Genomic DNA, 49,324 nt, shown 5'->3' with positions numbered 1-49,324 from the left:
GGTATGGTCTGGGGGGGGGGGGCGCGGGGGGGGGGGGGGGGGCGGGGGGGGGCGGGGGGGGGGGGGGGGGGGGGGGGGGGGTTTGTTCGCGGGGGGGGGTGGGACCGGTTCCGTCTCGTCGGGCGCGCGGTCGTTGAATGGGGCGGCCGGGCAGGGCTTAGCGGCTGTCGGTAGTGCGTTGGTGGGGCTTCAGGCCCCGCTGGTCATTGCCGGTGGGTGGTAGGCGTGAACAACTCTGCACTACTCCCGGTAACAACCCCCAGCCAGGACCCTAAAAGGGGCACATCGCCCATCCGCTTCGAGTTACTGCGGGAAACCACCCGCCCACAGTGACCAGCGGGGCCTGAAGCCCGACCGCAGGCGATCGCAACCCGCTAAGCCCTGCCCGGCTGCCCCATTCAACTGCCGCGCACCCCGACGAGACGGAACCGGTCCCACCCACCCCGGCTACGAACCGAGCCCCCACCCACCGGCCCGCCGGCCGCCGCTCCCGCCCCGGACACTGCCCGGGCTGGGAGCGCGGCCCCGCCCCCGGCCGCCCTCCGAGTGTGAAAAGGCGGCCTCCGGCGCCGGGTCAAGGGTGGGCGAAGCCCATCGCGCAGTGACGCGACGAAGGAGCGCCCTTGACGCGGTGGTGGAGGACGCCACACTCGGAAAGAGGGCGGCCGCACCAGAAGCCCACGAACCCGGCCCACCCGGTGGTCCGCTTCAATCAGGGCCATGACTCGCATACTCGGTTCCGTCACCGCCCCCTCCTCGCCGCGGTCCTCGACATCGCCGGTTGCCAGGTCCTCGGCCTCGACTGGGACCCCGGCGACCACTCCATCCGTCACGACGGCGAGCGCCCCTGGAACAAGGTCTACCCGGTCGCCCTCGCCCCCTGCGCTGGCTCCACAGTCCTCCGCTGGGCGATCCCGCCGCACCACGACGAAGGCGGAGTCGAGCCGTGAGGCGACGCCGCGAGAAGAAGCGTCGGCCGCCCTTCCCGCTGCCTCAAGCCCTCCTCCTGCTGTCGACGCCCGACGTCCGACGGCACAGCCTGATCGACGTGCAGGGCGGGATGACCTGTCGCGGCGACCGGTCCTGGACCGCGCAGGTCCGGGTGCTGGGGGACGCCGAATAGAGGTCGCGCCCCTCGCCCGCCCTCCCGTAAGGTCTCCCGCAAGGGCGGGGTCGTAGCACAGAGGTAATGCGCCGCGATGGCATCTCGGAGGACGCCGGTTCGAATCCGGTCGCCCCGCCCCCTCACTCGCTAGTTGAGCAGCGCCCTCGCCGCCTGCGCCCGACGCCGGATCGTCGTCGCCGACTCCGGGTCCACCGCGTCCATCACCTGGGCGTACGCCTCCATCTCCACCGCTCCGGTGAGGAACTCCCCGCGCTGGACGAGCAGTTCGGCGCGTTCGTAGCGGAGTCTCGCCGGGTGCGAGGGGAGCAGCAGGGCGAGTTCCACCGCCCACAGGGCCACGTCGGAGCGTTCGGGGCGGGGGGCCGCCCAGGCGCGGATGTTGTTGAGGATCCGGAGGGCGATCGCGCCGGGCTCGGCGGGGCGGAGCATCGAGCGGTCGAGGGCCTCGCCCGTCGCGCTCGCCACCAGGAGTTCGGCGTCCGTGCCCGTCATGGCCCGGCCGCCCGCGAACGGGTCGGCGAGGTTCAGGTCGGCCGGGTCGCCGAAGCCGACGACGAAGTGGCCGGGCAGCCCGAGCCCGTACACGGGGGCGCCGGCCCGGCGGGCGACCTCCATCCAGACCACGGAGAGCAGGATGGGCAGGCCCCGGCGGCGCCGGAGCACCTCGTGCAGGAGCGAGGACTCCAGGCGCTGGTAGTCGGCGGGCACGCCCTCGAAGCCCTCGTGGCGGCCCAGGAGCGCGGCGAGCTCCGCGGCCCAGTCGCCGGTGATCCGGGTCGCGTACGGGACGAGGCCCGCGAGCCGGTCGAGTTCGATCTCGGCCTCGTCCAGGTCCCGCCGGGTGACGGTGGGGTCGGCGACCGCGCCGATCAGCAGGCAGAGCCGGGCGAGGTCGGGCCGCTCGGCCCGGGCCTCCTCGGCGAACTCCCGCCGCCAGTCCTCCCGCCCCGGCTCCTCGGTCGCGCCTCCGGACCCACCGGGCCCGTCCGGTCCCTCCGGTGGTGGTACGTCCTCCCTCACGCCTCCGCCCATCGGTAGTGGTGGTAGTGGTGGTGGGACGCGAAGCCCATCCCGTCGTACAGGGCCCGTGCGCCGTCGTTGTCCGCCTCCACCTGGAGCCAGGCCGCCGACGCGCCCTCGTCGAGCGCCTGCCGGGCGAGTGCCGTCATGACGGACGTCGCCAGGCCCCGGCGCCGCTGGTCGGGGTCGACCTCGACCGCCATGAAGCCGGCCCAGCGACCGTCGACCACAAGACGTCCGATCGCCGCCGGCACCTCTCCCGTGCCCGTGACGGACGCGAACCACACACTCGGGCCGGACGCGAGGACGGACCTGACGGCCGGGCCGGCCTCCTGGAAGCGCTGGTAGCGGCGCAGCCACGGCTCCTCGACCGTCCGCGAGAGGCGTACGGCGGAGACGTCGGCGTCCAGGTCGCCGATCGGGGCGAGCGCCGCGATCCGCACCTCGGCGGAGACCTCGCGGTGCCAGCCGTGCCGGTCGAGGGCGGCGCACAGCAGCTCCTGGGTGCCCTCGGCGCCGGTGGCGGTCTGGATGTACGCGGGGAGCTTCCGGGCCGCGTACCACGCGCGTACGTGCGTCAGGGCCTCGGCGACCGGCAGTCCGGGATCACCGAGCGGGAGGGCCGAGTTGGCGCGGCGGGTGAACCCGTCGGCCGCGCGCAGGGTCCACTCGCCCAGGGGCTCGCTCTCGACCGGCTGCCACGCGCGCGCGGTGGCGCGGGCGAGCTCCGCGAAGGTGGCCGAGGGGCCGCGGCGGCGGGCCGGCGCGCCGGGCACGACCTTGCCCGCGGCGAGCGAAGATTCCGCGATCCGGACGGTCTCGCCGCTCTTTCGTGTGATCAGCAGCACACCGGCATCCCATGATGTGAGAACTCCGACCGCGTCGGTGAATTTCCCGCCCGGTTCCGCCGAGTCCGTCACGTACCGAACGGAGACACGTTTTCCCACGTCAGCGCCGGTAATTCGCACTTCAAGGCGCCCTCCGCCGGTGATTTCCACAGCTTCTCCGCCCCTCCTGTTCGGATCGCCCCCAAGAACGGAGATACTAGGTGCGGGCATCGACGACGCCGCGCTCCCGCGCAGACCAGCCCTATCGAGGAGGAACGACAGCGTGACCTACGTCATCGCGCAGCCTTGTGTCGACGTCAAGGACAAGGCGTGCATCGAGGAGTGCCCCGTCGACTGCATCTACGAGGGCAAGAGGTCCTTGTACATCCACCCGGACGAGTGCGTCGACTGCGGGGCCTGTGAGCCGGTCTGTCCGGTAGAGGCGATCTTCTACGAGGACGACACCCCGGAGGAGTGGAAGGACTACTACAAGGCGAACGTCGAGTTCTTCGACGAGCTCGGTTCGCCCGGTGGTGCCTCCAAGCTCGGCGAGATCGAGCGGGACCACCCGTTCATCGCCGCCCTGCCGCCGCAGAACGGCTGATTGTTCGCCCTCGGTCCCGTACGGCCTCGCCGCTGTACGGGACCGAAGCGTTTTCCGTACGTACGAGGAAGTGAGCCAACCCGTGAGCGCAGTCTCTTCGCGCCTGCCCGTCTTCCCCTGGGACAAGCTGGAGCCGTACAAGAAGACGGCCCTGACGCACCCGGACGGAATCGTCGACCTGTCCGTCGGCACGCCCGTGGACCCGGTCCCCGCGCTGATCCAGGAGGCCCTGGTCGCGGCCGCGGACTCGCCGGGCTATCCCACGGTGTGGGGCACGAAGGAACTGCGGGACGCGCTCACCGGCTGGTGCGAGCGGCGCCTGGGCGCCGTGGACTTCGCCCATGAGAACGTGCTCCCGGTCGTCGGCTCCAAGGAGCTCGTGGCCTGGCTGCCGACGCAGCTCGGGCTCGGCGCGGGCGACGTCGTCGCCTACCCGCGGCTCGCGTACCCGACGTACGAGGTGGGGGCGCGGCTCTGCGGCGCGACGCCCGTCGTCTACGACGACCCGGTCGCCGACCTCGACCCGGCCGCGGTGAAGCTGCTCTGGCTCAACTCCCCGTCCAACCCGACCGGCAAGGTCCTCGCCAAGGACGAGCTGACCCGGATCGTCGCCTGGGCGCGCGAGCACGGCGTCCTCGTCTTCTCCGACGAGTGCTACCTGGAGCTGGGCTGGGAGGCCGACCCGGTCTCGGTCCTGCACCCGGACGTCTGCGGCGGTTCGTACGAGGGGATCGTCGCGGTCCACTCGCTGTCCAAGCGCTCCAACCTGGCCGGCTACCGGGCCGCGTTCATCGCGGGCGACGCGGCGGTCCTGGGCGAGCTGCTCCAGATCCGCAAGCACGGCGGCATGATGACCGCCGCCCCGGTGCAGGCGGCGACGGTCGCGGCGCTCGGCGACGACGCGCACGTGGCCGAGCAGCGGGAGCGGTACGCGGCCCGCCGGGCGGCGCTGCGGGCGGCCCTGGAGGCGCACGGCTTCCGGATCGAGCACAGCGAGGCCAGCCTGTACCTGTGGGCGACCCGGGACGAGCCGTGCTGGGACACGGTGGCGTACCTGGCGGAGAAGGGCATCCTGGTGGCGCCCGGCGACTTCTACGGCGAGGCCGGGGAGAGGTTCGTGCGGGTGGCGTTCACGGCGACGGACGAGCGGGTCGAGGCCGCGGTCAAGCGCCTGGGCTGAGGGTGACGCGCCGGAGGGCCCGGGGAGCAGGTGCTCCCCGGGCCCTCCGTGCGTTCTGGCGCGGGCTCAGCCGATCGGCAGGCCGCCCAGGGTCTGGCCGGTCGGCAGGCCGCCCAGGCCGCCGCCGAGGGCGCCGCCGGTGGGGGCCTCGGTGCTCTCGGCGGCGGCGCCGGCGGTCCGGCCGACGACGTCGCCGGTGCTGCCGGCCGTCTTGCCGGCGACGTCCTGCACGGCGGGGGTGGCGGTCTTGCCGGCGGTGCCGATGGTCTTGCCGGCGGCCGGGACGGCCGTCCCGACGGCCTTGCTGCCGGTCTCGCCGACCACGCCGGTCGCGGTCTGCGAGGCGCTGTCGACGGCGCTCCCCGCGCCGGCGGCGTCCAGGGCGGTCACGCCGCCGAGGGCGCCGGTCGGCGCGAGGCTCGGCTCCAGGGCGCTCGCGGAGCCGGCCGCACCGACCACGGGGGCTGCTCCGGCCGCGACGATGAGGGCGGCACGGGCGATCCGACGGGTCAGGGAGAGGGACATGGTGCTCCTTCGGCAAAGACGACGATTACGCGGTGACAACCGGCCCCGGGGCGGGGGAGGTTGCGGCGACCGAAGGTAAAGACTTGGCAATGCGTCGTATTGTCGGGTGGGGAGGAAAACGGACGAACGTGTCATTGCGGGGGCCGCTGCCGAACCGTCACTCCCCTTGTGCCGCAAGGGGAGCGAGGGGGAGGGGTGACGTGTGGGGAACGCGGCCCGAAAGCCGCGCGATTTCCTTCCCCGTTCCACCCGGACCGTGCCACGTGCGGGTGAAGGGGCGTACGGGTGATCGGTGTGTGTGGGAGGGGTTCCCCGCCCGGCGGCGCGCCGCGCGCCCGGAATCCGGCGCCCCGGCGGCCACCGCGCGTTCCGCGCGGGCGCGTGCCGCCGGACGACAGGGAGAGCCCGCGCGGGCAGGTGCGCGCCGCTCCCGCGCCTGCCGCCCCGTTCCCGCGCCGTTCCCGCGTTTGCCGCGCCGCTCCCGCGCTGCCGCCCCAGTCCCGCGCCCGCCGCCCCGCTACTGCTGCGCCAGCCGCATCCGTACCGACGCGGCGTCCGGCGTCGGTGTGCCCGAGGGCTTCGACCAGCCGCCGTCGGCCTCGCCCGCGCGCCACACGCGGTCCCCGAACGCGACCTCCGTGATGCGCAGCGTGTCCGCGCACGCCACCGCCCACTGCGCCAGCTCCCAGCCGCGCCGCTCGTCCGAACCGGCCCCCGGCGCGCTCCCCGCGCCCGTCGCCGCCCGGACCGGGACCACGAGCACCGGCGGCTCCGACGCCGAGCGGCCCGCGCTCGGACCGCCCGTGACCGCCTCCGGCGCCGCCTTCTCGCCGAAGGCCCGCACCAGCTCGTGCCGTACCTGCGCCGGATCGCCCGGCCGCCCCTTCGCCGTGCTCGCCGTGCACGTCAGCGCCGCCGGCGACCGGCCCGTCAGCGCGGCCGACAGCAGCGCCGCGTCCGGCTCGTGCTTCGCGTACGCCTGCGGGAAACCGCTCCGCTGCACCTTCTGCGCCGCCACCGTCAGCGGCAGCCGCGAGTACCCCGGGACCTTCTCCAGGCCCTCGTAGAACCTCCCCGCCGCGTACACCGGGTCCATGATCTGTTCCGCCGTCCCCCAGCCCTGCGAGGGCCGCTGCTGGAAGAGCCCCAGCGAGTCCCGGTCGCCGTGCTCGATGTTCCGCAGGGCGGACTCCTGCAGCGCCGTCGCGAGCGCGATCGTCACCGCCCGCTCCGGCAGCCCCCGCGTCGTCCCCACCGCCGCGATCATCGCCGCGTTGGACGCCTGCTCCGGAGTGAACTCGTAGCGGTTGTCCCCACTGCCCACACTGCACCGGGGCGTCCCCGTGCTCCCCGTCAGCTGGTGGACGGCCACGTACGAGGCGAGGCCGAGGAGCGCGGCGAAGGCGGCCGCCGTACGGGCGAGGCGGCCGCGACGGCGGGGGCGGGTGGGCTCGGACACGGGGCCCACCGTACTGGAGGCCGCGTTAGGGTCGGCACATGGCTGACATCACCCCGCTCGACGGCATCCTCGACCTCTCCCTGGACGGGGCCGCGCTCACCGCCGCCCTCGTCGACTTCCCCTCCGTCAGCGGGACCGAGCAGCCGCTCGCGGACGCGATCGAGGGGGCCCTGCGCCTCCTGCCGCACCTCACCGTCGACCGGTACGGCAACAACGTCGTCGCCCGGACGAACCTCGGCCGCCACGAGCGCGTCGTCCTCGCCGGCCACATCGACACCGTGCCGATCGCCGACAACGTGCCCTCGCGGCTCGACGAGGACGGCATCCTCTGGGGCTGCGGCACCTCCGACATGAAGTCCGGGGTCGCCGTCCAGCTCCGCATCGCCGCCACCGTCCCCGAGCCCAACCGCGACCTCACCTTCGTCTTCTACGACAACGAGGAGGTCGCCGCCGACCTCAACGGCCTCGGCAAGGTCGCCGCCGCGCACCCCGACTGGCTGGAGGGCGACTTCGCCGTCCTCCTCGAACCCTCCGACGGCCAGGTCGAGGGCGGCTGCCAGGGCACCCTGCGCGTCATCCTGCACACCGCCGGTGAACGCGCCCACTCCGCGCGCGCGTGGATGGGCTCCAACGCCATCCACGCCGCCGCCCCGATCCTCGACCGCCTCGCCGCCTACCAGCCGCGCAAGCCGATCATCGACGGCCTCCAGTACCACGAGGGCCTCAACGCCGTCCGGATCGAGGGCGGCGTCGCCACCAACGTCATCCCCGACGCCTGCGCCGTCACCGTCAACTACCGGTACGCCCCCGACCGCTCCCCGGCCGAGGCCCTCGCGTACGTCCGCGAGTTCTTCGACGGCATCGACATCGCCGAGTTCGTCGTCGACGACGAGAGCCCGGGCGCCCTGCCCGGCCTCTCCCACCCCGCGGCCGAGGCCTTCATGAAGGCCGTCGGCGGCAGCGCGCAGCCCAAGTTCGGCTGGACCGACGTCGCCCGCTTCAGCGCCCTCGGCGTGCCCGCCGTGAACTACGGCCCCGGTGACGCCCTGTACGCGCACAAGCGCGACGAGCACATCCACGTCGACAAGATCCACCACTGCGAGGCGCGGCTCCGCGACTGGCTGACCGCCCGTCTCCCGTAATTTCGCATTTCGTCACCTCTTTGGTCCTACGCTGACCCCACCAGAAGATCGTCGGTTCGACGGAGGGAGCAGGCCATGGGTATCCCTGAGGGGGAGACGAAGCCGGAGGAGCAGCGGCTCGGACCGGTGCTCAGGCGCAGGGACCAGGTCCAGCCGGGCACCACGGACCAGCGGCTGCTCGACACCGAGGGCGACTCGGAGTGGGTGCACACCGACCCCTGGCGGGTCATGCGCATCCAGTCCGAGTTCGTCGAGGGCTTCGGCGCCCTCGCCGAACTGCCGAGCGCGATCAGCGTCTTCGGCTCGGCCCGCACGAAGCCGGAGTCGCCCGAGTACGAGGCGGGCGTACGGATCGGCCGGGCGCTCGTCGAGGCCGGCTTCGCGGTCATCACGGGCGGCGGCCCGGGCGCCATGGAGGCGGCCAACAAGGGGGCCAGGGAGGCCAAGGGCGTCTCGGTGGGGCTCGGCATCGAGCTGCCCTTCGAGCAGGGGCTCAACCCGCACGTCGACATCGGCGTGAACTTCCGCTACTTCTTCGTCCGCAAGACGATGTTCGTGAAGTACGCGCAGGGCTTCGTCGTCCTGCCCGGCGGCCTCGGCACCCTCGACGAGCTCTTCGAGGCGCTCACCCTGGTCCAGACCCGCAAGGTCACCCGCTTCCCGATCGTCCTCTTCGGCACGGAGTACTGGAAGGGCCTGGTCGACTGGCTCCGCGACTCGGTCGTCGCGGGCGGCAAGGCGAGCGAACGCGACCTCCTCCTCTTCCACGTCACGGACGACGTGGAGGAGGCGGTGGCGCTGGTGACGAAGGAAGTGGGCCGCTAGGCGGCCGGGACCGCCCCGCCCCGGTGTGCGGGGCGGGGCGGTCTTCGGTGGACGCGGCGGTCAGTACCGGACCGCGATGCTCGCTCCGGTGAAGCCCTCCTTGGCGTGGAGGCTGAAGTAGACGTACCCGGTGGGCGGGTTCGTCACGGTGAGGGTCTCGGCGCTTCCGGCCTGGGTGGAGCGGCTGGTGTACGCGCTCGTGGTCGCCCAGCCGGAGGCGTTGTAGTACAGGTCGGCGTTTCCGTTGTTGCCGGTGGTGGTGACCGTCAGCTGCTTGGTGCCGGCCGGGACGTACAGGTAGTGGTACGCGTAGTTGCCGGTGGTCGCCGCCACGTTGGTGCGGGCGCAGTTCTGGTCGAGCCGGCGGACGTCGGTGGCGGTGCACTCGGGCAGGCCGGGGCCCGGGTCCGGGTTCGGGACGGTGGCGCAGGCGCCGGCGGCGCAGCTGGTCAGCCAGGCGTCGAAGTCGGCGTCGTAGCGGGTGCCGATGGTCGTCTTCAGCAGGGTGCGGGCGCCGTTCCAGTCACCGGTGCGGTACTTGGCGAGCACGGCGTCCAGGTCGCCGCGGTGCTTCTCCAGCATGTAGCGCACGGCGAGGTAGCCCCAGCGGTAGGTGCGCTCGGTGTCGGTGTTCTGGTACGTGGTGTCGAAGAGGGTGCTCAGCGCGTAGGTGTGCCGGCCGGCCGCGGAGATCGCCGCGTCGTAGGGGAGGCCCCGGTAGGAGTACGAGACGTACTCGGCGAAGCCCTCGATCCACCAGATGGTGGGGGTGGAGACACCGGCGTCGAAGTCCCCGTACATGTCGAAGCGGCCGTCGAGGTAGTGCGTGTACTCGTGGTTCAGGTTCCACACCTGGAAGTCGGGACGCACGCGCGTGTCCTCGTAGGCGAGGAACCGGGGCTGGTTGCCCGCGGTGGCGGGGTCGCCCTCCAGGTACATGCCGCCGTTGTCGGTGTCGATGCCGTAGATGGCGGCGGCGAACACCTGGTAGTCGAAGCTGCTGTCGAAGACGACGACCTCGATGGTGGTGTTGAGGTCGTCGGCGACGGCGCCGTTGTCGCGGGCCACGGCGTGGAAGTACGCGTCCTGCTTCTGCAGGCTGTCGCAGGCGGAGGCCAGGTTGTCGGCGGTCACCTGCTGGGCCAGCACCCGGATGGACGGGGAGCAGGTGTGGCTGGTGGCCAGGACGCCGGCGCGCAGCCGGGCGGCGGAGTCGGCGGTGCCGTAGTCGGCGGCGTGCGCGGAGTCGTAGGCCTGGACCATCTCGGCGACGGCGGCCCACAGGTGGGCGGTGCTCCCGCTCGGGGCGCTCTGGTCGGCGAGCTGGCGCATGAGCGGCTTGAGCTTGGGGAGCAGGGCCGGGTACTGCAGGAAGCGGCCGAGCTCGCGGGCGCCGTTGTACGGCAGGTAGCCGTAGCCGGTACCGAGGAGGGCCTTGTTGCGGGACACGAAGGCGTACAGGGTGTCGAGCAGGCTCGGGTCGGCCTGGACGGCGGCGGCGAAGTCGCTCGTCTGGTGGCCGCGGAAGAGCACGGTGAAGACGTTGTTGACGGCGCCCGGCATGCCGGCGACGGCGTTGTAGGCGGCGGCGTCGTAGTCGGTGAGGAGGCGCTTCACGACCGGGATGTACCGGGTGTTCTCCTGGGCGCTGTCGATCAGGGTGACCGACTCGCCGAGGATGCCCGCGTTGGCGGCGGTGACGTCACGCGAGCGCGTGCTGCCGAAGAAGCCGTCCAGCGCGCCCCGGATCGAGTTCCTCAGGCTCGTGCCGTAGGTGCCGACGTCCGAGGAGTTGTACCACTGGACGTAGTAGCCGGCGCGCAGGAAGAGCACCAGCTGGTAGGTCGAGGTGCTGTTGTCGCCGGGATACGCGACGGCGTTGTCGCGCAGCGCGTCGGCGACGGTCACCATCTGCGCCTCGCGGAAGGCGTAGTAGGCGTTGCCGCCCGTGAGGAGGAAGAGGGAGTTGATGCAGCTCGTGTCGGACGCCTTGATCTGCTGGACCAGGGCGCTGCCGGTACGGGAGGTGAAGTCGCCGACGTTGCAGGTCGCGTCGGCCTTCAGGTCCATGGTGGCGGAGAGCTCGGCGGTCGCGGCCGGGCTCGTCGCCGGGAGGAACGGGGGCCGCTTGGCGGCGGGTACCGAGCCGGACGCCCGCTCGGCCGCGCGGGTCTCGGGGGCGGGATCGGCGGCGGGCTGCGGCGCGAGGGACGCGGGGGCGCGGTGCGCCGTCGCGGCGGGGGAGGGGGTCGGGGTGGCTGCCTGGCTCATCGGGGCGAGGAGCCCGAGGGCCAGGCAGGACGTCACGGTGGCGGTCAAGAGCCGTACGCGGTACGGCAGTCCCGATATTCGGGCGGAATTCACCTAGGCCTCCAGGCCTTGCTCGGCCGCCGGGGTGCGCGGCCGGACACAGTGGGGGATTGATTGACGGAGCTCCGTCAATTGGCGGCGGAGCGGAGGTACAATTTCACACGTCACATGGCGACGGGAAGGGGCGTGACGGAACCCGTTGCGGCGAAGAAGTGGCGTGAGGCTGCCGCGAGTTGGGCGGAGAAGGGTACGAAAACGCCGCACCCGGTCCCCTGGGAGTGGGGCCGGGTGCGGCGGTTGCGGCGGTTCTGTGAGGGGCGGGCGCTACGCCAGCCCGCGCCGGGCCACGGCCGGCTGCCGGTGGCCGGCGATCGACGCCACCATGTCGAGGACCTGCCGCGTCTCCGCGACCTCGTGGACCCGGTACACCTGCGCCCCCAGCCACGCCGACACCGCCGTCGTCGCCAACGTGCCGAGGACCCGCTCCTTGACCGGCCGGTCCAGGGTCTCGCCCACGAAGTCCTTGTTCGACAGGGACACGAGGACGGGCCACCCCGTCTCCGCCATCTCACCGAGGCGCCGCGTCGCCTCCAGGCTGTGCCGGGTGTTCTTCCCGAAGTCGTGACCGGGGTCGATCATGATCCCGTCCCGCCGCACGCCGAGCGAGGCCGCGCGCTCCGCGAGGCCCACCGTGACGCGCAGGATGTCGGCCATCACGTCCTCGTACTCCACCCGGTGCGGTCGCGTCCGCGGCTCCGCGCCGCCCGCGTGCGTGCAGACGAGCCCCGCGCCGTACTTCGCGGCGACCTCGGCGAGCCGCGGGTCGACGCCGCCCCAGGCGTCGTTCAGGACGTCCGCCCCGGCCTCGCACACCGCCTCGCCGACGTCCGCCCGCCAGGTGTCGACGCTGATCACCACGTCGGGGTGGCGCCTGCGGACCTCGGCGACGAAGCCGACCGTGCGCCGCGCCTCCTCCTCGGCCGTCACCTCCTCGCCGGGGCCCGCCTTCACCCCGCCGATGTCGATGATCGCCGCCCCCTCCGCCACGGCCTGCTCGACCCGGGCGAGCGCCGGCTCGTCGCGGAAGGTCGCGCCCTGGTCGTAGAAGGAGTCGGGCGTCCGGTTCACGATCGCCATGATCACCGGCTCGTGCGGCCCGAATTCACGCCGTCCCAAGCGCAGCATCCCTTATGTCCTCCCTCGCGTCCGTTCGCCTGCGACCCTAACTGTCGGTGGCGCATGGCACGATCGGCACGGGACGTTTTCCACTCCGGGGAGAGGCGCGCAGTGTTCTGGTTTCTGCTCATCACGATGGTCGTGGTCGTGGCCGCGGTGACCCTCGCCGTGGTCGGCGGCGGCGACAGCGAGGTGCTGCCCGAGGCGGCGCCCGAGCAGCTCGTCGACCCGCTCCCGGCCGCCCGCCCGGTGGACCGCGCCGACGTCGAGGCGCTGCGCCTCCCCGTCGCGGCGCGCGGCTACCGGATGGCCGACGTGGACGACGTCCTCGTACGGCTCGGCGCCGAGCTCGCGGAGCGCGACGCCCGGATCGCCGAGCTGGAGGAGGCGCTCGCGGGCGCGGCCCCCGGCGGTGACGCCGACACCGAGGGCGGCGAGAAGTGACGGGCGGGGCGGTCCCCGGGCCCGACGGGCGGCTGCGCTGCCCCTGGGGCCTGTCGACCGAGGACTACGTCGCGTACCACGACGAGGAGTGGGGCCGCCCGGTCCACGGCGACGACGCGCTGTTCGAGCGGCTGTGCCTCGAGGCCTTCCAGTCGGGCCTGTCGTGGATCACGATCCTGCGCCGCCGCGAGGGCTTCCGGCGCGCCTTCGCCGGCTTCGAGATCGCCTCGGTCGCCGCGTTCGGCGAGGCGGACCGCGAGCGGCTCCTCGCCGACGAGGGCATCATCCGCAACCGCGCCAAGGTCGACGCGACCCTGGCCAACGCGAAGCTGCTGGCCGACTGGTCGCCGGGCGAGCTCGACGCGCTGATCTGGTCGTACGCCCCGGACCCGGCGACCCGCTCGGCGCCGCTCACGATCGCGGAGGTCCCCGCGGTCACGGACGAGTCGACGGCCCTGTCCAAGGCCCTCAAGAAGCGCGGCCTCCGCTTCATCGGCCCCACCACGGCGTACGCCCTGATGCAGGCCTGCGGGCTGGTCGACGACCATCTGAAGGGGTGCGTGGCCCGGGGCGACCGGTAGGGGCGCCCCGGGTGCGGGTCCGTCAGAAGACGTGGACGCGCTCGGCGGTGTCCCAGCCCATGTCGGCCTGCGGGCTGCCGATGCCACCGCGGCCGTTGCCGGCGTAGACGTAGAGCTGGTTCCAGTCGATCGGACGCATCAGGTCCGACTTGCCGTCGCCCGTCACGTCGCCGACGGAGAAGACGGGGGCGTCCGACGGCCAGGCGTACGGCAGCTTGGTGCGGGCGCCGAAGGCGCCCCGACCGTTGCCGGGGTAGAGCCAGAGTCCGCGCGAGCCGTCTCGGGCGACCAGGTCGGACTTGCCGTCGCCGGTCATGTCGCCGGGCGCCACGAGCCGGTTCATGGCGTTCCAGCCGCCGCCGACCTTCTTGCGGGCGCCGAACCAGCCGTGGCCGTTGCCCGGGTACGTCCACAGGACACCGGCGGTGTCCCGGGCGACCAGGTCGCGGCGGCCGTCACCGGTGATGTCGCCGACGGCCTTGATCTCCTTCATGGTGTTCCAGCCGCTGCCGATCTTCACGCGGGGCTTGAAGTAGCCGCGCCCGTTGCCCGGGTAGAACCAGAGGACGCCGGACCGGTCGCGCGCGAAGACGTCCTCGTTGCGGTCGCCGTCATAGTCGCCGTGGCGGACGATCTGCGTCATGGCGTTCCAGCCGCCGCCGATCAGCACGCCCTTGGGCGGGGTGTCCCAGCTGGCCGAGTAGCCGTGGAGGTACCACAGTCGGCCGTCGTCGGCCCGCTCGAGGAGGTCGGGCCGGGAGTCGTTGTTCAGGTCGCCGAACTGCGCGGCGGCGGGAAGGCCGGTGGGACGCTTCTCCTGCGGCCACCAGTCCATCCACGCGACGCCGCTGCTGGCCTCCCAGGCGGTGGTCGCCACGCGGATCGAGCTGATCCGGTTGTCGAGCTGGCCCATGACCGAGCCGTCGAAGCTGACCCCGCCGTTGTGCGGGTCCATGACCAGGGAGTCGCCGCCCCGGTAGTTCGCGTCGACGTTGAGCACGGCGTGCAGCGCGGAGTTGTTGACGACGCTGGAGATCGTGTTGTCCCAGGCGCCGAGGGTGGACTGGCTGGACGAGATGATCTTCATCTCGCCCTTGTAGTCGCGGTACTGGAAGACGCACAGCCGCCCGGACGGGCAGCGCTCCTCGCCGGCGGAGGCCGGGGGCGCGGTGGTCATGAGGGTCGCGAGGGACGCCGCCGTGGTGACGGCGGCGGCCAGGGCGCGACGGCCCCGGTTGCTGCGGATCATGGATCGGAATCCGTTCACGAAGAGGAAGAGTCAGAAGGCGAAGCCGACGGACCGGAGAGTGCCGAGGTCCCGGGGCGCGAGGAGGTGCCCGTCGGCGGTGCCGGGGTAGACCCGGAGCCGGACCCGGCCCTCGTAGGACTCCCTGCCGGGGCCGTGCGCCACCACGTCGGGGCGGCCGTCGCCGGTGACGTCGCCGAGGCCGGCCAGCTCGGCGTGGCTGTTCCAGCCGCCGGTGCCGATGAGCTTGCGCGTGGTGAACCAGCCGCGGCCGTTGCCCGGGTAGAGCCAGAGCTTGCCCGCGGTGTCGCGGGCGACCAGGTCGGCCTTCTTGTCGGAGTTCATGTCGCCCGCGCCGACGAGCTCGTTGACCGCCTTCCAGCCGCCGCCGACCTTCTTGCGGGCGCCGAACCAGCCGCGGCCGTTGCCCGGGTAGGTCCACAGGACGCCGTCGCCGTCGGAGGCGAGCAGGTCGGCCTTGCCGTCGCCGGTGAGGTCACCGGCCGCGGCGAGGTCCCGCATGGTGTTCCAGCCGCCGCCGATCTTGACGCGGGGCTTGAACCAGCCCTGGCCGTTGCCGGGGTAGAGCCAGAGGACGCCGGCCTTGTCGCGGGCGAGGACGTCCTCGTTGCGGTCGCCGTCGTAGTCGCCGTGCCGGGTCAGCTTGGTCATGCCCTCCCAGCCGCCGCCGATGAGCAGGTTCCGGCCGGGGCTCGTGTAGGCGTGGGACGTCCACAGCTGGCCGACCAGGTTGCGCGCGGCGACGTCGGCGTACCCGTCGTTGTTCAGGTCGCCGAAGGCGCCGGACGCCGGGAGCGTGGCGGGACGCGGACGCGGGTTGTCGTAGAGGACCGGATAGCGGCTCTCGGAGCCGCAGAAGTCGTCCGCCTCGGGGCCGATGTCCACGGAGCTGACCGCCCGGTCGAGCTCCGGGTAGGCGCTCTCGTCGAAGGACTCCGACGTGTAGAAGTGCGTGGAGCCCTCGGGGTCGAGCCCCGGCCGCGGGAAGAAGCAGGCCGCGTCGGAGAACCCGGGAAGCCTCACGATGAAGGACCGGATGCGGTTGTCCCAGGAGCCGAGCGACAGCATCGGCTTCCGGATCACGATCATGTCGCCCTGGTACAGCGGCTGGCTGAAGCCGCACACGGCGTTGTCGGGACACCGGTCCCAGCCGTCCGTCGCCTGCGCCGGCGAGGACAGGACGGTGGCGGACAGGCCCAGGGCCGCGCCCGCCGTGAGCGCGCCGCGAAGAAGGCGCGCGGAAGGAGAAGGACGCACGGAACCCCCCAGGTGTGTGCGTACAAGTGGTGAGCGGATCCTATAGACCCGCCCACCCACCGTACGAACGGGTTCCGGGGCTGCTCAGCGGCCCAGATACCGCGGCTTCTCCTTCGCGATGAACGCGCGGACCGCGATCGTGTGGTCCTCCGAGGCGCCCGCCAGGGTCTGCAGCTCCTCCTCCTTGTCGAGGGCTTCCGTGAGGGAGTGGTCGGCGCCGTAGGCGAGGGACTCCTTCAGCGCCGCGTACGCCACGGTCGGGCCCGCCGCGAGCTTCCGGGCCACCTTCTCCGCCTCGGCGGCCAGGTCGGCGGCCGGGACCAGGCGGTTCACGACGCCCAGCTCGTACGCCTCCTGCGCGGAGATCGAGCGCGGGAAGAGCAGCAGGTCGGAGGCCCGGCTCGCGCCGATGAGGCGCGGCAGCGTCCACGACACGCCCGAGTCGGCGGTGAGCGCCACGCCCGCGAAGGCGGTGCTGAAGGAGGCCGTGTCCGCGACCACCCGGTAGTCGGCGGCGAGCGCGAAGCCGAAGCCGGCCCCGGCGGCGACGCCGTTCACGCCCGCGACGACCGGCTTGCGCATGCCGGTGAGCGCGCGCACGATCGGGTTGTAGTGGTCACGGACCGTGTTCATGGTCTCGCTCGTGCCGGACTCCTGGTCCGCCGCGAGCAGCCCGATGTGCTCCTTCAGGTCCTGGCCCACGCAGAACGCCCGGTCGCCGGCGGCCGTCAGCAGCACCGCCCGTACGGCCGGATCGGCCGCGGCCGTCTCCGCGGCGTCACGGAGGGCGACCTTGGTCGCCACGTTCAGCGCGTTCATGGCCTCGGGCCGGTTGAGCGTGATGGTGGCGAGCCCGTCGCTCACCTCGTACAGCACCGTGTCGGCCATCGGGATCCCTTCGCCTCATTGCGTGGTTGACCCGCCCAGCATGGCGGAGATCACCCGCGTCGCCCATGTGAGCTGCGTCAAAGATTGAAGGGAGACGTTCCGACGCCGAGCGGCGCAGTATCGCAGGCCGATCCCCGAAATGTGGGGTTTTGAGAGAGCGCGTTGCGCAAGCGATGCCGAGCGATGTTGGTCATCGGGTCCTGCCATGCGGGATAATGACCTGGAAGCAATGTGTTCGAAGCCGGTGACGCGTGCTCCACACCAAGGAGCTGCCCGGCTGACGATGAGCTGGTTTCAGGAAGGGGAACAAGCATGGCGGCCATGAAGCCGCGGACGGGTGACGGCCCGCTCGAGGTGACCAAGGAGGGGCGGGGCATCGTCATGCGCGTTCCGCTCGAAGGCGGCGGTCGGCTTGTCGTCGAGCTGACCCCGGACGAGGCCGAGGCGCTGGGCGACGCCCTCAAGAAGGTCGTCGGCTGACCCTCTTCTCCACGATTCCTGAGCGCTGCCCCGGTACGGTCCGCCGTCCCGGGGCAGCGGTGTCTCCGGGGGCGGTACGCCCTCCGATCGGCGGTGCGGGCCGAGGCGGTGCGGCCCGGGGAGTGCTCGGGGAGTCCTCAGCCGCGGCGTACCGCGCACAGCAGGCCGTCGCCCACCGGCAGCAGTGAGGGCACGAGCTCCTGGCTCTCCCGCACCGCGCGCAGTAGCTCCCGGACCCGCTGGACCTCCGCCGGCTGGGCGCCCGAATCGACCGTGCGGCCCTCCGCGAAGACGCCCTCGAAGCAGACGAGACCCCCCGGTCGCAGCAGGCGCAACGATTCAGCGAGATAGTCCAGGTACTCGAGCCGGTCGCCGTCGCAGAACACCAGGTCGTACCCGCCGTCCGCGAGCCGCGGCAGCACGTCCAGGGCGCGGCCGGGGATGAAACGGGCCCGGTTGCCCGCGAAGCCCGCCGCCCGGAACGCCGTCTTGGCCAGCTGCTGCCGCTCCGGCTGGAGGTCCACCGTCGTCAGCACGCCGTCCGGCCGCATCCCGAGCAGCAGGTAGATGCCGGACACGCCCGTGCCGGTGCCGATCTCCGCCACCGCCTTGGCGTCCGCCGTCGCCGCGAGCAGGCGCAGCGCCCCACCGGTGCCCGGGGACACCGAGGGCAGCCCTGCCTCCCGGGCCCGCTCACGGGCCCAGCGCAGGGCTTCGTCCTCGGCGACGAAGGCGTCGGCGAACGACCAGCTCGTCGACCGGTTGGCGGTAATGGCCCTCTCCTGTCCCCGTAGTTGACGCAACGGTGACTGTATCCGCTGTCAGCGGGAACCCGCAGATGGGACCGGGCGTTCACCAGGGGAAGGACGCGGAGGAGGACGCCGGGCGAGCCGGTTCCAAATTCGCGTAAAGATTCTTATCCGGAGCTAACGGGCGAGGTGGCTATGGTAGGGGCTCCACTGGACACCACCAGAGCCGACAGGGGAGGTGCGGCTGCGCTTGTGGATCGGGGAGGAGTGCTTCGGCGTCTTCTCAGGTCGGCGGGTGAGCCGAAATCCGTGACCGACACCGCTGACCGTTTCCGCACCACCGACTCCGCTCCCACCACCGCGACCTTCGCATCGGACGCGGAATCGCAGGCGTGGACCCCTCCCACCTGGGAGGAGATCGTCAGCACGCACAGTGGCCGGGTCTACCGCCTCGCCTACCGCCTGACGGGCAACCAGCACGACGCCGAGGACCTGACCCAGGAGGTCTTCGTCCGCGTCTTCCGCTCGCTGTCGACGTACACCCCGGGCACCTTCGAGGGCTGGCTGCACCGCATCACCACCAACCTGTTCCTCGACATGGTCCGCCGCAAGCAGCGCATCCGCTTCGACGCGCTCGCCGACGACGCGGCCGAGCGGCTGCCCAGCCGCGAGCCCTCGCCGCAGCAGGCGTTCAACGACACGCACTTCGACGCCGACGTGCAGCAGGCCCTCGACACCCTCGCGCCCGAGTTCCGCGCGGCGGTCGTCCTCTGCGACATCGAAGGCCTCTCGTACGAGGAGATCGCCGCGACCCTCGGGGTGAAGCTCGGCACCGTCCGCAGCCGCATCCACCGCGGCCGCTCCCACCTGCGCAAGGCGCTCAAGCACCGCTCGCCCGAGGCCCGGGCGGAGCGTGCCCTCGCCTCCGTCGGATGGGAGGCGTCGACAGCGTGAGCGGCACACGTCCCCCGTCGCCGACCCCCGCGGAACACCACCTCGGGGACCGGCTGGCCGCGCTCGTCGACGGCGAACTCGGCCACGACGCCCGCGAGCGGGTCCTCGCGCACCTGGCGACCTGCGCCCGCTGCAAGGCCGAGGCGGACGCCCAGCGCACGCTGAAGAGCGTCTTCGCCTCCGCGGCCCCTCCACCGCCCTCCGAGGGCTTCCTCGCCCGGCTCCAGGGCCTTCCCGGGGGTCCCGGTGAGCCCGGCGGGCCGCGCGGCCCGCTCGAAGAGCTCCTCGGCGCGGGCGGAGTGAAGTCGGACGGCTTCGCCACCGCCGCCGTCGTCACCCCGCGCCCCGGCACCCCCGGGGCGGCCTTCGGCATCCACAGCGTCGGCTACCGCCCCGCCGGGACCTCCGGCCGGGGGCGGCGCTTCGCGTTCGCCGCGGCCAGCGCCGTGTCGTTCGCGGCGATCGCCCTCGGCGGCACGCTGCCCCTGGAGACCTCGGTGAGCGCGAGCGCGCGCGGCGGCCAGGGTGCCGGCAGCGCGGTCACGCCGCTGCGGACCACCACGACCGGCGGCGGCGGTCCGAGCGTCGCGACCGGGCGCGGCGCGCGTTCCGGCGAGCGTTCGGGCGCCCCGTCCGTCGGCGACGCCGAGCCGCTCGCCGCGGTGACCCCGGCCGCGGTCCCGCAGGGCCCGGTCGTCGCCGCGGCCCAGGGCACGGTCCCGTCGGGCGCGGTCCCGCCGGACGCGGTGCACTCCGCCGCCGCGCCGTTCGTGGCCGTACGCCTCCGGAACCAGGTCCCGCAGTCGCTCCTGGCGCTCTCGCCGTTCATACGGCCGACGGCCCCGGCCCTCCAGTTGGCCTTCGCCCCCGGGCCCAGCCCGATGGCGAGCCCGACGACCGGACCGCTCGGCTCCCACCGCTGACCCGCGACCTGGTTGAATCCAGGGGCAGGGCGCCCGACCCAGGGGCGCGGACGGGTCAGCGGTTGCGGGGAGAGCATGAACAACGGGAAGCCGAACTGGTGGAGCCGGCCTTCGAGCGCACCGGAGGCGGCACGCATACCCGAGGAGGCCGACGGCGACTTCCCGCTGCCCGCGCCCCAGCCGACCCCGAATCAGGAGCCGCCCGCTCCGGCCGCGCCCGAGGCTGTGGAATCCGAGCCGGTCGCGGCGGAGCCCGCGGCAGCCGAGGCCGGGCCGGCGGGGGAGCCGCAGGCCCCCGCCGTGAATATGACGAAGTCCGCGCCCGCGCCGGAGTCCGCCGCCGCACCTGCGGCGGAGCCGGCCACCGTGCCCGCGCCCGCCGCCGCACCTGCGGCGGAGCCGGCCACCGTGCCCGCGCCCGCCGCCGCACCTCAGGCGGAGCCGACCGCCGCGCCCGCGGCGGCTGACGCCGCCTCCCCGGCGGAGCCGACCGCTGTGCCCGCGTCGGAGTCCGCCGTCGTGCCCCCCGCGGAGTCGGCCCCCGCGCCGGCCGTGGATATGACGAAATCCGCGCCCGCGCCGGAGTCCGCCGCGCCCGCTGTTCCCGCCGCATCCCCGGCGGAGCCGGCCCCCGCGTCCGAGCCCGCCGTCGTACCTCCGGCGGAGTCGGCCCCCGTGCTCGTCGGGGCCGAGGGGCACGCGCCCGCGCGGCAGCCGTTGCACACGCCCGACGAGTACCGCACGCCGCCCTACGGCGAGCCGGGGCCCTGGGCGCCCGCGCCGCCCGTGCAGCGCCCGGCCGCCTCCGTACCGCCTCAGGCGCACCCGCACCCGCAGGCGCACGTCCAGCCGCAGCCGCAGGTCGTCGCCGCCGCGCCCTGGGTGCAGTACGACCCCTGGGGCGCCCCGGGTGCCGCGCCCGCGCCCGCGAAGAAGTCCCGCAAGGGGCTCGCCCTCGCCGGGGCGCTCGTCTTCGCCCTGGTCACCGGCGTCATCGGCGGCGGCATCGGCGCGTACGTCGAGCGGAACGGCGGGCTCACCACCGTCGAGCTGCCGCAGGCCGAGGCCGGGGACACCGGCCGCGCCCCCGACAGCGTCGCCGGCATCGCCGCCAGCGCCCTGCCCGGCGTCGTCACCCTGCACGTCCGGGGCAACGGCTCCTCCGGCACCGGCACCGGCTTCGTCCTCGACAACAAGGGCCACATCCTTACCAACAACCACGTCGTCGACGGCGCCGCGTCCTCCGGCGACATCTCGGTGACCTTCTCCAGCGGCGAGACCGCCCGCGCCAAGCTCATCGGCAAGGACACCGGCTACGACCTGGCCGTCGTCCAGGTCACCGGCGTCTCCGGCCTCAAGGCGCTCCCGCTCGGCAACTCCGACAACGTCCGCGTCGGCGACCCCGTCGTCGCCATCGGCGCCCCCTTCGACCTGTCCAACACCGTCACCTCCGGCATCATCAGCGCCAAGGAGCGCCCGATCACCGCCGGCGGCGAGAAGGGCGACGGCAGCGACATCAGCTACGTCGACGCGCTGCAGACCGACGCCCCGATCAACCCCGGCAACTCCGGCGGCCCGCTGCTCGACTCCAAGGCCCGGGTCGTCGGCATCAACAGCGCGATCCGCGCCGCCGGCGGCGGCTCCGGCGACGGCGAGGGCGGCGCGAGCCAGCCCGGCTCCATCGGTCTCGGCTTCGCCATACCGATCAACCAGGGCAAGCGCGTCGCCGAGGAGCTCATCAACACCGGCAAGGCCACCCACCCCGTCATCGGTGTGAGCCTCGACATGCAGTTCAACGGCGACGGCGCCCGCGTCGGCGAGAAGGGCAAGGACGGCTCCGCCTCCGTCACCGCCGGCGGCCCCGCCGCCAAGGCCGGACTCCGCCCGGGGGACGTCATCACCCGGGTCGACGGCCAGCGCGTGCACAACGGCGAGGAGCTCATCGTGAAGATCCGCGCCCACCGTCCCGGCGACAAGCTGGAGCTCACCCTGAGCCGCGACGGCAAAGAGCTGACAAAGACGTTGACGCTCGGATCCTCGCAGGGCACCTGAGCGCCACGTCGCGGACGCCACGAGGTACCCGTCCGACAGTTTGGGCGGGTACCGTGGACCGGGCCCTGGACCGGCGTGAAGGAGCTACTAGGTGTTCAGCGACATAGGCGCACTCGAGCTGGTGACGCTCGTGGTCCTCGCCGTGCTCGTCTTCGGGCCGGACAAGCTCCCGAAGGTGATCCAGGACGTCTCGCGCTTCATCCGGAAGATCCGCGAGTTCTCCGACAGCGCGAAGCAGGACATCCGCAGCGAGCTCGGTCCGGAGTTCAAGGACTTCGAGTTCGAGGACCTCAACCCCAAGACGTTCCTCCGCAAGCAGCTGGAGAACAACGAGGACCTCAAGGAGCTCAAGGAGCTGCGCGGCACGTTCGACCTCAAGAAGGAGATGAACGAGGTCGCCGACGCCGTCCACGGCCGCGAGACCGCACCCGCGCCCTCGGCCGCGCCCACCGCGGTCAACGGCTCCCCGGACCTGCTGAAGAAGCAGGACAAGCGGGACGATCCGGGCGCCGCTGAGCGTCCTCCGTACGACTCGGACGCCACCTGACGACGGCCTGTCACCGACCCGCTCCTCCCTGGTGGCTATCCTCCCTCTGTTGACGGAACGAGGAGGCGGCCGGAATGAAGACGACGAGTCGGGTGGAAGCCGATGGCTTTCTGCGCGCACCCTTCGCCTGGTACGGGCTGGACGAGGCGTTCACCGGCCCGCGCCGGCTGATGCAGGTCGGTACGGCGGCGGACGGCACCGTCCAGCACGGCTCGCTGGGCCACGGTGACGAGCCGTCGATAAAGTCCGAGGCCGGCGGCGCGGAGAAGGAGCGCTTCGCCGTCGTCGTGACGGTGGCCGCGAACCCCGTCCGCCGCACCGGGGACGGCACCGGCGTCCTGGACGCCACCACGGTCTCCTCGGCCGCCTGGCTGGCCGGCTCCGGGCTCCTCGCCCACACCTGGCCCGCCTCGCTCGACCACGCGCTGCGGGACCACTGGCTGGACCAGCAGACCGAGACGGCCTTCGAGCTCGCCGACGACCTCGACGGGCCGGCCTGGACGAGCCTCTCGCTGCCCGTGGACGGCGTGCCGGTGCCGTTCCACTACCGGGAGTCCGAGTTCGGGTGGGTGCTCGCCGGGTCCGCGGGGGATGTGCACATCGGGGCGTACGGGCGGGGGATGAGCGCGTACGGGCTCGGTTTCTCGCAGGTGAAGGACCTCGGCGCGTACGGCGCCTAGACACGGCGAAGGGCGCCCCCGTCGGGGGGCGCCCTTCGCCGTGTCGTGTCAGAACTTGTTGCGCGGCGTGATGCCCAGGCTCATGCCCGACAGGCCGCGCTGGCGGCCGCCGAGCTTGCCCGCGATGGCGCGGAGCGCCGCGCCCGCCGGGGAGTCGGGGTCGGAGAGGACGACCGGCTTGCCGTCGTCGCCGCCCTCGCGGAGCCGTACGTCGATCGGGATCGAGCCGAGGACCGGGACCGTCGCGCCCGTGGTCTGCGTCAGGCCGTCCGCGACCTTCTGGCCGCCGCCCGTGCCGAACACGTCGACCATCTCGTCGCAGTGCGGACACGGCAGGCCCGCCATGTTCTCGACGACGCCGACGATCTTCTGGTGGGTCTGCACGGCGATCGAGCCGGCCCGCTCGGCGACCTCGGCAGCGGCCTGCTGCGGGGTCGTGACGACGAGGATCTCCGCGTTCGGCACGAGCTGCGCGACCGAGATCGCGATGTCGCCGGTGCCCGGGGGCAGGTCGAGCAGCAGGACGTCCAGGTCGCCCCAGTACACGTCCGCGAGGAACTGCTGGAGCGCGCGGTGCAGCATCGGGCCGCGCCACACGACGGGCGCGTTGCCCGGGGTGAACATGCCGATGGAGATGACCTTCACGCCGTTCGCCGACGGCGGCATGATCATGTTCTCGACCTGGGTCGGACGGCCGTCCGCGCCCAGCATCCGCGGCACGCTGTGGCCGTAGATGTCGGCGTCGACGACACCGACCTTCAGACCGTCGGCGGCCATCGCCGCGGCCAGGTTCACGGTCACGGAGGACTTGCCGACGCCGCCCTTGCCGGACGCCACCGCGTACACCCGGGTCAGCGAGCCCGGCTTCGCGAAGGGCACCTCGCGCTCGGCGCTCGTGCCGCGCAGAGCCGCCGCCAGCTCCTTGCGCTGCTCGTCGCTCATCACGTCGAGCGAGACGTCGACGGAGGTGACGCCCTCGACCCGGGAGACGGCCTCGGTCACGCGCTGCGTGATGGTCTCGCGCATCGGGCACCCGGAGACCGTCAGGTAGACCGTGACGGCGACCCTGCCGTCCGGTTCGATCTCCACCGACTTGACCATGCCGAGCTCAGTGATCGGCTTGTTGATCTCAGGGTCGTTCACCGTCGCCAGTGCTTCGAGCACCGCGTCTTCCGTAGCCATACCGACGATGGTACGGCGCGGACCACGGGCGCATGAAAGGGCTGTCAACGGTCGGGTACGTCACTTCCCCGGTCCTCGCCGGACGGGAATAGATCCCGGCGCTCCTCCATCTCCTTGATGAGGTCCTGGAGCTCCGAGCGGATCCAGTCGCGGGTGGCGACCTCGCCGAGGCCCATCCGCAGCGCCGCGATCTCCCGGGTCAGGTACTCGGTGTCCGCGATCGACCGCTCGTTCTGCTTCCGGTCCTGTTCGAGGTTGACCCGGTCCCGGTCGTCCTGCCGGTTCTGCGCGAGCAGGATCAGCGGGGCCGCGTACGAGGCCTGGAGGGACAGGGCGAGCGTCAGGAAGATGAAGGGGTACTCGTCGAACCGCAGCGACGACGGCGCGAAGACGTTCCACCCGATCCAGACGACGACCGTCAGGGTCATCCAGACCAGGAACCTGCCCGTGCCCAGGAAGCGGGCGATCCGCTCCGAGAGCCGCCCGAAGGCCTCGGGGTCGTACTCGGGGAGCAGCCGGGTCCGCCGCTCGCGCGGCAGGTCGAGCCGGATGCGGGGCACGGACCGCTCCCGGTCCTGGGTGCGTTCAGCGGCCATGTCCGGACCCCTCCTCGTGGAACTCGGTCTCCCGCCAGTCGTCCGGCAGCAGGTGGTCGAGCACGTCGTCGACGGTGACCGCGCCGAGCAGCGAGCCGCTCTCGTCGACGACGGGCGCGGCGACCATGTTGTACGCGGCGAGGTAGCTGGTCACGGCCGGCAGCGGGGTGTCCGGGCCGAGCGGCGGCAGGTCGCTGTCCACGATCGAGCTGACCAGCGTGAACGGCGGGTCGCGAAGCAGCCGCTGGAAGTGCACCGTGCCCAGGTACTTCCCGGTCGGCGTCTCGTCCGGCGGCCGGCACACGTACACCTGCGCGGCGAGAGCCGGCGACAGGTCCTGCTGGCGGACCCGGGCCAGCGCGTCCGCGACGGTGGCGTCCGGGCGCAGCACGATCGGCTCGGTCGTCATCAGACCGCCCGCCGTGCGCTCCTCGTACGCCAGGAGCCGGCGCACGTCGGCCGCGTCGTCCGGCTGCATCAGGGTGAGCAGCCGTTCCTGGTCCTCCTCGGGCAGCTCGGACAGCAGGTCGGCGGCGTCGTCCGGGTCCATCGCCTCCAGGACGTCGGCGGCGCGCTCCTCCTTGAGCTTGCCGAGGATCTCGACCTGGTCGTCCTCGGGCAGCTCCTCCAGGACGTCGGCGAGCCGGTCGTCGTCGAGGGCGGCGGCGACCTCGACGCGCCGTTTGGGGGAGAGGTGGTGCAGGGCGTTGGCGAGGTCGGCGGGGCGCAGCTTCTCGAAGGTGGCGAGCAGGTTCTCGGCGCCCTGCCCGTGCTCCTCCAGGGAGAAGCCGGTGACGGCCGACCACTCGACGGTCAGCGTCTCGCCCTTGCGGCTCAGGACCCCGCCCTTGCCCTTGCGGACGAAGACCTTGTCGATCTCCCAGTCGCGGCGGGCGGGCAGCTGCTGGATGGCGACGTCGAGGACGGTGACCTCCTCGCCCGACTCGACGAGGGTCACGCGCCGGTCGAGGAGCTCGCCGAGGACGAGCCGCTCGGTGGGGCGCCGCTCGAAGCGCCGCATGTTGACGACGCCGGTGGTGATGACCTGGCCGGAGGCGACGCCGGTGATCCGGGTCATGGGGACGAAGACGCGGCGGCGGCTCAGCACCTCCACGACCATGCCGAGCAGCCGGGGCGGCCTGCGGCCGACGCGGAGCATGGCCACGAGGTCGCTGACGCGGCCGACCTGGTCGCCGACGGGGTCGAAGACGGGGACTCCGGCGAGATGGGAGACGAAGATCCGGGGGGCGCCTGCCGCCATGCCACGCGCCTCCTCGGTTCCGCACGATTCGAGTCGCCGATGCGAGTTCCCGCAGAGCTTTGCCGGGGATTGCAGAGCTTTGCCGGGTTCAGGCTAGCCCGTGCCGTTCCGCCCCGCCCCGGCAGTGCCTCCGTACGGCTGCCTGCGGGGCCCTTCACCTGTCCCGGGTACGCTGCGGTCTGCCGTTCCCCCATCGGCCCCCGGCACCGGACCCGGCCCCTCCGCCCGGCCGGAGCGGGGCCGTCCCCGGCATCCCCGTACGGGCCGCGCCCGTCGCCCCCCCCATGACACGAGAGGCAGCGCAGATGACCGTTCGTACCCCGTCATCGCGTATCCGCAGGGCCGTCACGCCCCTGGCGCTCTGCGCCGGACTGACGGTGGGACTCACGGCCTGCGCCGCGGACCCGGACGAGGGGACGAACGGGGTGGGGAGACTCTCCGCGCCCGAGATCGAGAGCAAGGCGCAGACCGCGGCGGACGCGGCGAAGGCGGTCCGGCTCTCCGGCACGCTGGTCAGCAAGGGCGGCACGTTCAAGCTGAACATGCGCCTCAAGCAGGACGGCGCCACCGGCTCGGTGACGACGAAGAACAGCACCTTCGAGCTGCTGCGGGTCGGCGACGCGCTCTACCTGAAGGCCGACGCGGGGTTCTGGGACCACGACGACCAGGCGACCCACGGGGCCGCGGAGGCGGGTTCCGAGGCCGCCGACACGCTCGGCGACAAGTACGTGAAGGTCCCGCAGGGCGACCCCTCGTACAAGCAGCTGCGCGGCTTCACGGAGATGGGGCCGCTCCTCGACGGTCTGATCGGCCTGCACGGCGAGAAGGTCAAGGGCGACCGGGACCAGATCGGCGGGGTCCGCACGGTCAAGGTCAAGGGCGGGGCCGACGGCGAGGGCGGCACGCTCGACGTGTCCCTGGACGGCGTGCCGTACCCCGTGCAGTTCGCGCGGGGCGGGGGAGCGGGCGTGGTGGTGCTGTCCGAGTGGAACAAGGACTTCCCGCTGGCCGCGCCGTCGAAGGAGGAGACCCTCGACTACGGCAAGCAGCTGCCCCGTACCTAGGGCCTAGCGCTTCTTCTTCCGGAGGAGCAGCTTCGGCAGGCCCGCCGGGATCGGCCGGCGGGTGTTGGCCGCCGTCGGCAGCGGGACGGCGGCCAGGGAGCCGTCCGGGAGCTCCGTGGTCGAGGAGCGGGGGTCGAGGCGCACCACGCGGCACTCGCGCGCCCAGCGCTCCGGCATGGCCTCGCCGTCGGGGGCGTTGAGCCGCTTGCCCTTCAGCTCGGCGACCGCCGCGTCCCACTCCTCCGTGCCGGGGGAGACCTCATGGACGGCGGCGGTCCAGGCGACGAGCCGGCCGCCCTTGTCCTTGCTGCGGACGGTCACCTCGGCCGTGCCGCCGTCCACCAGGCCCGGCAGCGGCTGCTCGCCGGGGCCGTCGCCGACGACGTGCGCGGCGCCGTCGTGCCAGACGTGCCAGAGCGCGCGGGCGGGGCCGGTGCCCCGCACCCAGACGAGGCCGGACTTCTTGGTGGCCTCCTCGACGAGGGCGCCGGTGAGCAGCGTGTCGGTCATGGCCGAAGCCTATCTACAGCCAGCCGTTGCGCTTGAGGGTGCGGTGGATGGTGAAGCAGATGACGGCGATGGCGCCGAGCACCATCGGGTAGCCGTACTTCCACTCCAGCTCCGGCATGTACTTGAAGTTCATGCCGTACACGCCGCAGACCGCCGTGGGGACGGCGACGATCGCCGCCCACGAGGTGATCTTGCGCATGTCCTCGTTCTGCGCGACGGTCGCCTGCGCCAGGTTGGCCTGGAGGATCGAGTTGAGGAGCTCGTCGAAGCCCAAGACCTGCTCCTGGACGCGGGCGAGGTGGTCGGCGACGTCCCGGAAGTACTTCTGGATGTCGGGGTCGACGAGTCGCATCGGCCGCTCGGAGAGCAGCTGCATCGGGCGCAGCAGCGGCGTGACGGCCCGCTTGAACTCCAGCACCTCGCGCTTGAGCTGGTAGATCCGGCCGGTGTCGGCGCCGCGGGTGGAGCCCTTGGCGGCCGGCGAGAAGACGTCGATCTCCAGCTGGTCGATGTCCAGCTCGACGGCGTCGGCGACCGCGATGTAGCCGTCGACGACGTGGTCGGCGATGGCGTGCAGGACCGAGGAGGGGCCCTTGGCGAGGAGCTCCGGCTCGCCCTGGAGGCGGTGGCGGAGGTTGCGCAGGGAGCCCTGGCCGCCGTGCCGGACGGTGATGACGAAGTCGGGGCCGGTGAAGACCATGACCTCGCCGGTCTCGACGACCTCGCTGGTCGCGGTGAGTTCGGCGTGCTCGACGTAGTGGATGGTCTTGAAGACGGTGAAGAGGGTGTCGTCGTACCGCTCCAGCTTGGGCCGCTGGTGGGCGTGGACGGCGTCCTCGACGGCGAGCGGGTGCAGCCCGAACTCGGCGGCGATACCGGCGAATTCGGCCTCGGTCGGCTCGTGCAGGCCGATCCACGCGAAGCCGCCGCTCTCCCGCACCTGGCGCATCGCGCCGCGCGGCGTCAGGCAGGCGCGGTCGTCGACCCGGCGTCCGTCGCGGTAGACGGCGCAGTCGACCACGGCGCTGGAGGCCGAGTGGTCGCGGGTGGGGTCGTACGAGGTGTACGTGGTGGGGGTCTTGCGGAGGGTGTGCCGCAGGCTCGGGCGGACGGCGGCGGTGAGGTCGCGGATCATCGACATGGCTGTGCTCCTTCACGGATCAGCCGTCGGCGCGCGAGCGTGGCACAGCCCGGAATGGGGACGGAGACGTGCGTCGTCCACAAAGCGGGCGGCACCGAAGGGGGCGCGGTGACGGCGGTCGCTACAGACAGGGAAAGGCGAAAATTGCTCTTCCGTCGTGCGAGATGCCGGGAGGGGCGGGTCCGTGCCGGACCCGGACGTCACCGGAAAGAGAGCACCGGGCTGGGGTGCGGAGCGGCGGAAGAGCGGCTGGTACTGCCCGATCGACTTCGGTCCATCGCAGTCCCACCTCCTCCGGCCGGTCCCCTGTGGGGGATGACGTGTGACGAGCAGTCGGGAATCCCGACCAGTGGCCAACACTATCAGCCGACAGAGGGTCAATCCCTTCCTTTGCCCGTTCCATACGCGATCTATGCTCCCCGCATGGGAGAAGTTCTTGCACTCGTCGAGGCCCGGCTGCGTACGGCGCTCGGCGAACCGGACGCGCGGGCCGCGGTCACCTTCCTCGGCACGGACCGGATCGAGGTGCTGCGCTTCGTCGACGGCGACCTCGTGCGGTACGCGACCCTCGGGATGTCCGCACAGCCGATGGCCGATCCGACCTCCGCGCTCGCCGACCCGGTGAAGGGCCCGCGCGCGGAGCTCGTCCTGACCGTACGGGGCGGGCTCGCCGACACCGACAAGGTGCTGCGCCCGCTCGCGGTCCTCGCCGCCACCCCGCAGGTCGAGGGCGTCGTCGTGGCCCCGGGCGCCTCGCTCGACGTCGGCGACCCGCTCTGGCCCGGCGCCCCCTTCAGCTCGGTGCTCGTCGCCGAGTCGGGCGGTCTGGTCGAGGACCTGGAGCTCGACGAGCCGATGGACCCGGTGCGTTTCCTGCCGCTGCTCCCGATGACCTCCAACGAGGCCGCGTGGAAGCGGGTGCACGGGGCGAAGGCCCTGGAGGAGCGCTGGCTGGCCAAGGGGACGGACCTGCGCGATCCGCTGCGCAGGTCCGTGGATCTGGACTGAACCGCCGGCGGCGGACGCCCTGGGTGAACGGTCCGGGCCGGACGGGTGATCGTTCGCGGTCGTCCTTGACGCGGGGCGGAAGAGCTAGGACCGTTGAGACCTATGAGGGGCGAACCCAGTTGTCCGAAGTGCGGTGGCCGGGTCAGGGCGCCCGGTCTCTTCGCCGACTCCTGGCAGTGTGATGTGCACGGCTCGGTGCACCCGCTCCAGCCCGTGATCCCGCCCAGCGTCGAGGGCCTCGGGGTCGTGGTGAACAGGTCCCACGTCCCGGTGTGGATGCCGTGGCCCCTCCCCGTCGGCTGGCTCTTCACCGGTGTCGCGTACGCCGGGGACGACCGCAGCGGCGGACGCGCGACGGCCGTCGCCTGCTCGGGGCCCGGCCCGCTCGGCGGGATCGGCGAGCTGCTCCTGGTCGCCGAGGAGCTCGGCGTCGGACTCGGCGCGCGGTACGCCGGCATCGACGGCCTCGATCCCGGCTCCGGCATGGCCATCGACAAGCCGCCCCAGGTGAAGATGCTCGCCGCGGGGCGGCCCACGCCGCTCTGGCACGTCACCGGCGCCCCGCAGGACCGCGCGGTCTTCGCGGGCGAGGCGCGCGGCCTGTGGCTGTGGGCGATCGTCTGGCCCGAGCAGTCCGGCCTCCTCATGTACGACGAGCTGGTCCTGACGGACCTGCGGGACGCCGGGGCCGAGGTCGACCTGCTGCCCTGCGGCGCGCTCACCCCGAGGCTGCTCGGCCAGGGGTGAGCTCCGTGACGTTCCGTACGGGCGTGTTCGATTCGCCCGTTATGCTGGAGCGTCCCTCGTCCGTGCCGAGCCCCTGGAGTACCGCGTCGTGCGCATCGATCTGCACACCCACTCCACGGCCTCCGACGGCACGGACTCCCCGGCCGACCTCGTCCGGAACGCCGCCGCGGCCGGTCTCGACGTCGTCGCGCTCACGGACCACGACACCACCCGCGGTCACGCCGAGGCGCTCGCGGCCCTGCCGGAGGGGCTGACCCTCGTCACCGGCGCCGAGCTGTCCTGCCGGATGGACGGCATCGGGCTGCACATGCTCGCGTACCTCTTCGACCCCGAGGAGCCCGCGCTCCTCGCCGAGCGCGAGCTCGTCCGCGACGACCGGGTGCCGCGCGCCCGCGGCATGGTCGGCAAGCTCCAGGAGCTCGGCGTCCCCGTCACCTGGGAGCAGGTCGCCCGGATCGCCGGCGACGGCTCCGTGGGCCGCCCGCACGTCGCCGAGGCGCTCGTCGAGCTCGGGGTCGTCCCGGACGTGTCCGGCGCGTTCACGCCCGAGTGGCTCGCCGACGGCGGCCGGGCGTACGTCGAGAAGCACGAGCTGGACCCGGTCGACGCGATCCGCCTCGTCAAGGCGGCCGGCGGGGTCACCGTCTTCGCGCACCCGCTCGCCGTCAAGCGCGGCCAGGTGCTGCCGGAGGCCTCGATCGCCCGGCTCGCCGAGGCCGGACTCGACGGCATCGAGGTCGACCACATGGACCACGACGAGGCGACGCGGGCCCGGCTGCGCGGACTCGCGAAGGAGCTCGGCCTGCTGACGACGGGCTCCAGCGACTACCACGGCAGCCGCAAGACCTGCCGCCTCGGCGAGTACACCACCGACCCCGAGATCTACGGCGAGATCACCCGCCGCGCCTCGGGCGCCTTCCCGGTCCCGGGCGCCGGCGGACCCGTCGCCTGAGGCCACTCCGGCGTCCTGGGACGTGCGGCCCCGCCCCGGGACTCAGGGGCCGGCCCGCCGCCCTGACCGCCGGCCAGGGGAGCCCGCTCCCCGGTCGGTCCGTGTCCGGGCGCGTCAGGTCCGCCGACGTCGCGTGCGTCGCCGACCCGGCTCCGCCCCCAGGCCCTTCCTCTTCTGGCTCGCCCCCGTACGGCTCCGCGTCGTGCGCGGGGTCGCGCTCCTCATGCCCTGACGCCGGAATCCCGGATTCCGCCCCGTAGGGCCACACCCCACCGTTCCAGCTCCCGCAAGGCAACCCCACCGTGTTCGACGTCGCCGTCTTCGGCTCGCTGTTCCTCACCCTCTTCGTCATCATGGATCCCCCCGGGATCACCCCGATCTTCCTCGCCCTCACCTCCGGCCGCCCGGCCAAGGTGCAGCGACGGATGGCCTGGCAGGCCGTCTGCGTCGCCTTCGGCGTCATCACCGTCTTCGGCCTCCTGGGCCAGCAGATCCTGGACTACCTGCACGTCTCCGTCCCCGCGCTGATGATCGCGGGCGGCCTCCTGCTGCTGCTCATCGCGCTCGACCTGCTCACCGGCAAGAACGACGAGCCCAAGCAGACCAAGGACGTCAACGTCGCCCTCGTCCCGCTCGGCATGCCCCTGCTCGCCGGGCCCGGCGCGATCGTCTCGGTCATCCTCGCCGTGCAGAACGCCGACGGCGTCGCCTCGCAGGTCTCCGTGTGGACCGCCATCGCCGCCATGCACGTCGTGCTCTGGCTGACCATGCGGTACTCGCTGCTGATCATCCGCGTCATCAAGGACGGCGGCGTCGTCCTGGTGACCCGCCTCGCCGGCATGATGCTCTCCGCCATCGCGGTGCAGCAGATCATCAACGGCGTCACCCAGGTGATCCAGAACGCCTGAACCCCTTCAGAACCCACTGCGCCCCCGTACGGATTCCGCTGCTGCGAAGTCCGTGCGGGGGCGCGGTGCGTGGTGTGGAACCCGGCCTGTTACGAGGCCGAGGTCTCGGCGGGGCGGATCCAGATGCGCTGGCCGATCGCGGCGGCCTGCTGCACGATCCGATTGACGGAGGCGGCGTCCACGACGGTCGAGTCGACAGGCGTGCCGTCGATGTCGTCGAGTCGCAGGATTTCGAAGCGCACGGGCTTCTCCCTTCGTCTGAGTTGATCCTCCTGGGCGGAGAACTGCGTTACACAGGGGTCCAACGTCATGCATCCTGCAAACATTCCTTACGCTAAGGAAAATTTTCGGATGGCTAACTACCGGCGGGTAGGGGAGTGTGGCGGCCGGGCCCGGAGCGGCGGACAATGAGCCCCGTATGAACGACGCAGACACCACCCAGCCGACCGCGACCGACACCGACGCCCGCCTGCACGCGCTGGACGCCCGCCTGGAGCGCACCAATGAGCTCCTGCAGCGGATGCTGGCCGAGGTGGCCAAGACCCCCTCGACCCACGCCATCTTCGTCGACGCGGGTTACGTCCATGCTGCGGCCGGATTGCTGGTGACGGGCACCGAGGACCGGCGCTCCTTCGACCTCGACGCCGAGGGCCTGATCGAGGCCTTCATCGACAAGGCCCGCACGATCTTCGCGGACAGCAGACTCCTCCGCGTCTACTGGTACGACGGAGCCCGCCGCCGCATCCACACCCCCGAGCAGCAGGCCATCGCCGAGCTCCCCGACGTCAAGGTCCGCCTCGGCAACCTCAACGCCAACAACCAGCAGAAGGGCGTCGACTCCCTCATCCGCACCGACCTGGAGTCCCTCGCCCGCCACCGCGCCATCAGCGACGCCGCCCTCGTCGGCGGCGACGAGGACCTCGTCTCCGCCGTCGAGGCCGCCCAGGGCTACGGGGCCCGCGTCCACCTCTGGGGCATCGAGGCCGCCGAAGGACGCAACCAGGCCGAGGCGCTGCTCTGGGAGGTCGACAGCCAGCGCACCTTCGAGCTGGACTTCTGCCGCCCGTACGTCACGCGCCGCCCCGTCACCACGTACGAGAACGAGGGGGAGCCGCCGCCCTCCCGCGAGGAGGTGCGCTTCGTCGGCGCCCAGATCGCCGCGACCTGGCTCGCCGAGCGCGGCCGGGACCGGCTCGCCGAACTCCTGCCCGGCGCGCCCTACCTGCCCGGACCCGTCGACCAGGACCTGCTCGTCGAGGCCGAGCGCCTCCTCAGCCGCTCCCTGCGCGGCCACGCCTCGCTCCGGCGCGCCCTGCGCGACGGCTTCTGGCAGCACCTCAAAGCGCAGTACTGACCGCCCTGGCCGGGCTGCTCGTCTCCTCCCAGAAGCCGGTCAGGCGGTCCGCCAGCTCCTGGGGGTGCGACACGTTCGGGGAATGGCCCGCGCCCGCCACGACCGTGTGGTGCGCGCCGGTACGGGCGGCCGCCGCGCGGAGGTCCGCGGGCGCCCACACCATCTCGTCCGCCCCGTACGCGAAGTGCAGCGGTACACGGAGCGCGGCGAGGCCCTCCGTGCCGTCCTGACGGTCCAGCAGGAGCCGCCCCGCGCCCGCGAGTTGGGCGATCCGGGTACGCATCCAGCGGCGCCGCAGGAAGCCCGCGAGCTCCGGCGCGTCGTCCGTGTCCGGCTCCTCGCCCCGGCTGTCCAGCCAGCACATCGCCTGCCACACCCGCTCCTTCGGCAGCACCGCGAGCGAGGCCCGCAGCACCCGAACCCGGATCCGCTGCGGCCTGGCCACCCTGCCCGGGCCCGAGGACAGCAGCGTCAGCGAGCGGAACGCGCCCGGCGCGAGGGCGGCCGCCGCGCGCGCCACCAGGCCCCCGAACGAATGCCCGAGCAGATGCACGGGCCCGTCCCCGAGCGCCGCCGCCTGCGCCACCGCGTCGAGCGCGAGCGCCCTGCGGCGGTAGGCGGCGCGGCCCCGGGGTCCCGGCGACTCGTTCTGCCCGCGCCCGTCCACGGCCACGGCCCGGTACCCGGCCTCGCTCAGCGGCCCGAGCAGCCCGAGGAAGTCCTCCTTGCTGCCGGTGTACCCGGGCAGCAGCAGCACCGTGCCCCGCCGCGCACCCGCCGCCGCGGTGTCGAGCACGGCGAACGGCCCGCGCGCGGTCTCCAGGCGGTGGGCACGGGTGCGGGGAGGGAGGACGAGGGAACGGGGCTTGCTCATATCTGGACTGTAACGGCGCGGGAGCCCACGCGGCGCGCCGGTCTCCGGCACGGGGTGCGGCCCCGCACGGGGGCCGCACGGCCGAGCGGCCCGGCCCCTGATGGGGGCCGGGCCGCTCGGTGGTGGAGGCGCGGGTCAGCTCTCGGGCTGAGCCGCAGCCTTCTTCGTCGTACGGCGGCGGGGAGCCGCCTTCTTCGGGGCCTCCTCGGTCGCCGGCGCCTCGACCTCGGCCGCAGCGGCCTTCTTGGTCGTACGGCGGCGGGCCGGAGCCTTCGGCTCGGTCTTCGGCGCGGACGCCTCGGGAGCCTCGGCCGCGACCGCCTTCTTGGCCGTGCGGCGGCGGGGAGCGGCCTTCTTCGGGGCCTCCTCGGTCGCCGGCGCCTCGACGGTCTCGGCGACCGGCTCGGCCGCCGCGGCCTTCTTCGTCGTGCGGCGACGCGGGGCGGCCTTCTTCGGGGCCTCCTCCACGACGGGCTCGGCGACCGGCGCGGTGACCGGGGCGGCGATGACGATGACCTCGCCGGTGGACTCGGCCGTCGCCGGGGACCCGGCGGGACGGCGGGCCGCACGGCGGCGGCGCGGCGCCGGCTCCTCCGCGACCGGGGTCTCGACGACCGGCTCGGCGGCCGGGGCCTCGGCCACCGGCGCCTCGGCGGTCACCGGGGACCCGGCGGGACGGCGGGCGGTGCGGCGACGACGCGGCGCGGGGACCTCGGCGACCGGGGTCTCGACGACGGGCTCGGCCACCGGGGCGGCGACGGCCTCGACGACCGGAGCCGCGGCGACGGGCGCCTCGACGACCGGCTCCGCGACGGCCTTCTTGGCCGTACGGCGGCGCGGAGCCGCCTTCGGCTCCTCGACGACCACCGGGGCGGCCTCGACGACCGGCGCCTCGACGGACCGCTCGGCCATCAGCGCGACCGCGGCGGACTCGGGCGTCTGGAACGTCACGGTCTCCTCGGCCTGGCGCACCACCCGGGCGCGGCGGCGCGGGGCCGGGGCCGAGGCCACGGGGGTCCGCTCGACCCGAGCGGCGACCGGGGCGGCGACCGGCTCGGCGGTCGCCGGGCGGGCGGCACGGCTCCGGCGACGGGGGGCCTTCGGCTCCTCCGCCTTCGGCTGCTCGACGACCGGGGCCGCGACGGCGGGGGCCTCGGCGACGGGGGCCGTGAAGACGGACGCCTTGGCCGGGGCCTCGGCGGTCCGCGTCTCGGCGACGGGGGCCTCGACGACCGGCTCCTTGGCCGGGGTCTCGACGACCGGCTCGGCGGCCGGGGCCTCGACGACCGGCGCCTTGGCCGCGGCCTCGGCGGCCTGCGCCTCGATGACCTGCGCCGTCACGCGGGTGCGACGGCGGCGGCGCGGGGTGCGCGGGCCCGGCTCCGCAGGGGTCTCGTCCGACGGGGTCTCGACGGCCGGGGCCGCCGACACCGGGGCGTCACCCAGGTCGCTGCCGCTGCGGGTGCGGCGACGCTGGCGCGGGGTCCGCGTAGGGGCCGGGCGCTCCTCGGCCTTCTCGGCGGCCTTCGGGCCGCGGCCACGGCGGCCGCCGGGCTCGCCCAGGTCCTCCAGCTCCTCCGCGCCCAGACCCGCGCGGGTCCGCTCGGAGCGGGGCAGGATGCCCTTGGTGCCCGCCGGGATGTCCAGGTCCTCGTAGAGGTGCGGGGACGAGGAGTACGTCTCGACCGGCTCGTGGAAGTCCAGCTCCAGGGCCTTGTTGATGAGCTGCCAGCGCGGGATGTCGTCCCAGTCGACCAGCGTCACGGCCGTGCCCTTGGCGCCCGCGCGGCCGGTGCGGCCCACGCGGTGCAGGAACGTCTTCTCGTCCTCGGGGGACTGGTAGTTGATGACGTGCGTGACGCCCTCGACGTCGATGCCGCGCGCGGCGACGTCGGTGCAGACCAGCACGTCGACCTTGCCGTTGCGGAAGGCGCGCAGCGCCTGCTCGCGGGCGCCCTGGCCCAGGTCGCCGTGGACGGCGCCGGAGGCGAAGCCGCGCCGCTCCAGCTGCTCGGCGATGTCGGCCGCCGTGCGCTTCGTACGGCAGAAGATCATCGCGAGCCCGCGGCCGTTGGCCTGCAGGATGCGGGAGACCATCTCCGGCTTGTCCATGTTGTGCGCGCGGTACACGTGCTGCTTGATGTTCGCGACGGTCGCGCCCTCGCCGTCGGGCGACGTGGCCCGGATGTGCGTCGGCTGCGACATGTAGCGGCGGGCCAGGCCGATGACCGCGCCCGGCATGGTCGCCGAGAACAGCATGGTCTGGCGCTTGGCCGGAAGCATGTTCATGATCTTCTCGACGTCGGGCAGGAAGCCCAGGTCGAGCATCTCGTCGGCCTCGTCGAGGACGAGGACCTTCACGTGCGAGAGGTCGAGCTTGCGCTGGCCGGCCAGGTCGAGCAGACGGCCGGGGGTGCCGACGACGACGTCGACGCCCTTCTGCAGCGCCTCGACCTGCGGCTCGTACGCCCGGCCGCCGTAGATGGCGAGCACGCGGACGTTGCGCACCTTGCCGGCGGTCAGCAGGTCGTTGGTGACCTGCTGACACAGCTCGCGGGTGGGGACGACGACGAGCGCCTGCGGGGCGTCGGTCAGCTGCTCGGGCTTGGCCCGGCCGGCCTCGACGTCCGTCGGGACGGTGACGCGCTCCAGGATGGGGAGGCCGAAACCGAGGGTCTTGCCCGTGCCGGTCTTCGCCTGGCCGATGACGTCGGTGCCGGTGAGGGCGACCGGAAGGGTCATCTCCTGGATGGGGAAGGGGGTGACGATGCCGACGGCCTCCAGGGCCTCGGCCGTCTCAGGGAGGATTCCGAGTTCACGGAAAGTCGTAGTCAGGGTGCTGCCTCTTCTGTGAGACGCGGCGCGAGGCGAACGAAGGGGGTCGTACCGTGCCTGGATCTTCCGGGGGATCGGGGGAGATCACCGCCGGGTGGCACGGGACCACTGCCGTCGCTCGAGCGTCGTACCGCTGAGGGTGACCCTTCCGCGGGTCCGCCGGAAGGGCTGTCGGGCCGGAGCCGATCGGGCCACCGACCGGGCATCCTCATTCATGAGTCGGCCCACCGGGTACGTCCGAACGTGCGAAAGCATGTCCGCATACTCAGCAGGCGCCTTACCACTGTACCCCGGATTCGCGCATGTGTGTCGGGAGAAAACGTGATGAGGGCACGGTCACAGTGATTGACCAGGACCTTCCCGGGCCTCGCGAGCGGGCTATTGTGCGCTTCATGGAGACGCCTGACAACGCCACACCCACCGGGATCGCCGCCAAGGACTGGGCGGAGGCTTCCGCCGAGCCGCAGTACCGCGCCGCCGTGATCGACCTCCTCGGCGCCCTCGCCTACGGAGAGCTCGCGGCCTTCGAGCGGCTCGCCGAGGACGCCAAGCTGGCGCCGACCCTCGCGGACAAGGCGGAGCTGGCGAAGATGGCCGCGGCCGAGTTCCAGCACTTCGAGCGGCTGCGGGACCGCCTCGCGGCCGTCGACGCCGAGCCGACGGCGGCCATGGAGCCCTTCGCGAAGGCCCTCGACGACTTCCACCGCCTGACCGCGCCGTCGGACTGGCTGGAGGGCCTGGTCAAGGCGTACGTGGGCGACTCGATCGCCAGTGACTTCTACCGCGAGGTCGCGGCCCGCCTCGACTCCGACACGCGCGGGCTCGTCCTCGCGGTGCTCGACGACACCGGCCACGGCAACTTCGCGGTGGAGAAGGTCCGCGCCGCGATCGACGCCGACCCGCGCGTCGGCGGCCGGCTCGCGCTCTGGGCGCGCCGCCTGATGGGCGAGGCGCTCTCGCAGGCCCAGCGCGTGGTCGCCGAGCGCGACGCGCTCTCGACGATGCTGGTCGGCGGCGTGGCGGACGGCTTCGACCTCGCGGAGGTCGGCCGGATGTTCTCCCGCATCACCGAGGCCCACACCAAGCGCATGGCGGCCCTGGGCCTCGCGGCCTGAGGCCGTCGCGGTCGCGGTTCGAGGTGTCCCGGGCCGGTCGGCCCCGGGCGCCTGAGCCGCACGGCTCGGCGCACCACGCGTGGGTCGGTCCGACGTGCCGCGCCCGCCGCCCGAGGCGCTCGCGCCGGTCAGACCGCGGCTGATCGGCGCAGTCTGCGCGAGGCCGGGCGGATCAGCAGCGAGAGCAGCACCGCCGCCACGGCCACCGCGCCGATCAGGGTGGCGAGGAAGTGGCCCGGGCCGAGCGCCCCGTGCGTCACGAGCGCGCCGAAGACGCCGCCGAGCGTCCCGGTCAGGAGCACGACCGCCCGGACGGGGAGGCGGTCGGGCAGCCGGAGCACGGCGGCCCAGGCCAGCGCGAAACCGAGCAGGGCGGAGCCGAGGACTTCCAGGAACACGTCGGATCACCTCGCGAGGGGTGCTGCGGGGCGGGCGTTGCGGTCATGGGCGTCCTACCCCCGGCGTCCGGAACGCAATCCTTTCGTACGCCCTGACGTGGGAGTATCGGACGTACGGACAGACGAAAGGCCCGGTGGACCGAAGCGGTCCACCGGGCCTTTCCCGTCAGATCCGGGGCTCAGAGCGCGCCGAAACCCACGCGGCGCACGGCGGGCTCGCCGAGCTCCACGTACGCGATCTTCTCGGCCGGAATGAGGACCTTGCGGCCCTTCTCGTCCGAGAGGCTGAGCAGCTGCGCCTTGCCGGCCAGCGCGTCGGCCACCGCGCGCTCGACCTCCTCGGCGGACTGCCCGCTCTCCAGAACGATCTCCCGGGGTGCGTGCTGCACGCCGATCTTGACCTCCACGGCTATGTCCCTCCGAACGGTCAGCGTTGCGCGAATACCCGCGCCGTACGCAGCACACATTAGCCCGGTGAGGGGACCCGCACGGGTCAGCCGCCGCACGCCAGGAGCGAACAGGGCTCCGAAGGGGTCCCCCTGCTCGAGCGAAGCCGAGAGCTCGGGGGAGCGGCGCGCGCGAGCGGTCAGTGGCCCTCGGCGCTCAGCTGGCCGTCCACCGGGTGCAGCGGGAAGCCCGCGATGCCGCGCCAGGCGAGCGAGGTGAGCAGGCCGACCGCCTTGTCGCGGGGGATGCCGGACCCGCTCGACAGCCAGTACCGGGCCACGACCTGGGAGACGCCGCCCAGGCCGACGGCGAGCAGCATCGACTCGTCCTTCGACAGGCCGGTGTCCTCGGCGATGACGTCGGAGATGGCCTCGGCGCACTGCAGGCTGACCCGGTCCACGCGCTCGCGTACGGCGGGCTCGTTGGTCAGGTCGGACTCGAAGACGAGACGGAACGCGCCGCCCTCGTCCTCCACGTACGCGAAGTACGCGTCCATCGTCGCCGCGACCCGGAGCTTGTTGTCCGTGGTGGAGGCCAGCGCCGTGCGCACGGCCTGCAAGAGAGCCTCGCAGTGCTGGTCGAGCAGCGCGAGGTAGAGCTCCAGCTTCCCGGGGAAGTGCTGGTACAGCACCGGCTTGCTGACGCCGGCCCGCTCGGCGATGTCGTCCATGGCGGCGGAGTGGTACCCCTGGGCGACGAAGACCTCCTGGGCCGCGCCGAGCAGCTGGTTCCGTCGGGCACGTCGCGGCAGGCGCGTGCCCCGAGGGCGTGCTGCCTCTGTCTGCTCGATGGCGCTCACGCGGCCTCCCAAAAATCGATCCATGCGCGCTGTCGCGCCGCGCCGCCATCGTACTTTTGGGTAACCCGGCTGTGCGCGGTGCGAACGCAGAATTTCACGGACCGGACGCCTTGGTCGACAGTCGATTCAAGATTAAACCGAACAAATCCGCGGGAGTCGCGTGCTCACCGGTAGTCGTCCTCGTCGAGGGCGACGACGCGCGCCTGTTCGGACGAGTCCGCCTCGTTCGCCGAGTCGCGCTCCAGATGCGTCGGCTGCTCGTCCTCTCGCTGCTGCAGTTCGGTGTGCTGCTCGGCGGCGTCCGCCTCCGGGATTTCCTGGTCCAGCACGACGACCTCTTCCTCGGTGAATGTGTCCGGCTCGCTGGGATCGACAGTCATGAGGTTCCTTCCGGGGTGCGGGTCGCGGTGCTCCCGATGGCCCTCTCTTCGAGCCTAGGAGCGAACGCGCCCCGCCGCACACGCACCTGTGACCCCACCCACACGCGTCGGCGCGTGATCGTCTCGTAATATTGCGGCCATGTCCTCGACCGAGCTGCCGGAAACCCGGACCGCCGCCGCCTCACCCGCGTCGCCGATCCGCACCGTACGGGTCGCCGACGGCGAGGAACTCCGCTCCGTCGCGCTGCCCGGACTCACCCTCACCGTGCGCGCCCGGCCGGGGAACCGGCCCGGACTGCCGCCCGCCCTGTACGTCCACGGCCTCGGCGGCTCCTCGCAGAACTGGTCCGACCTCATGCCGCTGCTCGCGGACCAGGTCGACGGCGAGGCGGTCGACCTGCCCGGCTTCGGCGACTCGCCGCCGCCCGACGACGGCAACTACTCGGTCACCGGGCACGCCCGCGCCGTCATCCGGCTCCTGGACGCCGCCGGACGCGGACCGGTCCACCTGTTCGGCAACTCGATGGGCGGCGCCGTCGCCACGCGCGTCGCCGCGGTCCGGCCCGACCTGGTCCGCACCCTCACGCTGATCTCCCCGGCCCTGCCCGAGCTGCGCGCCCAGCGCACCGCCTGGCCCACCGCGCTGCTCGCGGTGCCCGGCATCGCCTCGTTCTTCGCGAAGCTCACCAAGGACTGGACGGCCGAGCAGCGGGTCAAGGGCGTCCTCTCGCTCTGTTACGGGGACCCCGGCCAGGTCACCGAGGAGGGCTTCCGGCACGCCGTGGAGGAGATGGAGCGGCGCCTGGAGCTCCCCTACTTCTGGGACGCGATGGCCCGCTCCTCGCGCGGCATCGTCGACGCGTACACCCTCGGCGGGCAGCACGGACTGTGGCGTCAGGCCGAACGGGTCCTCGCCCCGACGCTGCTGGTCTACGGTGGGCGCGACCGGCTCGTCTCGTACCGGATGGCCCGCAGGGCGGCCGCCGCCTTCCGCGGCTCGCGCCTGCTGAGCCTCCCCGAGGCGGGGCACGTGGCGATGATGGAGTACCCCGAGACGGTCGCCCAGGCCGTCCGGGACCTGATCGCCGATCACGGCGGGAGCTGATCCGGGGCGTGGGACGACATAGTCGCAAGGGGGCCGCGCCCTCGGTGCCCGACACCGGGCCGCAGCCACAGGCGGGGACGCCCCCGACGGGCCCCCAGCCCGGCACGGGCCGCCGCCGCCGAACGCCGGGCGGCCCCGGCGCCGGCCAGGGCGCCACGACCCAGGGGTACGGCACGCCGGCACACGGCACACCGATGTACGGGACGCCGGCACAGGGCACGCCGATGTACGGGACCCCGGCGCACGGGACTCCTCAGTACGGGGCTCCCCGGTACGGGGTTCCGGCGCAGGGGGCCCCGCGACAGGGCGCGCCGCGCCCCGGTGCTCCCGCGCAAGGGACTCCCGCGCAGGGGACTCCCCAGTACGGGGGCCCGGCTCAGGGGGCCCCACGCCCCGGCGCCTCCCGACCTGGCGCGCCGCGCCCCGGCGGTCCCGCGCAGGGGACCCCGGCGCACGGGACTCCCCAGTACGGGGGCCCCGCCCAGGGGACCTCACGACCTGGCGGCCCGCGACCCGGCGCTCCCGCGCCGTACGGCACCCCGCAGGGTCGGCACGCCACGCCCGCTCACGGCACCCCCGCGTTCGTCGGTCAGGCGCCCGCGCACGCCGCGTCCGGGACGCCCGCGCACGGTGTGCCCGTCTACGCCGCGTCCGTGCGGGGCGGGCACCCGCAGCACGACGAGGCCTCCGCGCCGCGCCCCGGGGTCCACGCTCCCCGCCGCGCCGCCGCGACCGAACTCGCCGAGCCCGAGGCGCCGTTCATCCCCGCGCCGCGGCGCGAGGAGGACAGCACCGAGGCGGAGACGCCGACGGGCCGGGGCGGCCTGGGTCGTACGCTCACCGGCGTCGCGGCCGCAGCCGTCGCCACCGTCCTCGCCGTCGTCGTCACCGGACAGGTCGCCGACCGGGACGAGACCCCGCCCGCCCGCGCCGCCGGGCAGCCGAGCGAGCGGCCCACGGACGGCTCCGCCTCCCGCTCGGACGACCGTGCCGTCCCGGCGAAGCCGGCGCCCGCCGCCACCCCGCCGACGTACGAGCAGCTGATGACCCACCAGTTCCCGATCGACCCGAAGCTGAAGGGCCCCGGGGAGTTCGAGACCGTACCGGGCCTGCAGAAGGCGCCCGGCAAGGGGAAGCTGATCCGCTACCGGGTCGACGTCGAGAAGGGGCTCGGTCTCGATCCGAAGCTCTTCGCCGACGCCGTGCAGAAGACCCTCAACGACAAACGCAGCTGGGCCGGCAAGGACGAGATGACCTTCGAGCGCATTTCCAGCGGCGAGCCGGAGTTCGTGATCACCCTCGCCAGTCCGGGGACCACCGGCGCGTGGTGCGCGAAGTCCGGTCTCGACACGACCGTCGACAACGTCTCCTGCGACTCCGCCTCCACCCAGCGCGTGATGATCAACGCCTTCCGCTGGGCGCAGGGCTCGGTGACCTTCGGCCCGAAGGCGATGTACGCCTATCGCCAGATGCTCATCAACCACGAGGTCGGACACCGCCTCGGGCACGGCCACGTGAGCTGCCGCACACCGGGCGCGCTCGCCCCCGTGATGCAGCAGCAGACGAAGTCCCTGGACATCGACGGGATCAAGTGCCGCCCCAACCCCTGGGTGCACCCGACGAGTTGACGGACCGTCCGGAACGGTGATGTCCACATCCCGAGACGCGTGTCTCGGGATGGCACGGATGCGCGTTGACATCGCTCACGCGTTCGTCCATATTTCTCGGCATGTCGCACCGTCACGCCGTTTCCGATAGCGCCGCCCTTGAGCTGGCGCTCTTCGGCGTGACCGGACACACGGTCGCCGACATTCTCTGTAGCTGACGCAGCCCGAGCGCTCGTCGGCTTTCCGTTTTTCTCGCCGCGCCCGGGTCTTTTCATTCCCGCAGGCGCCGTTCCCCCCTTTCGGGCCGTTTCCCCGTGCCTGCGGAATTCCCTTTCTCTTTCCCGCAGTTCGCATTCCACCCCGAGAGGTCTCCTTCCGATGCGTCATTCGTCCGTCATCTCGCGCCGCGTGGCAGCGGCCGCCGTCAGTGTCGTCCTGGCCTCGGGCGCCGCCGCCTGCGGTCCCGAGGACGCCGGCGCCAAGGGCGGTACCTCCGGCAAGGCCGCGGGCGCCCCGCAGAAGGGCGGCACGCTGACCGTCCTCAACAACGAGGCCCAGAGCGACTTCGACCCGGCCCGCCTCTACACCTCGGGCGGCGGCAACGTCCCCTCCCTCGTCTTCCGCACGCTCACCACCCGCAACCGCGAGGCGGGCGCCGCCGGCACCCAGGTCGTCCCCGACCTCGCCACCGACACCGGCCGCCCCAACAAGGACGCCACCGAGTGGACGTACACGCTGAAGGAGGGCCTGAAGTACGAGGACGGCACGGCCATCACCAGCGCCGACATCAAGTACGGCATCGAGCGCTCCTTCGCGGCCGAACTCTCCGGCGGCGCCCCCTACCTGCGCGACTGGCTCGTCGGCGGCGACACGTACCAGGGGCCGTACAAGGACAAGAAGGGGCTCGCGTCCATCGTCACCCCGGACGCCCGGACCATCGTCTTCAAGCTGAAGAAGCCCGAGGGCGAGTTCCCCTTCGTCGCCACCCAGACCCAGTTCGTCCCCGTCCCCAAGGCCAAGGACACCGGCGCCAAGTACGAGGAGCACCCGGTCTCCTCCGGCCCGTACAAGGTCGTGAAGAACGAGAACGACGGCGAGCACCTCGTCCTGGAGCGCAACGAGCACTGGGACCCCAAGACCGACGAGGAGCGCAAGGCCTACCCGGACAAGATCGACGTCAAGTCCGGCCTCGACGAGGCCGTCATCAACCAGCGCCTCGCCACCTCCTCCGGCGCCGACGCCGCCGCCCTCACCACCGACACCAACCTCGGCCCCGCCGAGCTCGCCCAGGTGGGCTCCGACAAGGCGCTCGCCGCCCGCGTCGGCACCGGCCACTTCGGCTTCACCAACTACATCGCCTTCAACCCGAAGGTGAAGCCCTTCGACAACCCGAAGGTCCGCCAGGCCATCTCGTACGCGGTCAACCGCACCAGCGTCGTCAACGCCGCCGGCGGCTCCGCGCTCGCCGAGCCCGCCACCACCTTCCTGCCCGAGCAGAAGGCCTTCGGCTTCACGCCGTACGACCACTTCCCGGCCGGGAAGACCGGCAACCCGGAGAAGGCCAAGCAGCTGCTCAAGGAGGCCGGCTACCCGAACGGGCTCACCGTCACCCTGCTGCACTCCACCGCCCAGAACCGCACGACGAGCCCCGAGATCGCCACCGCCGTCCAGGAGGCCCTCGGCAAGGCGGGCATCACCGTCAAGCTCGACGGACAGCAGCCCAACTCCTTCAACGAGAAGCGCTGGAGCGTCAAGGACGCCCCCGGCTTCTTCCTCTCCCGCTGGGGCGCCGACTGGCCGGCCGGCGGCCCGTTCCTCGCGCCGATCTTCGACGGACGCCAGATCGTCACCAACGGCTCCAACTACAACCACGCGCAGCTGAACGACCCGGCGGTCAACAAGGAGATCGACGAGATCAACAAGCTGACCGACCACAAGGCCGCCGCCGCCCGCTGGGGCGCCCTCGACAAGAAGATCGGCGAGCAGGCCCTCGACGTGCCCCTCTTCCACCCGGTCTACAAGCAGCTCGTCGGCAAGGACATCAAGAACGTCGTCATCAGCGACTGGACCGGCGTCCTCGACATCTCGCAGGTCGCGGTCAAGTGACCGCGCTGACCGACGCGACGGCGCCCGTGGCGGGACTTCCCGCCACGGGCGCCGCCCGGCAGGTGTGGCGACGGCTGCGCACCCGCCCGGCCGCCCTCGTCTCCGCCGCCGTCCTCCTCCTGCTCGTCCTCCTCGCCCTCGCCGCGCCGCTGCTCGCCGCGCTGGCGGGCCAGGATCCGCACGCGTACCACGACGACCTCGTCGACTCGGCTCGCGGCGGCGTCCCGTACGGCTCCTTCGGCGGGGCGAGCGCCGACCACTGGCTCGGCGTCGAACCCGGCACCGGCCGCGACCTGTTCGTCCGCCTCCTCTACGGCGCCCGGATCTCGCTGCTCGTCGCCCTCGGCGCCACCGTCGTCCAGGTCCTCGTCGGACTGCTCGTCGGCCTCGCCGCCGGACTCGGCAACCGCTGGGTCGACGCCACCCTCGGCCGGATCACCGACGTCTTCCTCGCCCTGCCGTTCCTCGTCCTCGCCATCGCGCTCACCGCCGTCGTCCCCCGCGACTTCCCGCGCCCGCTGCTGCTCATCCTGGTCATCGGGCTCCTCGGCTGGGCCGGCACCTCCCGGATCGTGCGCGCCCAGACCCTCACCCTCAAGAGCCTCGACTTCGTCGCCGCCTCCCGGCTCGCCGGCTCGGGCCGGTGGCGGACCGCCCGGCGCGAACTGCTGCCCTCGCTCGCCGCGCCCGTCATCACGTACGCCGCGATCCTCGTCCCCACCAACATCGTGGTCGAGGCCTCCCTCTCCTTCCTCGGCGTGGGCGTCACCCCGCCCACCCCCTCCTGGGGGCAGATGCTGTCCACCGCGCAGACCTGGTTCCGGGCCGACCCGGCGTACGTCCTGCTCCCGGCCGGACTGCTCTTCACGACCGTGCTCGCCTTCACCGTCCTCGGCGACGCCGTCCGCACCGCCCTCGACCCGCGCGAGGCCGGCCGGCTCGGCGTGGGCACACGCAAGGAGACCTCCCGATGACCCGCTACGTCCTCAAGCGGCTCGCGGGCGCCGCACTCGTCCTCCTCGCGCTCTCCGTCCTGGTCTACGCGCTGTTCTACGTCATGCCCGGCGACCCCGCCCGGCTCGCCTGCGGCGAACGCTGCAACCCGCAGCAGATCGCCCAGGTGCGGGAACGACTCGGCCTCGACCAGAGCGTGTTCGCCCAGTACCTGCACTTCCTCCAGGGCGTCTTCGCCGGCCGCGACTACTCCGGCGGCACCGGCGTCCTGCACTGCGACGCGCCCTGCCTCGGCCTCTCGTACCAGAACGACCAGCAGGTCACCGAGCTCATCCTGGAGCGGCTGCCCGCCACCGCCTCGCTCGCCCTCGGCGCCATGGTGATCTGGCTCGTCATCGGCATCGGCACCGGGCTGCTCTCCGCGCTCCGGCGCGGCGGACTCACCGAGCGGACCCTCACCGTGCTCACCCTCGCCGGCACCGGCACGCCCGTCTTCATCCTCGGCCTGCTGCTGCTCATGGCCGTCTGCGCCTACCTCCAGTGGCTGCCCTTCCCGACGTACGTGCCGCTCGGCGAGGACCCCGAGCAGTGGGCCTGGAACATGCTGCTGCCCTGGCTCGCCCTCGGCTTCTTCGAGTCGGCCAAATACGCTCGTCTGACACGGAGTTCGACGCTGGAGACGCTCGCCGAGGACCACATCCGCACCTTCCGCGCGTACGGGGCGGGGGAGCGGTCCGTCGTCACCCGCCACGCCCTGCGCGGCGCCGTCCCGCCGGTCATCGCGCTCAGCGCCATCGACCTCGGCACCATGTTCGGCGGGGCCGTGCTGACCGAGTCGCTCTTCGGCATCCCCGGGCTCGGCAAGACCCTCATCGACGGCGTCCGCCACGTCGACCTGCCGGTCGTCGTCGGCATCGTGCTCCTCACCGGGGTCGCCGTGGTCCTCGCGAACGTCGTCGCCGACCTCCTCTACGCCCTCGCCGACCGAAGGGTCGCCCTGACATGACGCTCCCCACCACCCCGCTCGTGGAAGTCGACCGGCTCTCCGTCGAGTTCGACGGTGCCGTACGCGCCGTCGACGGCCTCTCCTTCACCCTGGAGGCCGGCCGCGCGCTCGCCCTCGTCGGCGAGTCCGGCAGCGGCAAGTCCACCGTCGCCGGCGCCCTCCTCGGCCTCCACCGGGGGACCGGCGCGAAGGTCGGCGGCACCGTCCGCGTCGGCGGCATCGACGTCGGCACCGCCGGTCCCGCGGAGTTGCGCAGGCTGCGCGGTGGAGTGGCGGCGATGGTCTTCCAGGACCCGCTGTCCGCGTTGGATCCGTACTACTCGGTGGGGGACCAGATCGCGGAGGTATATCGGATCCATCATCCTGGATCCAAGATCCAGGAGATTGGATCCACGATCCGACAGTCTGGATCCACGATCCGACAGTCTGGATCCACGATCCAGCAGTCAGGATCCGGGACCCATCAGCCTGGATCCGGGATTCAGCAGGTTGGATCCACGATCCATCGTCCTGGATCCAGAAAGGCCGCCCGAGCCCGCGCCATCGAGGTCCTCGACCGCGTCGGCATCCCCGACGCCGCCCGCCGCTCCCGATCCCGCCCCCACGAGTTCAGCGGCGGCATGCGGCAGCGCGCACTCCTCGCCATGGCCCTCGCCTGCGAGCCGCAGCTGATCGTCGCCGACGAACCCACCACCGCACTCGACGTCACCGTGCAGGCCCAGATCCTCGACCTGCTGCACGAACTGCGGCGCGAGACCGGTACCGCACTGCTCCTCGTCACCCACGACGTGGGCGTGGCCGCCGAGAGCGTCGACGAGGTGCTCGTCATGCGCCACGGGCGCGAGGTCGAGCGGGGCCCCGCCGCCGGGGTGCTCGGCGCGCCCTCGGCGCCGTACACGCGCGCGCTGCTCTCCGCCGTGCCCCGGCTCGACGGGCCGACCCGGACCACCCCCGAGGAGAAGGGGGAGACGCTGCTCGAAGCGGTCGACCTGCGGCGGGAGTTCGGGCGGGGCAAGGCCGCCGTGACCGCCGTCGACGGGGTCTCCCTCACCGTCCGCGCCGGCGAGAGCCTCGGCGTCGTCGGCGAGTCCGGCAGCGGCAAGACCACCCTCGGCCGGATGCTCGTCCGCCTCCTCGACCCGACCGGCGGCGAACTCCGCTACCGGGGCGAGGAGATCGGCGGGCTGCCCGACAAGCGGCTGCGCCCGTACCGCCGCGAGCTCCAGATGGTCTTCCAGGACCCGGTCTCCTCCCTCAACCCCCGCCGCTCCGTCGGGGAGTCGATCGCCGACCCGCTGCGCGTGGCGGGGGAGCGGGACGAGACCCGGATCCGGGGCCGGGTGCGGGAGCTGCTCGACCGGGTGGGACTCGACCCCGACCGGTACGGGGCCTATCCGCACGAGTTCAGCGGCGGCCAGCGCCAGCGCGTCGGCATCGCCCGCGCGCTCGCCGCCGAACCCCGCCTGATCGTCTGCGACGAACCCGTCTCCGCGCTCGACGTCACCACCCAGGCCCAGGTCACCGCCCTGCTCGCCGAGCTCCAGGCGGAACTCGGCCTCGGGCTCGTGTTCATCGCCCACGACCTCGCCGTCGTCCGGCAGGTCAGCGACCGGGTCGCCGTCATGCGGGCGGGCCGGATCGTGGAGCAGGGCACGGTCGCGGAGGTGTACGGGGCACCCCAGGATCCGTACACCCGGCAGCTGCTCGCCGCCGTCCCCTCCCTCGACCCGGTCCTCGCGGCCGAGCGCAGGGAACGCCGCCAGGAGCTGGCCGTCGCCTGACCCTCCGTGACCGTTCGGCCGCGTACCGCGACAGAACGCGACCGGGGTGGGAAAGTTACGTGCATTCACCCCTTCCGGTGGTGGGGCGGGCAACCCTCCGTCGCACCCCCCGGGTCAGCGCGTTAGGTGTTGCCGCTGCGGGGGACCGGGGCGCCGGGGTCCCCCGGCAAAGGAGGTG

Annotated in this window: 50 protein-coding genes and 1 tRNA gene; 29 read left to right on the top strand and 22 right to left on the bottom strand. The window is 72.9% G+C overall.

What is annotated here, in order from left to right; translation table 11 throughout:
- Positions 1–698: 698 nt before the first annotated feature.
- The 3 genes from GGE06_RS20565 (at position 699) to GGE06_RS20555 (ending at position 1,242) form a co-directional block, all read left to right on the top strand.
- Positions 699–950 carry a hypothetical protein gene (locus GGE06_RS20565; RefSeq protein ID WP_116159020.1) on the top strand — a complete coding sequence of 84 codons (252 nt, stop codon included), beginning with the start codon at positions 699–701 and terminating at the stop codon, positions 948–950.
- Positions 947–1,123, top strand: a complete 177-nt coding sequence (locus GGE06_RS20560) for a hypothetical protein (protein ID WP_184931422.1) — start codon at positions 947–949, stop codon at positions 1,121–1,123. The genes GGE06_RS20565 and GGE06_RS20560 overlap by 4 nt, the downstream gene beginning before the upstream one ends.
- Before the next feature lie 44 nt (positions 1,124–1,167).
- Positions 1,168–1,242, top strand: a tRNA-Ala gene (locus GGE06_RS20555).
- Between the two features lie 10 nt (positions 1,243–1,252).
- On the opposite strand, the gene GGE06_RS20550 is transcribed toward GGE06_RS20555, so the two are convergent.
- Together GGE06_RS20550 and GGE06_RS20545 are read right to left on the bottom strand one after the other, a co-directional pair.
- The gene (locus GGE06_RS20550) at positions 1,253–2,146 is read right to left on the bottom strand and encodes a transglutaminase family protein (protein ID WP_116159019.1); all 894 of its coding nucleotides are present in this window, start codon (positions 2,144–2,146) and stop codon (positions 1,253–1,255) included.
- Positions 2,143–3,144 carry a GNAT family N-acetyltransferase gene (locus GGE06_RS20545; protein WP_184931421.1) on the bottom strand — a complete coding sequence of 334 codons (1,002 nt, stop codon included), beginning with the start codon at positions 3,142–3,144 and terminating at the stop codon, positions 2,143–2,145. Before GGE06_RS20545 ends, GGE06_RS20550 begins: the two co-directional genes overlap by 4 nt.
- 112 nt (positions 3,145–3,256) lie before the next feature.
- On the opposite strand from GGE06_RS20545, the gene fdxA reads away from it, so the two are divergent.
- Entirely contained in the window at positions 3,257–3,577 is a 321-nt protein-coding gene (gene fdxA / locus GGE06_RS20540) for a ferredoxin (RefSeq protein ID WP_015035968.1), read from the top strand.
- Between the two features lie 82 nt (positions 3,578–3,659).
- Entirely contained in the window at positions 3,660–4,757 is a 1,098-nt protein-coding gene (dapC, locus tag GGE06_RS20535; protein ID WP_116159017.1) for a succinyldiaminopimelate transaminase, read from the top strand.
- A gap of 66 nt (positions 4,758–4,823) precedes the next feature.
- Here the strand turns inward: dapC and GGE06_RS20530 are convergent, their stop codons facing one another.
- On the bottom strand, positions 4,824–5,282 hold the full coding sequence (locus GGE06_RS20530) for an ATP-binding protein (RefSeq protein ID WP_116159016.1): 459 nt from the start codon (positions 5,280–5,282) through the stop codon (positions 4,824–4,826).
- Between the two features lie 517 nt (positions 5,283–5,799).
- Complete coding sequence (locus GGE06_RS20525) at positions 5,800–6,750, bottom strand: hypothetical protein (protein ID WP_184931420.1); 951 nt, start codon at positions 6,748–6,750, stop codon at positions 5,800–5,802.
- A 29-nt stretch (positions 6,751–6,779) separates the two neighbouring features.
- Here GGE06_RS20525 and dapE point away from each other — a divergent pair, with 29 nt between their 5' ends.
- Positions 6,780–7,883, top strand: a complete 1,104-nt coding sequence (dapE, locus tag GGE06_RS20520) for a succinyl-diaminopimelate desuccinylase (protein ID WP_116159014.1) — start codon at positions 6,780–6,782, stop codon at positions 7,881–7,883.
- 75 nt (positions 7,884–7,958) lie between these two features.
- The gene (locus tag GGE06_RS20515) at positions 7,959–8,708 is read left to right on the top strand and encodes an LOG family protein (protein WP_116159013.1); all 750 of its coding nucleotides are present in this window, start codon (positions 7,959–7,961) and stop codon (positions 8,706–8,708) included.
- A 60-nt stretch (positions 8,709–8,768) separates the two neighbouring features.
- On the opposite strand, the gene GGE06_RS20510 is transcribed toward GGE06_RS20515, so the two are convergent.
- Entirely contained in the window at positions 8,769–11,027 is a 2,259-nt protein-coding gene (locus GGE06_RS20510; protein WP_312883209.1) for a M9 family metallopeptidase, read from the bottom strand.
- 315 nt (positions 11,028–11,342) lie between these two features.
- A complete protein-coding gene (gene folP, locus GGE06_RS20505) occupies positions 11,343–12,203 on the bottom strand; it encodes a dihydropteroate synthase (RefSeq protein WP_116159012.1) in 861 nt (286 codons plus the stop codon).
- A gap of 102 nt (positions 12,204–12,305) precedes the next feature.
- Here folP and GGE06_RS20500 point away from each other — a divergent pair, with 102 nt between their 5' ends.
- Together GGE06_RS20500 and GGE06_RS20495 are read left to right on the top strand one after the other, a co-directional pair.
- Positions 12,306–12,638 carry a hypothetical protein gene (locus GGE06_RS20500; RefSeq protein WP_116159011.1) on the top strand — a complete coding sequence of 111 codons (333 nt, stop codon included), beginning with the start codon at positions 12,306–12,308 and terminating at the stop codon, positions 12,636–12,638.
- Complete coding sequence (locus tag GGE06_RS20495; RefSeq protein WP_184931419.1) at positions 12,635–13,219, top strand: DNA-3-methyladenine glycosylase I; 585 nt, start codon at positions 12,635–12,637, stop codon at positions 13,217–13,219. The genes GGE06_RS20500 and GGE06_RS20495 overlap by 4 nt, the downstream gene beginning before the upstream one ends.
- 22 nt (positions 13,220–13,241) lie before the next feature.
- On the opposite strand, the gene GGE06_RS20490 is transcribed toward GGE06_RS20495, so the two are convergent.
- The 3 genes from GGE06_RS20490 to chcB form a co-directional block, all read right to left on the bottom strand.
- Positions 13,242–14,468: an FG-GAP-like repeat-containing protein gene (locus tag GGE06_RS20490; protein ID WP_116159009.1), complete on the bottom strand. Its 1,227-nt coding sequence runs from the start codon at positions 14,466–14,468 to the stop codon at positions 13,242–13,244.
- Between the two features lie 30 nt (positions 14,469–14,498).
- Positions 14,499–15,743: an FG-GAP-like repeat-containing protein gene (locus tag GGE06_RS20485; RefSeq protein WP_184931418.1), complete on the bottom strand. Its 1,245-nt coding sequence runs from the start codon at positions 15,741–15,743 to the stop codon at positions 14,499–14,501.
- A gap of 84 nt (positions 15,744–15,827) precedes the next feature.
- Positions 15,828–16,631, bottom strand: a complete 804-nt coding sequence (gene chcB, locus GGE06_RS20480) for a 2-cyclohexenylcarbonyl CoA isomerase (RefSeq protein WP_184931417.1) — start codon at positions 16,629–16,631, stop codon at positions 15,828–15,830.
- 312 nt (positions 16,632–16,943) lie between these two features.
- Here chcB and GGE06_RS20475 point away from each other — a divergent pair, with 312 nt between their 5' ends.
- Positions 16,944–17,111 (top strand): DUF3117 domain-containing protein, encoded by a 168-nt coding sequence (locus GGE06_RS20475; protein ID WP_009997451.1) that lies wholly within the window; start codon positions 16,944–16,946, stop codon positions 17,109–17,111.
- Between the two features lie 137 nt (positions 17,112–17,248).
- On the opposite strand, the gene GGE06_RS20470 is transcribed toward GGE06_RS20475, so the two are convergent.
- On the bottom strand, positions 17,249–17,914 hold the full coding sequence (locus GGE06_RS20470; RefSeq protein ID WP_116159006.1) for an O-methyltransferase: 666 nt from the start codon (positions 17,912–17,914) through the stop codon (positions 17,249–17,251).
- Positions 17,915–18,055: 141 nt separating this feature from the next.
- Here GGE06_RS20470 and sigE point away from each other — a divergent pair, with 141 nt between their 5' ends.
- The 5 genes from sigE to GGE06_RS20445 all read left to right on the top strand — a co-directional run bounded on the left by sigE (position 18,056) and on the right by GGE06_RS20445 (position 23,016).
- Positions 18,056–18,814 (top strand): RNA polymerase sigma factor SigE, encoded by a 759-nt coding sequence (gene sigE / locus GGE06_RS20465; protein ID WP_116159005.1) that lies wholly within the window; start codon positions 18,056–18,058, stop codon positions 18,812–18,814.
- On the top strand, positions 18,811–19,737 hold the full coding sequence (locus GGE06_RS20460; protein WP_184931416.1) for an anti-sigma factor family protein: 927 nt from the start codon (positions 18,811–18,813) through the stop codon (positions 19,735–19,737). The genes sigE and GGE06_RS20460 overlap by 4 nt, the downstream gene beginning before the upstream one ends.
- A gap of 75 nt (positions 19,738–19,812) precedes the next feature.
- Positions 19,813–21,789: a S1C family serine protease gene (locus GGE06_RS20455; protein WP_184931415.1), complete on the top strand. Its 1,977-nt coding sequence runs from the start codon at positions 19,813–19,815 to the stop codon at positions 21,787–21,789.
- A 91-nt stretch (positions 21,790–21,880) separates the two neighbouring features.
- Entirely contained in the window at positions 21,881–22,336 is a 456-nt protein-coding gene (locus GGE06_RS20450) for a sec-independent translocase (protein WP_116159002.1), read from the top strand.
- A gap of 74 nt (positions 22,337–22,410) precedes the next feature.
- Positions 22,411–23,016: a hypothetical protein gene (locus tag GGE06_RS20445; RefSeq protein WP_116159001.1), complete on the top strand. Its 606-nt coding sequence runs from the start codon at positions 22,411–22,413 to the stop codon at positions 23,014–23,016.
- 48 nt (positions 23,017–23,064) lie between these two features.
- Here GGE06_RS20445 and GGE06_RS20440 read toward each other — a convergent pair whose 3' ends face one another.
- Genes GGE06_RS20440 through GGE06_RS20430 form a run of 3 tightly spaced genes read right to left on the bottom strand, consistent with a single transcriptional unit; the run spans position 23,065 to position 26,055 of the window.
- The gene (locus GGE06_RS20440) at positions 23,065–24,198 is read right to left on the bottom strand and encodes an Mrp/NBP35 family ATP-binding protein (protein ID WP_116159000.1); all 1,134 of its coding nucleotides are present in this window, start codon (positions 24,196–24,198) and stop codon (positions 23,065–23,067) included.
- A gap of 44 nt (positions 24,199–24,242) precedes the next feature.
- Positions 24,243–24,794, bottom strand: a complete 552-nt coding sequence (locus GGE06_RS20435; protein ID WP_116158999.1) for a DUF1003 domain-containing protein — start codon at positions 24,792–24,794, stop codon at positions 24,243–24,245.
- A complete protein-coding gene (locus tag GGE06_RS20430) occupies positions 24,784–26,055 on the bottom strand; it encodes a magnesium transporter MgtE N-terminal domain-containing protein (protein ID WP_116158998.1) in 1,272 nt (423 codons plus the stop codon). The genes GGE06_RS20435 and GGE06_RS20430 overlap by 11 nt, the downstream gene beginning before the upstream one ends.
- Before the next feature lie 305 nt (positions 26,056–26,360).
- Here GGE06_RS20430 and GGE06_RS20425 point away from each other — a divergent pair, with 305 nt between their 5' ends.
- Complete coding sequence (locus tag GGE06_RS20425) at positions 26,361–27,119, top strand: hypothetical protein (RefSeq protein ID WP_116158997.1); 759 nt, start codon at positions 26,361–26,363, stop codon at positions 27,117–27,119.
- A gap of 3 nt (positions 27,120–27,122) precedes the next feature.
- Here GGE06_RS20425 and GGE06_RS20420 read toward each other — a convergent pair whose 3' ends face one another.
- Positions 27,123–27,629, bottom strand: coding sequence for a hypothetical protein (locus GGE06_RS20420; protein ID WP_116158996.1), 507 nt, complete (start codon positions 27,627–27,629; stop codon positions 27,123–27,125).
- Positions 27,630–27,642: 13 nt separating this feature from the next.
- Positions 27,643–28,770, bottom strand: coding sequence for a magnesium and cobalt transport protein CorA (locus GGE06_RS20415; RefSeq protein ID WP_184931414.1), 1,128 nt, complete (start codon positions 28,768–28,770; stop codon positions 27,643–27,645).
- A 423-nt stretch (positions 28,771–29,193) separates the two neighbouring features.
- Between GGE06_RS20415 and GGE06_RS20410 the strand changes: the two genes are divergently transcribed.
- The 4 genes from GGE06_RS20410 (at position 29,194) to GGE06_RS20395 (ending at position 32,385) form a co-directional block, all read left to right on the top strand.
- The gene (locus tag GGE06_RS20410; RefSeq protein ID WP_116158994.1) at positions 29,194–29,778 is read left to right on the top strand and encodes a suppressor of fused domain protein; all 585 of its coding nucleotides are present in this window, start codon (positions 29,194–29,196) and stop codon (positions 29,776–29,778) included.
- A 102-nt stretch (positions 29,779–29,880) separates the two neighbouring features.
- The gene (locus GGE06_RS20405; protein WP_116158993.1) at positions 29,881–30,525 is read left to right on the top strand and encodes a DUF6758 family protein; all 645 of its coding nucleotides are present in this window, start codon (positions 29,881–29,883) and stop codon (positions 30,523–30,525) included.
- A gap of 88 nt (positions 30,526–30,613) precedes the next feature.
- Entirely contained in the window at positions 30,614–31,477 is an 864-nt protein-coding gene (locus tag GGE06_RS20400; protein ID WP_116158992.1) for a PHP domain-containing protein, read from the top strand.
- Positions 31,478–31,779: 302 nt separating this feature from the next.
- Entirely contained in the window at positions 31,780–32,385 is a 606-nt protein-coding gene (locus GGE06_RS20395) for a MarC family protein (protein ID WP_116158991.1), read from the top strand.
- A gap of 89 nt (positions 32,386–32,474) precedes the next feature.
- Here GGE06_RS20395 and GGE06_RS20390 read toward each other — a convergent pair whose 3' ends face one another.
- A complete protein-coding gene (locus tag GGE06_RS20390; protein ID WP_099054331.1) occupies positions 32,475–32,627 on the bottom strand; it encodes a DUF8834 family protein in 153 nt (50 codons plus the stop codon).
- Positions 32,628–32,803: 176 nt separating this feature from the next.
- Between GGE06_RS20390 and GGE06_RS20385 the strand changes: the two genes are divergently transcribed.
- Positions 32,804–33,739 (top strand): NYN domain-containing protein, encoded by a 936-nt coding sequence (locus GGE06_RS20385; RefSeq protein WP_116158990.1) that lies wholly within the window; start codon positions 32,804–32,806, stop codon positions 33,737–33,739.
- Here GGE06_RS20385 and GGE06_RS20380 read toward each other — a convergent pair.
- Entirely contained in the window at positions 33,723–34,613 is an 891-nt protein-coding gene (locus GGE06_RS20380) for an alpha/beta fold hydrolase (RefSeq protein ID WP_184931413.1), read from the bottom strand. The two genes, GGE06_RS20385 and GGE06_RS20380, sit on opposite strands and share 17 nt — an antisense overlap.
- Before the next feature lie 135 nt (positions 34,614–34,748).
- A complete protein-coding gene (locus GGE06_RS20375) occupies positions 34,749–37,355 on the bottom strand; it encodes a DEAD/DEAH box helicase (protein WP_184931412.1) in 2,607 nt (868 codons plus the stop codon).
- Positions 37,356–37,840: 485 nt separating this feature from the next.
- Between GGE06_RS20375 and GGE06_RS20370 the strand changes: the two genes are divergently transcribed.
- Positions 37,841–38,563, top strand: coding sequence for a ferritin-like fold-containing protein (locus tag GGE06_RS20370; RefSeq protein WP_116165329.1), 723 nt, complete (start codon positions 37,841–37,843; stop codon positions 38,561–38,563).
- A gap of 128 nt (positions 38,564–38,691) precedes the next feature.
- Here the strand turns inward: GGE06_RS20370 and GGE06_RS20365 are convergent, their stop codons facing one another.
- From GGE06_RS20365 to GGE06_RS20350, 4 genes are all read right to left on the bottom strand, one after another.
- Entirely contained in the window at positions 38,692–38,961 is a 270-nt protein-coding gene (locus GGE06_RS20365) for a hypothetical protein (RefSeq protein WP_116158987.1), read from the bottom strand.
- 179 nt (positions 38,962–39,140) lie between these two features.
- Complete coding sequence (locus GGE06_RS20360; protein WP_015036001.1) at positions 39,141–39,368, bottom strand: DUF3107 domain-containing protein; 228 nt, start codon at positions 39,366–39,368, stop codon at positions 39,141–39,143.
- 179 nt (positions 39,369–39,547) lie between these two features.
- Positions 39,548–40,207, bottom strand: a complete 660-nt coding sequence (locus GGE06_RS20355) for a TetR/AcrR family transcriptional regulator (RefSeq protein ID WP_093874200.1) — start codon at positions 40,205–40,207, stop codon at positions 39,548–39,550.
- 164 nt (positions 40,208–40,371) lie between these two features.
- Entirely contained in the window at positions 40,372–40,587 is a 216-nt protein-coding gene (locus GGE06_RS20350; protein WP_116158986.1) for an Rv3202a family protein, read from the bottom strand.
- Positions 40,588–40,726: 139 nt separating this feature from the next.
- Here GGE06_RS20350 and GGE06_RS20345 point away from each other — a divergent pair, with 139 nt between their 5' ends.
- The 7 genes from GGE06_RS20345 (at position 40,727) to GGE06_RS20320 (ending at position 49,146) form a co-directional block, all read left to right on the top strand.
- On the top strand, positions 40,727–41,692 hold the full coding sequence (locus tag GGE06_RS20345) for an alpha/beta fold hydrolase (RefSeq protein WP_116158985.1): 966 nt from the start codon (positions 40,727–40,729) through the stop codon (positions 41,690–41,692).
- Positions 41,693–41,916: 224 nt separating this feature from the next.
- Positions 41,917–43,320 carry a DUF3152 domain-containing protein gene (locus GGE06_RS44080; RefSeq protein ID WP_184931434.1) on the top strand — a complete coding sequence of 468 codons (1,404 nt, stop codon included), beginning with the start codon at positions 41,917–41,919 and terminating at the stop codon, positions 43,318–43,320.
- Between the two features lie 101 nt (positions 43,321–43,421).
- Complete coding sequence (locus GGE06_RS43765) at positions 43,422–43,517, top strand: Ms4533A family Cys-rich leader peptide (RefSeq protein ID WP_312883206.1); 96 nt, start codon at positions 43,422–43,424, stop codon at positions 43,515–43,517.
- A 160-nt stretch (positions 43,518–43,677) separates the two neighbouring features.
- Positions 43,678–45,405: an ABC transporter substrate-binding protein gene (locus GGE06_RS20335; RefSeq protein WP_184931411.1), complete on the top strand. Its 1,728-nt coding sequence runs from the start codon at positions 43,678–43,680 to the stop codon at positions 45,403–45,405.
- Positions 45,402–46,379 (top strand): ABC transporter permease, encoded by a 978-nt coding sequence (locus GGE06_RS20330; RefSeq protein WP_181924516.1) that lies wholly within the window; start codon positions 45,402–45,404, stop codon positions 46,377–46,379. The genes GGE06_RS20335 and GGE06_RS20330 overlap by 4 nt, the downstream gene beginning before the upstream one ends.
- Complete coding sequence (locus GGE06_RS20325; RefSeq protein ID WP_184931410.1) at positions 46,376–47,365, top strand: ABC transporter permease; 990 nt, start codon at positions 46,376–46,378, stop codon at positions 47,363–47,365. The genes GGE06_RS20330 and GGE06_RS20325 overlap by 4 nt, the downstream gene beginning before the upstream one ends.
- Positions 47,362–49,146 (top strand): dipeptide ABC transporter ATP-binding protein, encoded by a 1,785-nt coding sequence (locus GGE06_RS20320; protein WP_184931409.1) that lies wholly within the window; start codon positions 47,362–47,364, stop codon positions 49,144–49,146. Before GGE06_RS20325 ends, GGE06_RS20320 begins: the two co-directional genes overlap by 4 nt.
- Positions 49,147–49,324 lie beyond the last annotated feature (178 nt).

This window comes from Streptomyces nymphaeiformis, assembly GCF_014203895.1.
Taxonomy (GTDB): domain Bacteria; phylum Actinomycetota; class Actinomycetes; order Streptomycetales; family Streptomycetaceae; genus Streptomyces; species Streptomyces nymphaeiformis.
This window is presented reverse-complemented; position numbering and strand designations above follow the sequence as displayed.

Coding starts and splice junctions, on each gene's coding strand:
- GGE06_RS20530 (WP_116159016.1), bottom strand. CDS start 5,282: ATGTCCCTCTCCCTGACCCGTCGGATCGCCCGTGCCGCCCTCATCGTC.
- dapE (WP_116159014.1), top strand. CDS start 6,780: ATGGCTGACATCACCCCGCTCGACGGCATCCTCGACCTCTCCCTGGAC.
- GGE06_RS20515 (WP_116159013.1), top strand. CDS start 7,959: ATGGGTATCCCTGAGGGGGAGACGAAGCCGGAGGAGCAGCGGCTCGGA.
- folP (WP_116159012.1), bottom strand. CDS start 12,203: ATGCTGCGCTTGGGACGGCGTGAATTCGGGCCGCACGAGCCGGTGATC.
- GGE06_RS20490 (WP_116159009.1), bottom strand. CDS start 14,468: ATGATCCGCAGCAACCGGGGCCGTCGCGCCCTGGCCGCCGCCGTCACC.
- chcB (WP_184931417.1), bottom strand. CDS start 16,631: ATGGCCGACACGGTGCTGTACGAGGTGAGCGACGGGCTCGCCACCATC.
- GGE06_RS20475 (WP_009997451.1), top strand. CDS start 16,944: ATGGCGGCCATGAAGCCGCGGACGGGTGACGGCCCGCTCGAGGTGACC.
- sigE (WP_116159005.1), top strand. CDS start 18,056: ATGGTAGGGGCTCCACTGGACACCACCAGAGCCGACAGGGGAGGTGCG.
- GGE06_RS20455 (WP_184931415.1), top strand. CDS start 19,813: ATGAACAACGGGAAGCCGAACTGGTGGAGCCGGCCTTCGAGCGCACCG.
- GGE06_RS20445 (WP_116159001.1), top strand. CDS start 22,411: ATGAAGACGACGAGTCGGGTGGAAGCCGATGGCTTTCTGCGCGCACCC.
- GGE06_RS20440 (WP_116159000.1), bottom strand. CDS start 24,198: ATGGCTACGGAAGACGCGGTGCTCGAAGCACTGGCGACGGTGAACGAC.
- GGE06_RS20435 (WP_116158999.1), bottom strand. CDS start 24,794: ATGGCCGCTGAACGCACCCAGGACCGGGAGCGGTCCGTGCCCCGCATC.
- GGE06_RS20430 (WP_116158998.1), bottom strand. CDS start 26,055: ATGGCGGCAGGCGCCCCCCGGATCTTCGTCTCCCATCTCGCCGGAGTC.
- GGE06_RS20425 (WP_116158997.1), top strand. CDS start 26,361: ATGACCGTTCGTACCCCGTCATCGCGTATCCGCAGGGCCGTCACGCCC.
- GGE06_RS20420 (WP_116158996.1), bottom strand. CDS start 27,629: ATGACCGACACGCTGCTCACCGGCGCCCTCGTCGAGGAGGCCACCAAG.
- GGE06_RS20415 (WP_184931414.1), bottom strand. CDS start 28,770: ATGTCGATGATCCGCGACCTCACCGCCGCCGTCCGCCCGAGCCTGCGG.
- GGE06_RS20410 (WP_116158994.1), top strand. CDS start 29,194: ATGGGAGAAGTTCTTGCACTCGTCGAGGCCCGGCTGCGTACGGCGCTC.
- GGE06_RS20405 (WP_116158993.1), top strand. CDS start 29,881: ATGAGGGGCGAACCCAGTTGTCCGAAGTGCGGTGGCCGGGTCAGGGCG.
- GGE06_RS20385 (WP_116158990.1), top strand. CDS start 32,804: ATGAACGACGCAGACACCACCCAGCCGACCGCGACCGACACCGACGCC.
- GGE06_RS20380 (WP_184931413.1), bottom strand. CDS start 34,613: ATGAGCAAGCCCCGTTCCCTCGTCCTCCCTCCCCGCACCCGTGCCCAC.
- GGE06_RS20375 (WP_184931412.1), bottom strand. CDS start 37,355: ATGACCCTTCCGGTCGCCCTCACCGGCACCGACGTCATCGGCCAGGCG.
- GGE06_RS20370 (WP_116165329.1), top strand. CDS start 37,841: ATGGAGACGCCTGACAACGCCACACCCACCGGGATCGCCGCCAAGGAC.
- GGE06_RS20350 (WP_116158986.1), bottom strand. CDS start 40,587: ATGACTGTCGATCCCAGCGAGCCGGACACATTCACCGAGGAAGAGGTC.
- GGE06_RS20345 (WP_116158985.1), top strand. CDS start 40,727: ATGTCCTCGACCGAGCTGCCGGAAACCCGGACCGCCGCCGCCTCACCC.
- GGE06_RS44080 (WP_184931434.1), top strand. CDS start 41,917: ATGTACGGGACCCCGGCGCACGGGACTCCTCAGTACGGGGCTCCCCGG.
- GGE06_RS43765 (WP_312883206.1), top strand. CDS start 43,422: ATGTCGCACCGTCACGCCGTTTCCGATAGCGCCGCCCTTGAGCTGGCG.
- GGE06_RS20335 (WP_184931411.1), top strand. CDS start 43,678: ATGCGTCATTCGTCCGTCATCTCGCGCCGCGTGGCAGCGGCCGCCGTC.
- GGE06_RS20325 (WP_184931410.1), top strand. CDS start 46,376: ATGACCCGCTACGTCCTCAAGCGGCTCGCGGGCGCCGCACTCGTCCTC.
- GGE06_RS20320 (WP_184931409.1), top strand. CDS start 47,362: ATGACGCTCCCCACCACCCCGCTCGTGGAAGTCGACCGGCTCTCCGTC.